The 56,918-nt window shown below is 61.2% G+C and carries 51 protein-coding genes, 1 tRNA gene and 1 pseudogene (1 of these 53 running past the window's edge); 34 read left to right on the forward strand and 19 right to left on the reverse strand.

Translation table 11 applies throughout. From position 1 onward, the window contains the following. From EV674_RS01260 to EV674_RS01280, 5 genes and pseudogenes are all read left to right on the forward strand, one after another. Positions 1-162: pseudogene (locus tag EV674_RS01260) on the forward strand (electron transfer flavoprotein subunit beta/FixA family protein); the annotation flags it as partial. Between the two features lie 10 nt (positions 163-172). Beyond that, complete coding sequence (locus EV674_RS01265; RefSeq protein ID WP_132750337.1) at positions 173-1,108, forward strand: electron transfer flavoprotein subunit alpha/FixB family protein; 936 nt, start codon at positions 173-175, stop codon at positions 1,106-1,108. A gap of 90 nt (positions 1,109-1,198) precedes the next feature. Next, complete coding sequence (locus tag EV674_RS01270) at positions 1,199-2,335, forward strand: ABC transporter substrate-binding protein (RefSeq protein WP_119011736.1); 1,137 nt, start codon at positions 1,199-1,201, stop codon at positions 2,333-2,335. Positions 2,336-2,366: 31 nt separating this feature from the next. Beyond that, complete coding sequence (locus tag EV674_RS01275) at positions 2,367-4,157, forward strand: acyl-CoA dehydrogenase (protein ID WP_119011737.1); 1,791 nt, start codon at positions 2,367-2,369, stop codon at positions 4,155-4,157. Between the two features lie 116 nt (positions 4,158-4,273). Beyond that, the gene (locus tag EV674_RS01280) at positions 4,274-5,230 is read left to right on the forward strand and encodes an NAD(P)H-dependent flavin oxidoreductase (RefSeq protein ID WP_119011738.1); all 957 of its coding nucleotides are present in this window, start codon (positions 4,274-4,276) and stop codon (positions 5,228-5,230) included. On the opposite strand, the gene ribD is transcribed toward EV674_RS01280, so the two are convergent. The 8 genes from ribD to EV674_RS17645 form a co-directional block, all read right to left on the reverse strand. After that, complete coding sequence (gene ribD, locus EV674_RS01285; protein ID WP_119011739.1) at positions 5,227-6,345, reverse strand: bifunctional diaminohydroxyphosphoribosylaminopyrimidine deaminase/5-amino-6-(5-phosphoribosylamino)uracil reductase RibD; 1,119 nt, start codon at positions 6,343-6,345, stop codon at positions 5,227-5,229. The genes EV674_RS01280 and ribD overlap by 4 nt on opposite strands. A gap of 26 nt (positions 6,346-6,371) precedes the next feature. After that, positions 6,372-6,809 (reverse strand): type IV pilin protein, encoded by a 438-nt coding sequence (locus EV674_RS01290; RefSeq protein WP_119011740.1) that lies wholly within the window; start codon positions 6,807-6,809, stop codon positions 6,372-6,374. A 24-nt stretch (positions 6,810-6,833) separates the two neighbouring features. Then, positions 6,834-10,937 (reverse strand): pilus assembly protein, encoded by a 4,104-nt coding sequence (locus EV674_RS01295; RefSeq protein WP_241524844.1) that lies wholly within the window; start codon positions 10,935-10,937, stop codon positions 6,834-6,836. A gap of 90 nt (positions 10,938-11,027) precedes the next feature. Further along, the gene (locus EV674_RS01300; protein WP_119011741.1) at positions 11,028-11,801 is read right to left on the reverse strand and encodes a pilus assembly PilX family protein; all 774 of its coding nucleotides are present in this window, start codon (positions 11,799-11,801) and stop codon (positions 11,028-11,030) included. A gap of 21 nt (positions 11,802-11,822) precedes the next feature. After that, a complete protein-coding gene (locus tag EV674_RS01305; RefSeq protein ID WP_119011742.1) occupies positions 11,823-12,716 on the reverse strand; it encodes a PilW family protein in 894 nt (297 codons plus the stop codon). A 76-nt stretch (positions 12,717-12,792) separates the two neighbouring features. Next, a complete protein-coding gene (pilV, locus tag EV674_RS01310) occupies positions 12,793-13,443 on the reverse strand; it encodes a type IV pilus modification protein PilV (RefSeq protein ID WP_119011743.1) in 651 nt (216 codons plus the stop codon). Between the two features lie 5 nt (positions 13,444-13,448). Beyond that, positions 13,449-14,027, reverse strand: coding sequence for a GspH/FimT family pseudopilin (locus tag EV674_RS01315; RefSeq protein WP_119011744.1), 579 nt, complete (start codon positions 14,025-14,027; stop codon positions 13,449-13,451). A gap of 87 nt (positions 14,028-14,114) precedes the next feature. After that, positions 14,115-14,333: a hypothetical protein gene (locus EV674_RS17645; RefSeq protein WP_241524851.1), complete on the reverse strand. Its 219-nt coding sequence runs from the start codon at positions 14,331-14,333 to the stop codon at positions 14,115-14,117. 392 nt (positions 14,334-14,725) lie between these two features. Here EV674_RS17645 and rpsO point away from each other — a divergent pair, with 392 nt between their 5' ends. From rpsO to EV674_RS01430, 22 genes are all read left to right on the forward strand, one after another. Then, entirely contained in the window at positions 14,726-14,992 is a 267-nt protein-coding gene (gene rpsO, locus EV674_RS01325) for a 30S ribosomal protein S15 (protein ID WP_119011745.1), read from the forward strand. A gap of 197 nt (positions 14,993-15,189) precedes the next feature. Next, positions 15,190-17,427 (forward strand): polyribonucleotide nucleotidyltransferase, encoded by a 2,238-nt coding sequence (gene pnp, locus EV674_RS01330; RefSeq protein ID WP_119011746.1) that lies wholly within the window; start codon positions 15,190-15,192, stop codon positions 17,425-17,427. A gap of 92 nt (positions 17,428-17,519) precedes the next feature. After that, positions 17,520-18,506: an NAD(P)H-quinone oxidoreductase gene (locus EV674_RS01335; protein WP_119011747.1), complete on the forward strand. Its 987-nt coding sequence runs from the start codon at positions 17,520-17,522 to the stop codon at positions 18,504-18,506. A 2-nt stretch (positions 18,507-18,508) separates the two neighbouring features. Then, positions 18,509-19,255: a triose-phosphate isomerase gene (gene tpiA, locus EV674_RS01340; protein WP_119011748.1), complete on the forward strand. Its 747-nt coding sequence runs from the start codon at positions 18,509-18,511 to the stop codon at positions 19,253-19,255. A 41-nt stretch (positions 19,256-19,296) separates the two neighbouring features. Next, a complete protein-coding gene (secG, locus tag EV674_RS01345) occupies positions 19,297-19,674 on the forward strand; it encodes a preprotein translocase subunit SecG (RefSeq protein ID WP_119011749.1) in 378 nt (125 codons plus the stop codon). A 94-nt stretch (positions 19,675-19,768) separates the two neighbouring features. Next, positions 19,769-19,853: transfer RNA gene (locus EV674_RS01350), tRNA-Leu, on the forward strand. Positions 19,854-19,932: 79 nt separating this feature from the next. After that, complete coding sequence (locus tag EV674_RS01355) at positions 19,933-20,292, forward strand: NADH-quinone oxidoreductase subunit A (protein WP_119011750.1); 360 nt, start codon at positions 19,933-19,935, stop codon at positions 20,290-20,292. Between the two features lie 25 nt (positions 20,293-20,317). After that, a complete protein-coding gene (locus tag EV674_RS01360; RefSeq protein ID WP_119011751.1) occupies positions 20,318-20,797 on the forward strand; it encodes a NuoB/complex I 20 kDa subunit family protein in 480 nt (159 codons plus the stop codon). Between the two features lie 9 nt (positions 20,798-20,806). Next, a complete protein-coding gene (locus EV674_RS01365; RefSeq protein WP_119011752.1) occupies positions 20,807-21,415 on the forward strand; it encodes an NADH-quinone oxidoreductase subunit C in 609 nt (202 codons plus the stop codon). Between the two features lie 27 nt (positions 21,416-21,442). Next, a complete protein-coding gene (locus EV674_RS01370; protein ID WP_119011753.1) occupies positions 21,443-22,696 on the forward strand; it encodes an NADH-quinone oxidoreductase subunit D in 1,254 nt (417 codons plus the stop codon). Continuing rightward, positions 22,693-23,184 carry an NADH-quinone oxidoreductase subunit NuoE gene (gene nuoE / locus EV674_RS01375; protein WP_119011754.1) on the forward strand — a complete coding sequence of 164 codons (492 nt, stop codon included), beginning with the start codon at positions 22,693-22,695 and terminating at the stop codon, positions 23,182-23,184. Before EV674_RS01370 ends, nuoE begins: the two co-directional genes overlap by 4 nt. Next, on the forward strand, positions 23,181-24,536 hold the full coding sequence (gene nuoF / locus EV674_RS01380) for an NADH-quinone oxidoreductase subunit NuoF (RefSeq protein ID WP_119011755.1): 1,356 nt from the start codon (positions 23,181-23,183) through the stop codon (positions 24,534-24,536). Before nuoE ends, nuoF begins: the two co-directional genes overlap by 4 nt. A gap of 15 nt (positions 24,537-24,551) precedes the next feature. Then, positions 24,552-26,675: an NADH-quinone oxidoreductase subunit NuoG gene (gene nuoG, locus EV674_RS01385; protein ID WP_119011756.1), complete on the forward strand. Its 2,124-nt coding sequence runs from the start codon at positions 24,552-24,554 to the stop codon at positions 26,673-26,675. Then, positions 26,672-27,748: an NADH-quinone oxidoreductase subunit NuoH gene (gene nuoH, locus EV674_RS01390; protein WP_119011757.1), complete on the forward strand. Its 1,077-nt coding sequence runs from the start codon at positions 26,672-26,674 to the stop codon at positions 27,746-27,748. Before nuoG ends, nuoH begins: the two co-directional genes overlap by 4 nt. 14 nt (positions 27,749-27,762) lie before the next feature. Next, positions 27,763-28,272: an NADH-quinone oxidoreductase subunit NuoI gene (gene nuoI / locus EV674_RS01395; protein ID WP_119011898.1), complete on the forward strand. Its 510-nt coding sequence runs from the start codon at positions 27,763-27,765 to the stop codon at positions 28,270-28,272. Positions 28,273-28,317: 45 nt separating this feature from the next. Further along, positions 28,318-28,986 (forward strand): NADH-quinone oxidoreductase subunit J, encoded by a 669-nt coding sequence (locus tag EV674_RS01400; protein ID WP_119011758.1) that lies wholly within the window; start codon positions 28,318-28,320, stop codon positions 28,984-28,986. Then, on the forward strand, positions 28,983-29,291 hold the full coding sequence (gene nuoK / locus EV674_RS01405) for an NADH-quinone oxidoreductase subunit NuoK (RefSeq protein WP_119011759.1): 309 nt from the start codon (positions 28,983-28,985) through the stop codon (positions 29,289-29,291). Before EV674_RS01400 ends, nuoK begins: the two co-directional genes overlap by 4 nt. A 27-nt stretch (positions 29,292-29,318) precedes the next feature. Beyond that, positions 29,319-31,343 (forward strand): NADH-quinone oxidoreductase subunit L, encoded by a 2,025-nt coding sequence (gene nuoL, locus EV674_RS01410; protein ID WP_119011760.1) that lies wholly within the window; start codon positions 29,319-29,321, stop codon positions 31,341-31,343. Positions 31,344-31,356: 13 nt separating this feature from the next. Next, on the forward strand, positions 31,357-32,832 hold the full coding sequence (locus EV674_RS01415; RefSeq protein ID WP_119011761.1) for an NADH-quinone oxidoreductase subunit M: 1,476 nt from the start codon (positions 31,357-31,359) through the stop codon (positions 32,830-32,832). 24 nt (positions 32,833-32,856) lie between these two features. Beyond that, positions 32,857-34,350, forward strand: a complete 1,494-nt coding sequence (gene nuoN, locus EV674_RS01420) for an NADH-quinone oxidoreductase subunit NuoN (RefSeq protein WP_119011762.1) — start codon at positions 32,857-32,859, stop codon at positions 34,348-34,350. A 16-nt stretch (positions 34,351-34,366) separates the two neighbouring features. Then, the gene (locus EV674_RS01425) at positions 34,367-34,675 is read left to right on the forward strand and encodes a DUF2818 family protein (RefSeq protein ID WP_119011763.1); all 309 of its coding nucleotides are present in this window, start codon (positions 34,367-34,369) and stop codon (positions 34,673-34,675) included. A 30-nt stretch (positions 34,676-34,705) separates the two neighbouring features. Then, on the forward strand, positions 34,706-35,182 hold the full coding sequence (locus EV674_RS01430) for a DUF1178 family protein (RefSeq protein ID WP_119011764.1): 477 nt from the start codon (positions 34,706-34,708) through the stop codon (positions 35,180-35,182). Positions 35,183-35,297: 115 nt separating this feature from the next. Here the strand turns inward: EV674_RS01430 and EV674_RS01435 are convergent, their stop codons facing one another. Beyond that, positions 35,298-37,136: an ABC transporter transmembrane domain-containing protein gene (locus EV674_RS01435; RefSeq protein ID WP_119011765.1), complete on the reverse strand. Its 1,839-nt coding sequence runs from the start codon at positions 37,134-37,136 to the stop codon at positions 35,298-35,300. A 287-nt stretch (positions 37,137-37,423) separates the two neighbouring features. On the opposite strand from EV674_RS01435, the gene EV674_RS01440 reads away from it, so the two are divergent. From EV674_RS01440 to EV674_RS01460, 5 genes are read left to right on the forward strand one after another with little or no spacing between them, the layout of a single operon-like run. Further along, positions 37,424-38,194 (forward strand): ABC transporter ATP-binding protein, encoded by a 771-nt coding sequence (locus EV674_RS01440; protein WP_119011766.1) that lies wholly within the window; start codon positions 37,424-37,426, stop codon positions 38,192-38,194. Position 38,195: 1 nt separating this feature from the next. After that, complete coding sequence (locus tag EV674_RS01445) at positions 38,196-38,921, forward strand: ABC transporter ATP-binding protein (protein WP_119011767.1); 726 nt, start codon at positions 38,196-38,198, stop codon at positions 38,919-38,921. Between the two features lie 56 nt (positions 38,922-38,977). Beyond that, complete coding sequence (locus EV674_RS01450; RefSeq protein WP_119011768.1) at positions 38,978-40,174, forward strand: ABC transporter substrate-binding protein; 1,197 nt, start codon at positions 38,978-38,980, stop codon at positions 40,172-40,174. A gap of 39 nt (positions 40,175-40,213) precedes the next feature. Next, on the forward strand, positions 40,214-41,098 hold the full coding sequence (locus tag EV674_RS01455; protein WP_119011769.1) for a branched-chain amino acid ABC transporter permease: 885 nt from the start codon (positions 40,214-40,216) through the stop codon (positions 41,096-41,098). 12 nt (positions 41,099-41,110) lie between these two features. Beyond that, positions 41,111-42,106, forward strand: a complete 996-nt coding sequence (locus EV674_RS01460) for a branched-chain amino acid ABC transporter permease (protein WP_119011770.1) — start codon at positions 41,111-41,113, stop codon at positions 42,104-42,106. A gap of 55 nt (positions 42,107-42,161) precedes the next feature. Here the strand turns inward: EV674_RS01460 and EV674_RS01465 are convergent, their stop codons facing one another. Together EV674_RS01465 and EV674_RS01470 are read right to left on the reverse strand one after the other, a co-directional pair. Then, the gene (locus tag EV674_RS01465; protein ID WP_119011899.1) at positions 42,162-43,397 is read right to left on the reverse strand and encodes a lipocalin-like domain-containing protein; all 1,236 of its coding nucleotides are present in this window, start codon (positions 43,395-43,397) and stop codon (positions 42,162-42,164) included. A gap of 2 nt (positions 43,398-43,399) precedes the next feature. Continuing rightward, complete coding sequence (locus tag EV674_RS01470; protein ID WP_119011900.1) at positions 43,400-46,174, reverse strand: ABC transporter permease; 2,775 nt, start codon at positions 46,172-46,174, stop codon at positions 43,400-43,402. 326 nt (positions 46,175-46,500) lie between these two features. On the opposite strand from EV674_RS01470, the gene EV674_RS01475 reads away from it, so the two are divergent. After that, positions 46,501-46,929 (forward strand): Hsp20/alpha crystallin family protein, encoded by a 429-nt coding sequence (locus EV674_RS01475; RefSeq protein WP_119011771.1) that lies wholly within the window; start codon positions 46,501-46,503, stop codon positions 46,927-46,929. 30 nt (positions 46,930-46,959) lie between these two features. On the opposite strand, the gene EV674_RS01480 is transcribed toward EV674_RS01475, so the two are convergent. From EV674_RS01480 to mutL, 6 genes are all read right to left on the reverse strand, one after another. Continuing rightward, positions 46,960-47,631, reverse strand: a complete 672-nt coding sequence (locus EV674_RS01480; protein ID WP_119011772.1) for an ABC transporter ATP-binding protein — start codon at positions 47,629-47,631, stop codon at positions 46,960-46,962. Further along, a complete protein-coding gene (gene miaA / locus EV674_RS01485; RefSeq protein WP_119011773.1) occupies positions 47,628-48,620 on the reverse strand; it encodes a tRNA (adenosine(37)-N6)-dimethylallyltransferase MiaA in 993 nt (330 codons plus the stop codon). Before miaA ends, EV674_RS01480 begins: the two co-directional genes overlap by 4 nt. After that, positions 48,617-49,849, reverse strand: a complete 1,233-nt coding sequence (locus tag EV674_RS01490; protein ID WP_119011774.1) for a multidrug effflux MFS transporter — start codon at positions 49,847-49,849, stop codon at positions 48,617-48,619. The genes miaA and EV674_RS01490 overlap by 4 nt, the downstream gene beginning before the upstream one ends. Before the next feature lie 159 nt (positions 49,850-50,008). Then, on the reverse strand, positions 50,009-51,352 hold the full coding sequence (gdhA, locus tag EV674_RS01495; RefSeq protein WP_119011775.1) for an NADP-specific glutamate dehydrogenase: 1,344 nt from the start codon (positions 51,350-51,352) through the stop codon (positions 50,009-50,011). Positions 51,353-51,517: 165 nt separating this feature from the next. Beyond that, positions 51,518-52,255 carry a hypothetical protein gene (locus tag EV674_RS01500; protein ID WP_119011776.1) on the reverse strand — a complete coding sequence of 246 codons (738 nt, stop codon included), beginning with the start codon at positions 52,253-52,255 and terminating at the stop codon, positions 51,518-51,520. 113 nt (positions 52,256-52,368) lie between these two features. Then, entirely contained in the window at positions 52,369-54,501 is a 2,133-nt protein-coding gene (mutL, locus tag EV674_RS01505) for a DNA mismatch repair endonuclease MutL (RefSeq protein ID WP_241524852.1), read from the reverse strand. A 197-nt stretch (positions 54,502-54,698) separates the two neighbouring features. On the opposite strand from mutL, the gene EV674_RS01510 reads away from it, so the two are divergent. Next, complete coding sequence (locus EV674_RS01510; RefSeq protein WP_119011778.1) at positions 54,699-55,358, forward strand: DedA family protein; 660 nt, start codon at positions 54,699-54,701, stop codon at positions 55,356-55,358. Between the two features lie 122 nt (positions 55,359-55,480). Here the strand turns inward: EV674_RS01510 and EV674_RS01515 are convergent, their stop codons facing one another. Together EV674_RS01515 and EV674_RS01520 are read right to left on the reverse strand one after the other, a co-directional pair. After that, on the reverse strand, positions 55,481-55,723 hold the full coding sequence (locus EV674_RS01515) for a glycine zipper 2TM domain-containing protein (protein WP_119011779.1): 243 nt from the start codon (positions 55,721-55,723) through the stop codon (positions 55,481-55,483). A 182-nt stretch (positions 55,724-55,905) separates the two neighbouring features. Continuing rightward, positions 55,906-56,918 carry the 3' portion of an N-acetylmuramoyl-L-alanine amidase gene (locus EV674_RS01520; protein WP_119011780.1) on the reverse strand. It continues 487 nt past the right edge of the window, so 1,013 of the gene's 1,500 nt are visible here — the last part of the coding sequence; its start codon lies off the right edge, out of view; it ends in the stop codon at positions 55,906-55,908.

Here is a 56,918-nt window from a genome sequence, read left to right on the forward strand (position 1 = left end):
AAGCAGCTCGACACCGTCAAGCCCGAAGACCTCGGCGTCGATGTGGCCCCGCGCCTGAAGACCCTCAAGGTCGAAGAGCCCGCCAAGCGCGGCGCGGGCGTCAAAGTGGCCGACGTGGCCGCTCTGGTGGACAAACTCAAAAACGAAGCCAAAGTGATCTGAGGAACCGAACATGACCACCCTCGTTATTGCCGAACACGACAACGCCAGTATTAAAGGCGCCACCCTCAACACCGTCACGGCGGCCGCAGCCATCGGCGGTGATGTCCACGTGCTGGTCGCAGGCCACAACGCCGGTGCTGCCGCAGCCGCAGCCGCGCACATCGCCGGTGTGGCCAAAGTGCTGCACGCCGACGGCGCCGCCCTGGCCCACGGCCTGGCCGAAAACATGGCCGCGCAAGTGCTGGCCATCGCATCCAACTACAGCCACATCCTGTTTGCCGCCACCGCAGCCGGTAAAAACGTCGCCCCGCGCGTCGCCGCCCTGCTGGACGTCGCGCAGATCAGCGAAATCAGCAAAGTCGTGAGCGCCGACACCTTCGAGCGCCCCATCTACGCCGGCAACGCCATCGCCACCGTGCAAAGCCAGGACGCCACCAAAGTCATCACCGTGCGCTCTACGGGGTTTGACGCTGCAGCCAGCGCCGGACAAGCGCCAGCAGCTATCGAAAGCGTAGCGGCAGTGGCCGACGCCGGACAAAGCAGCTTCCAGGGCAGCGAAATCGCCAAGAGCGACCGGCCCGAACTCACCGCGGCCAAGATCATCGTCTCGGGTGGCCGGGCACTGGGCAGCAAAGAGAAGTTCGACGAAGTCATGACCCCGCTGGCCGACAAGCTGGGCGCCGCACTGGGCGCCAGCCGCGCTGCGGTCGATGCAGGCTACGCCCCCAACGACTGGCAAGTGGGCCAGACAGGCAAGATCGTGGCGCCGCAGCTGTACGTGGCCGCGGGCATCTCGGGCGCCATCCAGCATTTGGCAGGCATGAAAGACAGCAAGGTCATCGTGGCGATCAACAAAGACCCCGAGGCGCCCATCTTCAGCGTGGCTGACTATGGGCTGGAGGCCGATCTGTTTACGGCCGTGCCGGAGCTGGTCAAGGCGCTGTAAACCACAGCGCAAAGCAAAAAGGGGCGTTGTGCCCCTTTTTCTTGTCTGAAAAAGCAGGCGCCCCGGCCTGCCCGAACAAAGGAAAACGCCATGACACGCTTGTCCCTATGGGGTCGATTTTTGTTGGCCACTGTGGTGTGTGCTGCCGGTGCGGTAGCGCACGCCAGCCCGTGGGTGGTAGGGCAGGTGGCGCCCCTGAGCGGGCCCTATGCCACGCAGGCACGGGCCTATGCGCAGGGCATGCGCCTGTACTTTGACGAGGTCAACAAGGCCGGTGGCATACAGGGCGAGCAGATCACGCTGGTCACGCAAGACGACCGGGGGCAGCCCGAAGAAACCGTGCGTGCCACGCGCGAGATGCTGGCCCAGTCCAAACCCGTGGTGTTGGCGGGCTACTTTGGCGACCGCAACTTGTTGGCCCTGGCCGACAGTGGCCTGCTGGCGCAGACGCAGACCAGTCTGGTGGGCTACCGCAGCGTGGACCCGCGCGTGCTCCAGGTGCCGCAGCTGTTCAATGCGCGTGCCAATACCCAGGACGAGATGGCCAAAATCGCCACCCACCTGGCTACCGTGGGCATCACCAAACTCGGGCTCTTTTATGAAGACGGCCCCGGTGCTGCCTCGGTGGTGAAGCTGGTTGAGGAGGCCATCAAGCCCGCAGGCGCCCGCCTGGCCGGGCACGCCATGCTGCAAGCCCAAGGAGGGGCACGCACCGCCGATGCCGTGGCCACCTTGATCAACGCGCAGCCCCAGGCCATTTTGATCATTGCCTCCAGCCCGGCGGCCGCCGGTTTTATCGAGCACTACCGCATGTCCGGGGGCACGGCGCAGATCTATACCAATTCCGATGCCGACATTGAGCAGCTCATCAAGCGCCTGTCGGTAGAGCACATGAGCGGCATCTCCATTGCCCAGGTAGTGCCCAGCCCCTACCGCGTCTCGGGCCGCTTGAACAAGCAGTTTCGGGATGTGGTGGCCACCCGTGGCGACAAGCTCGACACCCCCGTCAGCTACGCCATGATGGAAGGCTACGTCAACGCCCGCGTGATTGCCGAGGCCCTGCGCCGCGCACCCAAAATCACCCCTGACCAAATTGCCCCGGCACTGCGCAGCATCGATTCCGTCGATCTGGGCGGTTACTGGGTTTCCTTCAAGCCGCGATCCAACCAGGGGTCGCGGTTTGTGGAGTTGTCCATCGTCAATGCAGCTGGCCGCGTCAGCCACTGAAGAAAAGTCTTATTTCACAGGGAGTTCACCCATGAGTTACATCGCACCCGTCAAAGACATGCTGTTTGCCATTGAGCACTTGGCCCAGATTGAGCAAGTCGCGCAAATCCCCGGTTTTGAAGATGCCAACCTCGATACCGCACAGGCCGTGCTGGAAGAGTGCGCCAAGTTCAACGAGGGTGTGGTTGCCCCGCTGAACTGGGAGAGCGACAAGAACCCGTCGAGCTTCCAGGCCGGTGTGGTCACCACTGCAGCGGGCTTCAAGGACGCATTCCGCCAATACGCCGAGGGCGGCTGGCAAGGCTTGCAGCACCCGGCAGATTTTGGCGGCCAGGGCCTGCCCAAAACCATTGGTGCTGCCTGCATTGAAATGTCCAACAGCGCCAGCCTGAGCTTTGCGCTGTGCCCGCTGCTGACCGATGGCGCCATCGAGGCGCTGCTCACCGCAGGCAGCGATGCGCTCAAGGCCACGTACCTGGAAAAGCTCGTCAGTGGCCAGTGGACGGGCACCATGAACCTGACCGAGCCCCAGGCCGGTTCTGATCTGGCTCTGGTGCGCACCCGTGCCGAGCCCCAGCCCGATGGCACCTACAAGGTCTTCGGCACCAAGATTTTCATCACCTACGGTGAGCACGACATGGCCGAGAACATCGTCCATCTGGTGCTGGCCCGCGTGCAGGGCGCGCCCGAGGGCGTCAAGGGCATCAGCCTGTTTGTGGTGCCCAAGTTCTTGGTCAATGCCGATGGCACGCTGGGCGCGCGCAACGACGCGCACTGCGTCAGCATCGAGCACAAGCTGGGCATCAAGGCCAGCCCCACGGCAGTGCTGCAATTTGGCGACCACGGCGGCGCCGTGGGCTACCTGGTGGGCGAAGAAAACCGGGGCCTGGAGTACATGTTCATCATGATGAACGCTGCGCGCTACGCCGTGGGCGTGCAGGGCATCGCCATTGCTGAACGCGCCTACCAACAGGCCGTGCAATACGCCCGTGACCGCGTGCAAAGCCGCCCGGTCGATGGCAGCGTGGCGGGCAGCGCCGCCATCATCCACCACCCCGATGTGCGCCGCATGCTCATGACCATGCGCGCCTACACCGAGGGCTGCCGCGCCATGGCCACCACCGCCGCTGCGGCCTACGATGCGGCCCACCACCACCCCGATGCGCAGGTGCGCAAGGACAACGCCACCTTCTATGAGTTCATGGTGCCGCTGGTCAAGGGCTACAGCACCGAAATGAGCCTGGAAGTGACCAGCCTGGGCGTGCAAGTGCATGGCGGCATGGGCTTTATCGAAGAAACCGGCGCTGCCCAGCACTACCGCGACGCCAAAATTCTGACGATTTACGAAGGCACCACCGCCATCCAGGCCAACGACCTGGTGGGCCGCAAAACTGCCCGCGACGGTGGTCAGTCGGCCCGCGCCATCGCCGCGCAAATCGAGAAGACCGAAGGCGAACTGACCGCCAGCGCCACCCCCGCCGCCCTGGCCGTGGCCAAGCGCTTGCAGGCCGCGCGCCAGGCGTTTCTGGACGTGGTCGGCTTTGTGGCGGGCAGCGCCAAGGCCGACCCCAACGCCGTCTACGCTGGCAGCGTGCCCTACCTCATGCTCACCGGCAACCTGGTGGCAGGCTGGCAAATGGCCCGTGCGCTGCTGGTGGCGCAGGAGCTGTTGCACAAGGGACAGGACGAAGCCTTCATGCGCGCCAAAATCGCCACGGCCCAGTTCTACGCCGAACACATCCTGGTCAAGACCGGCAGCCTGCGCGACAGCATCGTCGAAGGCGCCGCCAGCGTGACGGCCTTGGCACTGGACGCGTTCTGAGCCCCAGACCAGCCGCCCTGGTCGGCTGAATTTCGCTACTGAAATGAGAGCTGCTCGCGCTTGCCAGGCAAGCCCTGCAGCTCTTTTTTATATCTAAAACTTGTTGGAGACACGCCATGTCACGTTTACCCCCCGTTTTGCAGAAACTGACCTTTCCGGTGATCGGCTCGCCGCTGTTCATCATCAGCAACCCGCAACTGGTGATTGCGCAATGCAAGGCGGGCATCGTCGGCTCCATGCCCGCGCTCAATGCCCGCCCGGCCGCGCAGCTGGACGACTGGCTGGCAGAAATCACGGAAACCCTGGCCGCCCACGACCGTGCCCACCCCGAGCAGCCTGCGGCGCCCTTTGCCATCAACCAGATCGTGCATAAAAGCAACGACCGGCTGGAGCAAGACATGGCCGTTTGCGCCAAATACCATGTGCCTATCGTCATCACCAGCCTGGGCGCACGCGAAGACGTGAACCAGGCTGTGCACGGCTGGGGCGGCGTGGTGCTGCACGACATCATCAACAACAAGTTTGCGCACAAGGCCATTGAAAAAGGGGCGGATGGCCTGATTGCCGTGGCCGCAGGCGCCGGTGGCCACGCGGGCGTGAAAAGCCCGTTTGCGCTGATCCAGGAAATCCGCCAGTGGTTTGACGGCCCCGTCGCCCTGAGCGGCTCCATCGCCAGCGGCGGCGCCGTGCTGGCCGCGCAGGCCATGGGGGCCGACTTTGCCTACATCGGCTCAGCCTTCATCGCCACCCACGAAGCGCGCGCCAGCGAGGCCTACAAGCAGGCCATCGTGGACAGCAACTCCGACGACATCATCTACAGCAACCTGTTCACCGGCGTACACGGCAACTACCTGGCCAGCTCCATCCGTGCTGCTGGCCTGGACCCTGAGAACCTGCCCGCATCCGACCCCAGCAAAATGAGTTTTGGCAGCGACCGCACCAAAGCCTGGAAAGACATCTGGGGCTGCGGCCAGGGCATTGGCACCATCGATGCCGTCACCTCCACGGCAGAGTTGGTGGCACGCCTGCGCCGCGAGTACCAGGCCGCCCGCGAGCGCCTGCAATTGGTTTAAAAATCTCCGCGTCCGGGCACACGCGCCAGCACCCGCAAATCGGGCCCTACGCGCTCGGCGCTGGTGAATTCCAGTGCCTGTGCCTGGGCCAGCTCGCTCAAGGGGCCGATGTTGGCCATGCCCAGGCCGGGCCCCAGCAGCTTGGGCGCCAAATACACCAGCAGCTCATCGACCAGCCCCTCGCGCAGCAAAGAGCCGTTGAGCTGGTGGCCCGCTTCTACGTGCAGCTCGTTGATGCCGCGCCGCCCCAGGTCGATCAGCATGGCGTGCAAATCCACCTTGCCTTGCGGATTGGGCAACTGCACTACCGCTGCGCCGCGCGCCTGCAGGGCGGCTTTGCGCGCGGCAAATTCAGCATCCAAAGTGCCTCCAGCGTAGATGGTGCAAGCGCGACCAGCTATAAAAAGTGCAGCATCTGGCGGCGTTTGCAGGCGGCTATCGATCACCACCACCTGCGGCTGGCGCGGCGTGGCCACCTCGCGCACATCCAGGCGCGGGTTGTCGCTCCGCACCGTGCCAAAGCCGGTGAGCACGGCGCAGGCGCGGGCGCGCCAGGCGTGGCCATCGGCGCGCGCGCTGGCAGAGGTAATCCACTGGCTGGCCCCGTTGGCCAGCGCCGTAGTGCCATCCAGCGACGCTGCCACCTTGAGCCGTACCCACGGCGTGCCGCGCACCATGCGGCTGAAAAAACCGATGTTGAGTTCGCGCGCTTGGTCTGCGCCCGGCCCCACCTCTACTGCCACGCCCGCTGCGCGCAGCCGGGCAAAGCCCTGGCCACCGACCAGCGGATTGGGGTCGGCAATCGAGCCCACCACACGGCCTATGCCTGCGGCAATCAGTGCATCGCAGCACGGGCCTGTGCGGCCCTGGTGGGCGCAGGGCTCCAGCGTGACGTAGGCGGTGGCGCCGCGCACATCGTGCCCGGCGGCCTGCGCATCGCGCAGCGCCATCACTTCGGCGTGCGGGCCGCCCGCCTGCTGCGTAAAGCCTTGGCCCAGCACACGCCCGTCGGGCGTCGCAATGACGCAGCCCACGCGCGGGTTGGGGTTGGAAAGAAAAAGCGCCTGGGCCGCCAGCCCAAGCGCTTGAGAGATGAAGTGCGCTGTTGTTGTCATAGCGCACGCGATGGTAGCGCAGCGGGTTATTTGTTCCAGCAATCGGGGTTGTAGCCTGTATCCGTGGACACTTTTCCCGCAGCGCCGCGAACCCCCGTGTTGGACAGCGTGTAGGTGCCGCACTTGTCATTTTGTTGCGGGCCAGTTTTGGGCGCAGCTGTCAGAGTGAAGGCCGCGTTGGTATTGCCGTTCTGGAAGCCGATGGTGTAGCGCTTGGTGGTGTCATTGGCCCACGTGAATGTGGCGGGCAACGTGGTCGGATAGACACCCGTGGCCGTGGATGCCCGCTCCAGCCACTGCTGCGCTTGCAACAGCCCCGTGCGCGCATCGGCACGGTGACCGCGCGCGATGTACTCGGTGTAGCTAGGGTAGGCAATGGCCGACAAGATGCCGACGATGGCCACCACGATCATGAGTTCGATGAGGGTGAAACCTTTTTGTCGCATGGTGATAGTGGTGTTCATGGTTGCTGTCATATCTCCCGCCCGTTATTGGATTTGGCGCCAGCTGGGGCGCAAGGATTCTTCCGGCATGCGAGCGAGTTTTTCTTTGTTGTTCTTGGCGTCAATATCGACGTTTTCATCTTTGCCTGTACTGATGATGGTGTGGGGGCCTTTGGCCACTTTTTTGCGCGAGATGCCGATGTACTTGCCCCCGACAGAGACTCCATCGCCTTCCGCCATGTTGAATTTGCCGTCACCATTTTTGTCCACAAGTGCCACTGTAGGCGCCTTGCCGTCCATGATGTTGACAAAGGTGCGGTATTGGCGCTCTTCGTCCACCGAGGTGGCGTCACAGCTCTCCACGTTGCCGCTGACGGTCGAGCCCTTGGCAGGCACTTGAGACCACACAGTCAGCAGGTTGCTGGCATCGTAGAACTCCATGCCTTTGAGCAGGCGTTCGCCCGCAGCGGGCATATCCAGGTACCAGCCGTTGAGGCTACCCCAAGTCTCGGGCTTTAGTTCGTTCGAACTGTCTGCGGGTTTGATGGCACCGTAGTCGCCGTTATTGACTTCTACGAATTCTTGCTTGGCAAGTTTGGCGGCGACTGTGCCAGCACCAAGAGGCGCTGGTGTAGGCACGCAGTTGGTGCCATCGGGACAGGAACCGCCGCCTGGGTGTACCTCCAGGCGCTTGCCGGCGCCGGTGCCGACCTCACGGTAACGTGTGTTATCCAGTACCGAGTACAAGGTTTGCACGCTTCTCTTGTTAGGGTCTCGGGTATCTACGTTGCGACCCGTACCAAATGCAACCATCATGCCGCCTACACGCACGGTTTTGGCGCTGGCACCGCTGCCTGCGGTTCTTGTGCGGTCATTGGCGCGCACGGTGGGGGGGGCACTGATGGGCTGGATTTGATCGCGCAATGTAGAGGTTGGTGCTTCCGGGCCGCTAGCCGTGAACAGGGGGCTGCCACCAAAGGCGACTTTCCAGTCGCTGGCGCTGGCGCTGGTCAGATCAAATTTCCACAAATTACCCAGGTTGTCTCCGGCATAGACCACGTCAGCGCGGCTGTCGCCATTCAGATCGACCACACGCGGTGCGGACAAACCGTTGTCGGCGGCCAGCCCCGTGCCAGGGGTCGGTGGCGCAGCCACGGTGCCTGCCGTGGGAATGCGCACCAGCTTTTTGTCACCGTCCAGGTATTGGATGAGCAGCACTGGACGTTGGTTGGTGCTGTTGTAGCCATTGCCCATCACTACGGCCCAGCGGTTGTTGTTAAGCCGCGTGATTTGTGTACTGCGCATAGAGTCGTTGTCATCGCGCACCGGCTTGGTGGTGATGTAGCCAATGTCCTTGTCTTCGTCTACCGCTTGCAGGCAGGCTGTTTTTTCGGCTCCTGCTGCTATGGCGCCGCAGTTGGGTGCAGGTTCGGTGGGGCCGCGGGTGCGATCAAGCTTGACCAGTTGTGCAGCGTTGGCCTCGGTAAAGCCGGGCGTTCCGGTGGACAGTGCGGTGTTGGTGGGGTTGGTAACGTCCAGTACAAAGTAACCCTTGCCGCCCAGGCCCAGTGTACCGACCAGCAAGGTGCGCCAGTCGGGGATGTAGTCGTCGTAGCCTTCGGACTTGGGGTCTTGCAGGCCACCATTCATGTCCACGTCGCCGGTCATGGGCGAGCCATCGACAGAATACTTGTGCTTGCTGTTGTATTCCGGGGCGGTCAGCAACGTCAGATTGGGGATCGCGCCCCGGGGTACGTAAGCGATTTTTTCTTGGCCATCAACGGCAGCAAAGCCATGCAGCATGCCGTCGTTGCCGCCCACGTAGAGCATGCCGGGGCGCGATTTGTTGCTGCGCACAAAAGCTGCATACCCTTTGAGCAGTGAGTTGCCCGCAGGCGCGCCTGTGTACCACACGTCAGAGTTGATGATGTCGCCCTGGCGGCTTTGGCGTTGGCGATAGGGTTTTGCGGTGGTGTAGCCGGTGGACTCCGAACCCTCTAGGCTACGTTCGCCCCGGATGTAGTCGAGCCGTTGCTGGCCTTTGGTGGCTCCTTCGTCAGAACCACTGGCATTTTTCTGTAGTGAGAGCTTTTGGGCCGTGCTGAGGTTGCTTTCGTCAGCAGCCCATTTGAAAGGTACGCCACCTTTGTATTTGGAGCTTTCCCACTTGTCGCTCCAGCTCAGTACCAGTCGATTGGCAACGCTGATAGCGTCTAGCTTGTCTGCGGTAGTTTGCCCTCCCCAGCCAGAATCGGGTGCAGTGGTGCCATCGGACTTGACCCGATCAGCGGTGACAGAGCCTTTCCATCCCTTGAGTGGTTCGTAATAAGCGGTGTATTTACCTACATCACTGCGCGATACGTTGGAGCCACTGGTGGCACTGGCGCTCAGGTCGGGATCTACATCTGTACTGATGGTTTTGACAATTTGGCGAAAGGCTTCTTTCAGATCTTCGCCTTTCTCCACGGCATAGAACTGGCCCCGGCCATTGATGGCAGCGTGCCACATATCTTCTGCAGGCTGTTTGATGGAATACCACTGTGCCCGGCCAGCAGCGTAGTCAGCAAAACTGCCGTCATAGCCATAGGGCATGTTGCTGGAAGGCTTGATCAGTTTGCCGCTATTGCCATTGTTGGTCGTTGCTTCCGTGTTGTTGGCTGCTGTCGGGCCGTCCAAGTAATAAAAAAGGCCGGTCGTACTGCCCCAGTCGTTATTGGCCCCCGTGGTGCCATCTCGCCAGTACTTTCCGATGTTCCCGGCGGTCTGGCTGGCTGTCCCCATGGGCCTGTATTGCGTCGAGGGAAGCGAATCAGTGCTGAAGCCTATGGTGAAAGTCACCATGTGCGCCCAATTGGCAGGGTTGTAGCGTGGGTTCCAGTATTTTTCGAGGGTGGCCGTTTTGCCTGTTTTCGGATTTTTGAAAGTTTCGGTGGCACTTGCCTTGTCGTATTCGGGTGGAGGGGCGACTTCGCCGTCCAAAGCATCCTTGCTCTGCAGGCGCGTGGCCCAGCTTTTGAAAGTCCAGTCCGATAGCGTGCTGATTACCCCGCCACGGCGTGATCCGTTGCTTTGGATGTCGGTGCATTGGTTCACCCATTTGGGCTTGGACGATGAGCCAATATCGCCTAGTTTGAAGGTGCGGCAGGGCCTGTAACCTTCGTGCCAACTGCTGTAGGTCAGGTAGTCAATGTCGCGGTAGATCCAGGTGTTTGGGTTGTCTCGGCTGTAGGGTGTGCCGTCGGGCAGGGAGAAGCCAGGATAGTCTTTGGGGTCTTCTTGGGGGTCAATGCCCAACGGATCGGGGAGCTGATTCGTACCAAACTTGGCTGGTGTGGCTGCCCGCTTGCCGTAGGCCTTGAAGGTTTTGGAGTCCTGGTTGTCGAAGTTGATGGGGTCGGTGTTGATGTCTTCTTTGGGGTCATCCCAGTTGGTCGACTCGCTGTAGGGTGAGGATGAATTGAAGTAGGTTCCACCAGGGCCGTAGTAGTCGCCGTTCCAGCCGCCGTCGGTCAGCAGAATGTGGTAGTTGCGGCGACAACCCAGGGGCTTGCCTTTTTCTCCATTGAGAGTCTCTCCTGGCTTGCTGGCCCAGGGGCCGTTCTGGTGCAGGGGCGCGCGCATGTATTCATCGGCACGCTTGACCATCCGGTGGGTGGGGGTAGAACTACAGGTGTTGTAGTTTTGCGCGTATTTGAGGAAGTTGGTGCGGTGGCTGCTATCGAGCAAGCGCATCGTATTGGCTGCGGTGGTCGCTGCGGTAGTAGTGCCCAACGTCTTAAAACTCAGCCCGTCGACTGAGGTGCAGTTTCCCAGTGATTGCCAAGCCAGACGAACCTTTTCGTCTGGCAGCAGGTCTTTGTCGCTGAACACGACCTGCAGGGCCTCCTGTAGCACCTGGACACGGGTCTTGGTGTACACGTTGCTGTACTTGTTGTATGGCTTGCTCGGATCTTGCAGAACCATATCCTTCTCATCCATGCTGGTCGAGTCGTCCAGAGACAGGATGATGTTAGGTGCCACATACGGTAGTACCGTGCCCGGCGGGGCTGTTGCCAAATCCAGCGCCCATGTACTGTGCGGTGCCAGCGCTGCACCAGCGGCCAGGGCGAGCAGGGTTTTGCGAAAGCGGGGTGGGGTATGGCGGGGCATAGCTGCTCCTTCAATGAAGTTATTTTATTGATCAAAAGTGGCTCTAGTGCTTGCAAAATAAGCGCTATAAGCTATTGTTTTGATAGTGAATTAGTCTTTGCGTACCTGGCGGGCGTAGGTTTGTTGCAGCACGGCCATGGTGTTGCCTTTGCGGCCATAAGCCAGTGCAGTAATGCGGTACACCACGTTGGGCTTGAGGTTCAAGTTCAGCAAACTGTTGGTAGGAGTGCCAGCGCCACCGACGATCAGGCCAGAGTTTTTGCTGCTTTCGTCGTAGTGCATCACTTCAATCCAGTACCACCCACCGCGGTCGTTGGCGCTGCGGTCGGCCAGAATAGGGTTAGCCTGCTTGCTGCTGCTGCCCTGAGCGGCGCCGCTGAACTGACCATACCGAGCTCCCACATTGGGCACGGTCATGCTGCTGAGGGCGATTTCGCCAGCCAGCAGTCCGGTGTTGTCTTTTTTGTTCCAGAAGTCTTGTCGTCCTGCGCGTTTGGTACACAGACCGTAGCTGCACTTGGTAGTTTCTTGGTCCAGTGCCGCCAATAGGGGCGTGACGTCTTGGGTTTCCAGTGGGATCTTGGGGGCTGCGCTGATTTTGTCGCGGCAGTTGGTGGCAGTGCAGACACTGCCATCGGCGTTTTCACCCCGGATATCCAGTTCGGCATCTTGCAGCAGGGCCTGGGCAGCTTCAAAGGCGCGTTGGTAGTCTGCATCGTTGCCGACCAGCATTTCGTTGAATAGCGAAGTGCGCGACGCCCACAGCGCCAGCAGCATAGAGAGCATGACAAACACAATGACGACAAACAGCGCCACGCCGCGCTGGCGCGGTCGCCGCTGGTGGGGGAAGTGCCTGCTTTGCATGGTGGCTTTTCTCATCAAGGTTTAGAGCACCGAGCCAATCAGCCCTTGGCTGCGCAGCTGGAAGGTATTGCGAAAGGCGATGTGCATGCGTTTGTTGCGCGCACCAGTGAGGGTATTCATGCTGACGGCTGTGCCATCGCAGTCGGTGTAGGTGCCTTGTTTGGGGTTGTCTTGGGTGGGGGAAGGTATGTCCATCGCCTCGTTGCCATACAACACCAGGCACACTTCTACTGCTTGCACCTGGGCCCAGTTGGTCACGCCACTGGCATCTACAGATTTGATGGTGCTGTTGCCCGGTGTAGTGGTGTTGTCTTGCAGCAGATAACGCACCTGGAAGTTGGCGACGTTGCCGACGATGGGCTGGATGTTGCCGTTGCCGTTGCAGCGCAGTTCCCGCTTGGCTGGATCACTGGCGGGGGTATAGAGCACGAATTCGCTCAATATCAGTGCGCTAGTTCCCTGGCCGCCCAAGCAGTTGCGCTGAAGCGACTCGGCAGACGCACTGGTGAAAACTGGTTCTGTGTAATTGCGGTAGCCCACCGAAAGGGCGTATTCCCCATCGCTGGGCTCTTTCTTCCCTTTCAGGGTGTGATCTTTGATGGAAAAGGATGCGCTGGTATCAACGGGGTCTGTGTAATCGGTTTCAAATGCTGCGGCGATCAGATAGGTGGATTCTGTGGTGGTGGTGCCTGGGTCTAGGTTAAGTCGCAGCGAGCCTGCCTGGCGCAGTTGCAGGCCGATTACGCGCATGGCGTAGGCGGCCTGTTGCTGGATGGTGCTGGCATCGCTTACTGTGCCTGAGATACCACGCGAGACCATGAGCGCCCCCATGGCCACGGCAACAGTGAGCAGACCGATGGTGATGCCCACCATCAACTCAATCAGCGTTACACCACGTTGGGCGTGTGGATGCATCGACTTGTTTTTCGGCTGTTTTTGTCCTGCAAGCTTTGCGGGATAAGCGCCGGCAGCTATGTTTTTTGAGAGCATGTCAAGACCCTGGGCAGTAGTACATGGTGACGCCACCGGGAGCGTAAGGCGCACAGCGTGACGCAACAGGGATGTATTGCAGGTGGCAGGTGTGGTCGTCGGGGCATGCGAGGGTTGCGCCATCACTCAGGGTTCCGTCGGCAGCGCGCACTTTGGTGGCATCAATGTTGTCTTTGAAGGTCTTTTTCTCTGCGCTGTCTGTGATCGCACGTTCGTTTTCACGCCAAGCGACCATCACGCCCAGCTGGCGCCCCAGACCGGCGGCCAGACCACTCTCAGCTGGGGGAATAAAGATGCTGGCCTTGCCGAGTGGCAAGTTGTCCTGGACGGTCTTTTTCCAGACGGCCACGTCATAAGCGGCCAGTTGCGCCGCACTACAACCGTTGGCGCAGTTGGGCGTGGAGGGGGTTGTATCAAATCCAGTGACATAGGCATTGAGGTTGGACAACGCATTGGGGTTGACTTTCATGCGTTCACCCAGGTCTTCAATCAGCCGGATGGCCTGCGCGCGGCGCACAGCAGTCTGTGTGTCGGTCAGGGTGCGCATTTGTACGCCCAAGATGCCCAAGATGCCCAATGCCATGACGACGATGGCCACCAGAGATTCAATCAGGGTGATGCCGCGCTGCGGCTGTAGGAGTGTGTATTGCATGGGATTTAATCGCTGCATGGAATGTCGGCTGGATCGCTGCTGATCCGGATCCGCCCGCCCGAACTCATGCACAAACCGCGTGCGGCGGGGTGCGAGGTGCTTTGGTTTGCGGGAACGATCGAGAATCCGAAAGGAGCATTTGCTCTACCCCAGCGGTCAAAACGTATGAATGCGCTATTTGCAGAGCGAGTGACTTCTAGGTTTGCCGGGATAGCGAAGCGTTGCAGCACTTCTTCACCAGTGTTTTGTGTGCCATTGTTATTGGTGTCCACAAATACGAACCAGCCACAGTCCCAATTGGATGCGCCAGATGCCAGCGTGCAGCCGTTGGCGCCTGTGGCCTCTTTGCGGATGACGACGTTACCGCCGCGTTTGATCGCTTCGGAACGTGCCAAATACAGCGCCGATTGCAGACTTTCTACGCTGTCACGCACGCGCCAGCGCTCAAGCAAGGGCGTGAAACTGGGGCCTGCCAACGCCGCCAGCACGGCCACGATGGCCGCGACGACCAGGACTTCAATGAGAGTAAAGCCGCGTTGCACTCGTTGCGCAGGCGTAAAAGTCGATGCATACATGGCGTCCATGTTACGCAGCCAGAACGTGGTGCGTCGCCGTAGCGGGACAAGCGGCCGTGGTGTGCGGATCAGCGGCAGCTGTCTGGCGCAGGCAGTCTAGCGGCGGGTGTATCCCAGGCAAGCGCCTGCATCGGGGCGGCCTTTGCACTCGCGGTACAGGCGCCGGTCGCGCTGACTTGTACTCTCTTCCGAAGAGCTCCCAAAATATTTGACGCGCACACTGCCTTTCTTCGCACTGGTGGTTTGGTTGTTGCTGGCGCTGTCTTTTTTCTTGCGTGCGGCGTGGGCATCTACAGGTGTGGCCAGCAGACCCATGGCCAGGCAGGCGCACAGCAGTGTGTTTGGAAGTGCGTGGCGGCGCCAGATCCTGTGCGCTGTGGTGGTTGTCTGGGGGGCTGTGGTACGCATGGTGGTGTGGCTTTCTGGCGGTGCCGTTCGGGTGTGACCGGGTGGGGTGGGGTAGGTGCATCGTGCCATGCCAGAACCAGCTGTGGCATGCGGGTATGCGCGCGGTGGAATATTGCGAAAGCAGGTTTCGGGATTGGGTACTGCGCGACAGGGGCCTCAAAAAAGAGCAGTCGCTATAATCGACAGGTTTTGCATGGTGCAAGACGCACGCCGGTAGCCCTTCCAGTTTCTGGCGCAAGTAAAACCCGCGCTGGCTGCCCGTTTATGGGGTGGCAAGCCGCATTACAGGAAATTTCCAAATGATCGCATCCTCCATCAAGGCCGAAGTCGTCAAGGCCAACGCCCGTGCTGCCAACGATACCGGTAGCCCTGAAGTGCAAGTGGCCCTGCTGACGGCCCGCATCAACGAACTGATGCCCCACTTCAAAACCCACGCCAAAGACCACCACGGTCGCCGTGGCCTGCTGCGCATGGTGAGCCGTCGCCGCAAGCTGCTGGACTACCTCAAGGCCAAGAATGCTGAGCGTTACACCGCTTTGATCGCCAAGCTGGGTCTGCGCAAGTAAGCGCTGTCGCATGCAAAAACGCCTGGGTTAGCACGCTAGCTCAGGCGTTTTTTACTTTGCCAGTGTCCAAGATCAGAGCGAAGCTGTGTCATTCCACTGAACTTCCGCGTGCGGTTTCAATGGAATGGCATCGTGTTCTGAATAGGCCTCTGGCGCCCGCTGGTACTGCGTTACCAGCTATCTAATCAGGAGCAAAAATGAGCATTTTTAACAAAGTCACCAAGTCTTTCCAATGGGGCGACAAGACCGTCATCATGGAAACCGGCGAAGTCGCCCGCCAGGCCTCTGGTGCCGTTGTGGTCAACATTGACGATACCGTGGTGCTGGCCACGGTGGTGGCCTCCAAAGGTGCCAAGCCCGGCCAGGACTTCTTCCCGCTGACGGTGGATTACATCGAGAAGACCTATGCCGCTGGCAAGATTCCCGGCAGCTTCTTCAAGCGCGAAGCCAAGCCCAGCGAGCACGAAACCCTGACCAGCCGCCTGATCGACCGTCCGATCCGCCCGCTGTTCCCCGAAGGCTTCTTCAACGAAGTGCATGTGGTCATCCACACGCTGTCGCTGAACCCTGAAGTGGATGCAGACATTGCAGCACTGATTGCCTCCAGCGCTGCGCTGGCCATTTCCGGCATTCCGTTCAGCGGCCCCATCGGCGCCGCGCGCGTGGGCTATGTCAATGGTGAGTACGTGCTCAACCCCGGCCAGACGCTGCGCAAGAGCAGCCAGATGGATCTGGTGGTGGCCGGTACCGAAGCTGCCGTGCTGATGGTCGAGTCCGAAGCGCAGCAACTGCCCGAAGACGTTATGTTGGGCGCTGTGGTGTTTGGCCATGAGCAGGGCAAGATTGCCATCAATGCCATCCATGAGCTGGTGCGTGACGCCGGCAAGCCGGTGTGGGACTGGAGCGCCCCGCCCAAAGACGAGGCCCTGATTGCCAAAGTCACGCAATTTGCCGAAGAAAAACTGCGCGCCGCTTACCAGATTCGCAACAAGCAGGCCCGCACCCACGCTTGCCGCGAGGCATACGCCGTGGTCATGGCTGACCTGAAGGAAGCTGGTGTGGAGTTCGATGCCGTCAAGGTTGAAGGCATGTTGTTTGACATCGAAGCACGCATCGTGCGCAGCCAGATTCTGGCCGGTGAGCCCCGCATTGATGGCCGCGACACACGCACGGTGCGTCCCATTGAAATCCGCAGCAGTGTGCTGCCGCGTGCCCACGGCTCGTCGCTGTTCACCCGTGGCGAAACCCAGGCGCTGGCCGTGACCACGCTGGGCACCGAGCGCGATGCCCAGCGCATCGACGCCTTGATGGGCGAATACGAAGACCGCTTCATGCTGCACTACAACATGCCTCCCTTTGCCACCGGCGAAGTCGGTCGCATGGGCAGCACCAAGCGCCGTGAAATCGGCCATGGCCGCCTGGCCAAGCGCGCACTGACCGCGGTGCTGCCGAGCAAGGAAGAATTCCCCTACACCATTCGCGTGGTGTCGGAGATCACCGAATCCAACGGCTCCTCGTCGATGGCATCGGTGTGCGGCGGCTGCCTGTCGATGATGGATGCGGGCGTGCCCATGAAGGCGCACGTGGCTGGTATTGCCATGGGCCTGATCAAGGAAGACAACCGTTTTGCCGTGCTGACCGACATCCTGGGCGATGAAGATCACCTGGGCGACATGGACTTCAAGGTGGCTGGCACTACCGCCGGTATCACGGCGTTGCAAATGGACATCAAAATCCAGGGCATCACCAAGGAAATCATGCAAGTCGCCCTGGCCCAGGCCAAAGAAGCGCGCATGCACATCCTGGGCAAGATGCAAGAAGCCATGGGCGAGGCCAATACCGAAGTCTCCAGCTTCGCGCCCAAGCTCTACACCATGAAGATCAACCCCGAGAAGATCCGCGACGTGATCGGCAAGGGTGGTTCGGTGATCCGTGCATTGACCGAAGAGACCGGTTGCCAGATCAACATCGACGAAGACGGCACCATCACCATCGCCTCGACCGACACGGCCAAGGCCGATGAAGCCAAGCGCCGCATCGCGCAAATCACGGCTGAGGTGGAAATCGGCAAGGTGTATGAAGGCCCAGTCACCAAGATTCTGGACTTTGGCGCGCTGATTAATCTGCTGCCTGGCAAGGACGGCCTGCTGCACATCAGCCAGATCGCCCACGAGCGCGTCGAGCGCGTGAGCGACTACCTGACCGAAGGCCAGATCGTCAAGGTCAAGGTCATGGAAACTGACGAAAAAGGCCGCATCAAGCTGTCCATGAAAGCGCTGGCCGAGCGCCCCCAGGGCGGTGACCGCCCTGAGCGTGGCGAGCGCCAAGAGCGTGCTGAGCGCCAGGAACGCCGTGAGCCCGCCGCAGCGCGTGACAACGAGCAGCAGCCAGCACAGCAGCCTGCCCAGGACGCGCCAGGCCAAGTCAGCGGCTAACGTCAATTTGCTATTGATATGAGAGCTTCTAGCGCCCACCAGTCGGGCGCTAGAGGCCAAAATCATTCAAATTAACGGAGCGCCTTCAGAGCATGCTTGCTGTAGAAATTTCATCGTTTGGCGAACCTGGCGTTCTGCGTCTGGGTGAGCGTCCTGTGCCGGTGGCCGGTGCGGGGGAGTTGCTGATCCGCGTGAGCGCCAGCGGCATCAACCGGCCTGATGTGCTGCAACGCAAGGGCCACTATGCGCCGCCGCCGGGCACCTCTGACCTGCCGGGTCTGGAGGTGGCGGGGGTGATTGAGGGGGGCGATGAGTCCGCCATGGCCCAGGCCGGTCTGCGCGTGGGCGATCGCGTGTGCGCGCTGGTGGCTGGTGGTGGCTACGCCCAGTGGTGCGTGGCGCCCGTGGTGCAGTGCCTGCCCGTGCCCGCCGGATTCAGCGACGTAGAGGCTGCCTCTTTGCCCGAAACCTTCTTCACGGTGTGGAGCAATGTGTTCGAGCGTGGCCGTTTGCAGCCGGGGGAGGTTTTGCTGGTGCAAGGCGGAAGCAGCGGCATCGGCGTGACTGCCATCCAGCTGGGCCGGGCGCTGGGCGCTACCGTCATCGTGACAGCGGGCAGCGATGACAAATGTGCGGCCTGTCTGGCGCTGGGCGCCCACCATGCCATCAACTACCGCACGCAAGATTTTGTCGCTGAGGTGCAACGCATCACGGCGGGCAAAGGCGTGGATGTGGTGCTGGACATGGTGGCGGGCAGCTACGTGGCCCGCGAGGTGCAGTGTCTGGCAGAAGATGGCCGTCTGGTGATCATCGCCGTCCAAGGTGGTGTACAGAGCACGTTCGATGCGGGGCTGGTTTTGCGACGGCGCCTGACCATTACCGGTTCCACGTTGCGGCCCCGGCCCGTGGCCTTCAAGGGCGCGATTGCGCAGGCCTTGCGCGAGCGGGTGTGGCCTTTGCTGGCCGCCGGTGCCGTGCGCCCAGTGATCCACCGCACCTTTGCCGCTGCCGATGCGGCACAGGCGCACGCTTTGATGGAGTCCAGTCAGCACACTGGCAAGATTGTTTTGACGTGGTAAGCATGAACAAAAAACTGATCGCAGGCAATTGGAAAATGAACGGCAGCTTGGCTGCCAACGACGCCTTGGTGCGTGCGCTGGTGGCAGGGCTGGCAGGGCAGGGTGGTTGTGACGTGGCTGTGGCCGTGCCCGCGCCCTACTTGGCGCAGGTGCAGTCCCTGGTTGCGGGCTCGGCCCTGGCGCTGGCGGCGCAGGATGTGTCTGCGCACGAGGCAGGTGCTTACACGGGGGAAGTGTCGGCCTTGATGTTGCGCGACTTCGCGGTGCGCTACGCCTTGGTTGGGCACTCGGAGCGGCGTCAATACCATGCCGAGTCGGATGCCTGCGTGGCGCTGAAGGCACAGCGTGCGCTGGCCGCTGGCATTACACCCATTGTGTGTGTCGGTGAAACGCTGGCCGAACGCGAAGCGGGAGAAACCGAAGCCGTGGTGCGTCGCCAGCTGGCAGCGGTCATCCATGTCAATGGCCATTGCATCAGTGAAGTGGTGGTGGCGTACGAGCCCGTGTGGGCCATCGGCACAGGCAAAACTGCCACGCCAGAGCAGGCGCAGCAGGTGCATGCCGTGCTGCGTGCGCAGTTGGCAGCGGCCAGCGACAAGGCGGCACGCATTCGACTGCTGTACGGCGGCAGCATGAATGCGGGCAATGCGCAGCAGCTGCTGGCCCAACCCGACATTGATGGCGGGCTGGTCGGGGGCGCCTCGCTCAAGCCCGCAGACTTCTTGCAAATTATCGCTGCAGCCCAATAAGGATAAGCGCTAGGCGCTATCAAATCAGGAGTTATCGAAGAATGAATTTACTTGTGAACGTGATTTTGGCAGCACAGATTTTGACCGCTTTGGGCATGATCGGTTTGATTCTGATCCAGCATGGCAAAGGTGCTGACATGGGGGCGGCTTTTGGCAGTGGCAGTTCGGGCAGTCTGTTTGGCGCCAGCGGAAGCGCCAACTTCCTGTCGCGCACTACTGCAGTGCTGGCGGCCGTGTTTTTTGTCTGTACGCTGGCGTTGGCCTATTTTGGTAGCACCCGTCCGCAAAGCACAGGCAGTGTGTTGGAGACAGTGGCGCCCGTGGTGGTGCCAGACGCTGGTTCGGCTGCGGCTATTCCGGGCAATGTGGCGCCAGCTGCGGTTCCTGCCTCTGGTGCCGCAGAGATTCCCGCCAAATAAACCTGCGCAATCATTTTTTGACAATGTATCAAGGTATAATCGCGGACTGTCTGGAAAGCAAAAAAGTTCCTCAAGCCATCCAGGCAACGCGATAGCCGTCGTGGTGAAATTGGTAGACACGCTATCTTGAGGGGGTAGTGGCGAAAGCTGTGCGAGTTCGAGTCTCGCCGACGGCACCAAACAAAAAAACAAGCTCATGCCCATGTGCCATTTTCTGGTCATGGTGCATGCAGTTACAGCGGTGAGCACATCCACAAGATGAACCTCGATCAATATCTCCCCGTTCTATTGTTCATCTTGGTAGGCATAGCGGTCGGTGTCGTGCCGCTGGCGCTGGGATATATCTTGGGGCCCAACAGGCCCGATCCCCAAAAAAATTCCCCTTATGAATGCGGCTTCGAAGCTTTCGAAGATGCCCGCATGAAGTTCGATGTGCGCTACTACCTGGTTGCCATCCTCTTTATTCTTTTTGATCTTGAAATCGCCTTCCTGATTCCCTGGGCTGTGTCGCTGCAGGAGGTTGGGGTGACTGGTTTTGTCGCTGTGATTATCTTTCTGGCTGTTCTGGTTGTGGGTTTTGCCTACGAGTGGAAAAAAGGCGCGCTGGATTGGGAATGATCAGGTTTGAGCGGGGATTGACACAATGATTGAAGGCGTGATGAAAGAAGGCTTCGTCACCACGAGTTACGACTCTGTGGTGAATTGGGCCAAAACCGGCTCTTTGTGGCCCATGACCTTTGGTCTGGCGTGCTGTGCTGTGGAAATGATGCACGCAGCAGCTGCACGTTATGACATCGGTCGATTTGGTGCCGAGGTCTTTCGTGCTAGTCCACGTCAGTCTGATTTGATGATTGTTGCGGGAACCTTGTGCAACAAGATGGCGCCCGCTTTGCGCAAGGTGTATGACCAGATGTCGGAGCCGCGCTGGGTTTTGTCCATGGGGTCGTGCGCCAATGGCGGTGGTTATTACCACTACAGCTATTCAGTCGTGCGCGGTTGTGATCGTATTGTGCCTGTGGATGTGTATGTGCCTGGTTGCCCTCCAACGGCTGAGGCGCTGATCTACGGCATTATCCAGTTGCAGCAAAAAATACGTCGCACCAATACCATTGCGCGCGCTTGAGGTGGTGTCATGACAAACGTAGCTATCAGCCCTGAAAATCTCAAAAATGCCATTGCCCAAGCCTTGGGTGAGAAAGTGCGCGCAGTCAAGGTGGCTTTGGATGAGGTAACTATTGAAGTTGCTGCAAAGCATTATCTGGAAGCCATGCGCATTTTGCGTGAGGCGCCAGGTTGCCGTTTTGAACAGCTGATTGATTTGTGTGGAGTAGATTATTCTGCCTACAAAGATCGTGAGCAAGAAGGGTTGCGTTACTGTGTGGTTTCGCACTTGCTTTCTGTGAGTTTGAATCAGCGTTTGCGCGTCAAAGTATTTTGTCCGGATGATGATTTTCCAGTTGTTGCGTCGCTGACCACTTTGTGGGAAGGCGCTGGCTGGTTTGAGCGCGAGGCCTTTGATTTGTTTGGCATCGTATTTGATGGTCACGGCGATCTGCGTCGCATTTTGACGGACTACGGTTTCATTGGGCATCCTTTCCGTAAAGACTTTCCGTTGTCCGGCAATGTTGAAATGCGTTACGACGCTGACCAGCGTCGTGTGATTTATGAGCCGGTAACGATTGAGCCGCGTGAAGTCACGCCACGCATCATCCGTGAAGATAAATACGGAGGCCTGCACTAAGGCGCTTTGTGCCTTCTCTGGTGAAACATGGCTGAAATCAAAAATTATTCTCTGAACTTTGGTCCCCAGCATCCGGCTGCGCACGGTGTGCTGCGCTTGGTGTTGGAGCTTGATGGTGAGGTGGTTCAGCGTGCTGATCCGCACATTGGTCTGTTGCACCGTGCCACCGAAAAATTGGCTGAACACAAGACCTTTATCCAATCGCTTCCTTATATGGATCGGTTGGATTACGTGTCGATGATGTGCAATGAGCATGCCTATTGCCTGGCAATCGAGAAGTTGCTGGGCATTGAGGTTCCGGTTCGCGCGCAGTACATCCGTGTGATGTTTGCTGAAATCACTCGTCTGCTGAATCACTTGATGTGGCTTGGTTCGCACGGGAACGACTGCGGCAGCTCCACCATCTTGATCTACACTTTCCGTGAGCGTGAAGATCTGTTTGACATGTATGAGGCAGTGTCTGGCGCACGCATGCATGCTGCTTACTTCCGTCCAGGCGGCGTGTATCGCGACCTGCCTGACAGCATGCCCCAGTACAAGGCAAGCAAGGTGCGCAATGCCAAATCGTTGGAAGAGCGCAATCAGAACCGTAAGGGTTCTTTGCTTGATTTTATTGATGATTTCACACAGCGCTTTCCAGCTTGTGTGGATGAGTATGAAACCTTGTTGACAGAAAACCGTATCTGGAAGCAGCGTACGGTGGGTATTGGTGTGGTTCAGCCTGAACGCGCCATCAATCTGGGTATGACAGGCCCTATGTTGCGTGGCTCTGGTATTGCCTGGGATTTGCGCAAGGCGCAGCCCTATGATGTTTATGATCGCCTCGATTTTGATATCCCTGTGGGCGAAACCGGCGATTGCTATGACCGCTATTTGGTACGCGTTCAGGAAATGCGCCAGTCCAATCGCATCATCAAGCAATGCGTAGATTGGTTGCGTGCCAATCCTGGTCCTGTTATTACCGATAACCATAAGGTTGCGCCACCCAGCCGTGAATCCATGAAGTCGAACATGGAGGAGTTGATCCACCACTTCAAGTTGTTCACGGAAGGATTTCATGTGCCAGAAGGTGAAGCTTACGCTGCGGTAGAGCATCCCAAAGGCGAGTTTGGCATTTATCTGGTAAGCGATGGTGCCAATAAGCCCTATCGTTTGAAAATTCGAGCGCCTGGTTTTGTGCATTTGTCGGCATTAGATGAAATGTCGCGTGGTCATATGTTGGCAGACGTTGTTGCCATTATTGGCACGATGGATATCGTGTTCGGAGAAATTGACCGATGATTTCTGAAGCGACCAAGGCGCGTTTTGCGCGGGAAGTGGCCAAATACCCAGCCGAGCAAAAGCAATCGGCTGTTATGGCTTGTCTGGCCATTGTTCAGCAAGAGCAAGGCCATGTCAGTGAAGCCAGTGAGGCAGTGATTGCCGAGTATCTCGGTATGCCCCAAATTGCTGTCCATGAGGTCACTACCTTCTACAACATGTACAACCAGCAAGCAGTAGGAAAATACAAGCTGGCTGTGTGTACCAATTTGCCATGTCTTTTGCGCGATGGGGCTAAGGCATTGGAGCATCTTGAGCAAAAACTCGGTGTTTCCATGGGGCAAACCACTGCTGATGGATTATTTACCTTACAACAGTGTGAATGCCTCGGCGCTTGCGCCGATGCGCCGGTAATGTTGGTGAATGATCGGAATATGTGCAGTTTTATGGGTCATGAAAAGCTCGATCAGCTGGTCGATGCTTTGCGTGCAGCGGAGGAAAAGAAATGAGCAGTTCTGCCCAAATCCTCGCCCAATTCCAATCGGCCGGAATAGAAACCTGTTTTCATGGTCGGCATATTGACCCACAAATCTATGCCGATCTGAATGGTTCTAACTGGACTCTGAAAGATTACGAAGCGCGTGGTGGTTACCAAGCTTTGCGCTCTATATTGGGAAAAGATGGCGGCGAAGGGCTGACCCAAGACCAAGTGATTGCCAGTGTCAAGGAGTCTGGCTTGCGCGGTCGTGGCGGTGCCGGCTTCCCCACGGGACTGAAGTGGAGCTTTATGCCCCGTCAGTTTCCAGGTCAAAAGTATTTGGTCTGCAATTCCGACGAAGGTGAGCCGGGGACTTGCAAAGACCGCGACATTTTGATGTTCAACCCCCATATCGTGATCGAGGGGATGATCATTGCCGCTTATGCCATGGGTATTTCAGTGGGTTATAACTATATCCACGGTGAAATCTTCCAAGTTTATGAGCGTTTTGAAGCTGCCTTGGAAGAGGCGCGCGCTGCCGGTTACTTGGGTGATTCTATTTTAGGCAGTGCCTTCAGTTTCCAACTGCATGCCCACCATGGCTTTGGTGCCTACATTTGTGGAGAAGAAACTGCACTGCTGGAATCTCTGGAAGGTAAAAAAGGCCAGCCGCGCTTCAAGCCGCCTTTTCCTGCTAGTTTTGGGTTGTATGGCAAACCCACCACGATCAACAATACCGAAACTTTTGCTGCGGTTCCCTGGATTATTCGCAACGGTGGGGCTGCCTACTTGGCATGTGGTAAGCCGAATAACGGTGGTACAAAAATTTATTCCGTCAGTGGGGATGTGGAGAGGCCTGGCAACTACGAAGTTCCCATGGGAACTCCTTTCGCCAAGTTGCTGGAGCTGGCTGGTGGTGTCCGTACAGGGCGTCAGCTCAAAGCAGTCATCCCCGGTGGCTCCTCGTCGCCTGTTCTGCCTGCATCCATCATCATGGAATGCACCATGGACTACGATTCGATTGCCAAGGCTGGTTCCATGCTGGGTTCGGGTGCCGTGATCGTCATGGATGACAGCCGTTGCATGGTGGAGTCGCTCAAGCGTCTGTCTTATTTTTATATGCATGAGTCTTGTGGCCAGTGCACACCATGTCGTGAAGGTACTGGTTGGCTTTGGCGTCTGGTGGATCGAATTCACCGCGGTGAAGGGCGTCCGCAAGATATGGATGTGCTGGACTCTGTGGCCAGCAATATCATGGGCCGAACCATCTGTGCTTTGGGTGATGCTGCAGCCATGCCCGTGCGAGCCATGATCAAGCATTTCAGGCCTGAGTTTGAGGCGCTGATCCAGAAGAATGTTTCCCAGGCCGTGGCCTCTGCCTGATCGTGAGAAAAGCATATGGTTGAAATTGAACTTGACGGTCAGAAGGTGGAAATCGCTGAAGGTTGCATGGTGATGCATGCTGCTGAAAAAGCGGGCACCTACATACCGCATTTTTGTTATCACAAAAAGCTATCTATCGCTGCCAATTGCCGCATGTGTCTGGTAGAGGTAGAAAAGGCACCCAAACCGATGCCTGCCTGTGCCACGCCTGTCACCCAAGGTATGGTCGTCCGCACCAAAAGTGATAAGGCGATACAGGCTCAAAAATCCGTGATGGAGTTTTTGCTCATCAACCATCCGCTGGATTGCCCTATATGTGATCAGGGTGGTGAGTGCCAGTTACAGGATTTGGCCGTGGGTTACGGCGGCACTTCTTCGCGCTACGAAGAAGAAAAACGTGTGGTGTTTCATAAGGATGTCGGTCCTCTTATCTCCATGGAGGAAATGAGTCGCTGCATTCATTGCACCCGTTGCGTGCGATTTGGTCAGGAAGTGGCTGGCGTCATGGAGTTGGGGATGATTCACCGTGGTGAGCATTCCGAAATCACCACTGTGACCGGTGACACCATCGATTCCGAGTTGTCGGGCAACATGATTGATATTTGCCCTGTGGGTGCTTTGACCAGCAAGCCATTTCGCTACAGCGCTCGTACCTGGGAGCTGTCCCGTCGCAAGTCGATCAGTCCCCATGACTCGACGGGTGCTAATCTGGTGGTGCAAGTCAAAAACCACAAGGTCATGCGTGTTTTGCCTTTCGAAAATGAAGACGTCAACGAATGCTGGATTGCTGACCGTGATCGCTTCTCGTATGAAGCCCTGAATAGTGCTGAGCGTCTGACGCGCCCCATGCTTAAGCAAGGAGGTGTCTGGAGTGAAGTGGATTGGCAGACCGCGCTCGAATACATCGCCAACGGTTTGCAGCAAATCAAGAAAGACCACGGTGCCAACAAGATCGGTGCCTTGGTCAGCCCTCACAGTACGCTGGAAGAGTTGTACTTGGCGCGTGCTCTGGTGCAAGGCTTGGGTAGCAATAACATCGACTATCGTCTGCGCAATGCAGAATTCGCCACCCAGCACGGCGTAAATTGGTTGGGCTGCTCCATTGCTTCTTTGTCCGCTTTGCAATCGGTTTTGGTGGTTGGATCCAACCTGCGCAAAGACCATCCTTTGTTTGCGCAGCGTGTGCGCCAAGCTGCACGCAAGGGTGCGGTGGTCACTGCTATTGATTCGGTTGTGCGTGACTGGGCTATGCCGGTGGCCCATACGCTAGTGGCACAGTCCAATGCGTGGGTGCAAGCCTTGGCAGATGTGGCCGCTGCTGTGGCACAGGCCAAAGGTGTTGTTGCACCGCAGCCTCAAGGACAGGCTGGCGAAGTGGCACAAGCCATTGCCCAAGCACTGTTGAGCGGTGAACGCAAAGCCGTTTTGCTCGGTAATGCCGCCGCTCACCATGCGCAAGCTTCCAACTTGTTGGCTTTGGCGCAATGGATTGGTGAGAATACAGGCGCTACAGTGGGGTACCTTACGGAGGCTGCCAATACTGTGGGAGCGCAGTGGGTGGGTGCGATGCCCACCGCAGAGGGTCTGAATGCCGCGCAAATGCTGGCCGGTGGACTGCGCTGCGCGCTGTTGCTGAATACCGAGCCTCAGTGGGACAGTGCTGTTGGCGCGCAGGCTGTAGCAGCGCTGGGCAAAGTCGACATGGTGATCACCATGAGCCCATTCAAGGCCAATATGGAATTCAGCGATGTGTTGTTGCCCATTGCCCCGTTCACAGAAACCTCCGGCAGTTTTATCAATGCGGAAGGTCGCGTGCAAAGCTTCCATGCCGTGGTCAAGCCTCTGGGTGAAACCCGTCCTGGCTGGAAAATTCTGCGGGTATTGGGTAACTTGCTCGGTTTGTCGAATTTCGATTTTGAAACATCGCAGGAAATTCTGACCAAAGCGGTCAATGTACCTTCTGGCGGGTTGTTAGACATGTCCACACGGCGTGTTCAGGCGCAGACTCTGACATCGCCTGCACAAGCCGGTGAACCTGTGGTGGCGTCGATTTACCAACTCGATGGCATAGTTCGCCGAGCCGCCTCATTGCAGTTGACGGTAGATGCACGCTTGGCATCTGGGGAGGTGCCAGCATGATTGATGCAATCTACAACGGTGGTCTGGGTTTGGTGTCCCAGGGATGGTGGAGCGCTGCCGTCTGGCCAGTGCTCTGGATATTGATCAAGATTGTTGTCATCTTGCTGCCGCTGATGGGGGCGGTGGCTTATCTCACGCTCTGGGAGCGTAAGCTTTTGGGTTTCATGCAGGTGCGCCATGGTCCCAACCGGGTGGGGCCTTTGGGTTTATTGCAACCCATTGCCGATGCTGTCAAGTTGCTGACCAAAGAAATCATCCAACCTTCTGCTGCCAGCAAAGGTTTGTTCATCCTTGGCCCAGTAATGGCCATCATGCCTGCTTTGGCAGCCTGGGTGGTAATTCCATTTGGCCCGGATGTGGCACTGACCAATGTCAACGTCGGTATTTTGCTGATGATGGCCATTACTTCGATTGAAGTCTATGGTGTGATTATTGCGGGGTGGGCGTCCAACTCCAAATATGCGTTTCTTGGTGCCATGCGCGCATCAGCGCAGATGGTGAGCTATGAAATTGCCATGGGCTTTTGCTTCTTGGTAGTCATCATGGTCACTGGCAGCATGAACTTGACGGCGGTGGTGATGAGCCAAGCTTCTGGCACGGCTGCTAGCTATGGTTTGAATTTCTTGTCCTGGAATTGGTTGCCACTGCTGCCGATTTTCATCGTGTATCTAATTTCTGGCGTCGCCGAAGTTAACCGCCATCCATTCGACGTGGTTGAAGGCGAAGCAGAGATCGTTGCTGGTCACATGGTGGAGTATTCAGGCATGGGTTTTGCCATCTTCTTTCTGGCTGAATATGCCAGCATGTGGCTGGTGTCCATTCTGGCGGTGCTGATGTTCCTGGGGGGCTGGCTCTCGCCTGTGGCGGCGCTTGACTTCATTCCCGGCTGGATCTGGCTGGGTATCAAGACATTCGTGGTGGTATCCATGTTTATCTGGATTCGCGCTACTTTCCCGCGCTTTCGCTATGACCAGATCATGCGTTTGGGCTGGAAAATCTTTATTCCGGTCACTTTGGTGTGGCTGGTGCTGGTCGGGGGCTGGTTGCACTCGCCGTGGAACATCTGGAAATGAGCGGGGATACACAAATGGCTGCTGTTGCTGCTGCATCCTTTTCCATCAAGGATTTTTTCAAAAGCTTCATGCTGGTGGAGCTGATCAAGGGGATGACCTTGACCGGGCGCTATGCCTTCCGCCGCAAAGTAACGGTGCAGTTTCCAGAGGAAAAAACACCGTTGTCGCCACGTTTCCGGGGTCTGCACGCCTTGCGCCGCTATGAAAATGGCGAAGAGCGTTGCATTGCCTGCAAACTCTGCGAGGCTGTCTGTCCTGCGACAGCTATCACTATCGAGTCGGATGTTCGCGAAGACGGTTCGCGCCGTACCACCCGCTACGACATCGATCTCACCAAGTGCATTTTTTGTGGATTTTGTGAGGAAAGCTGTCCAGTGGATTCGATCGTCGAAACGCAAATTCTCGAATACCACGGGGAAAAGCGCGGCGATTTGTATTTCACCAAGGATATGTTGTTGGCCGTGGGTGACCGCTACGAAGGCGAAATCGCTGCAGCCAAGGCAGCGGACGCCAAATACCGCTGATATTGCGCGTGCATTGACGCCTGACCTCTTACAAAGAACTGACTCATGGACGCCAAGACTGGTTTTTTCTATCTATTCTCGGTAGTGCTGCTGTATGCGGCCTTTCGGGTCGTTACTGCCCGCAATCCAGTGCATGCCGTTTTGCATTTGATGTTGGCTTTTTCGCAGGCTGCCGGTGTGTGGTTGCTGCTCAAAGCCGAGTTTCTGGCCATCGTCCTGGTGCTGGTGTACCTGGGTGCCGTCATGGTGCTTTTCATGTTCGTCGTCATGATGCTAGACATCAGAGAAGATGCGCTGCGACAAGGTTTTTGGAAGCATTTCCCACTGGCCGCCACCATGGGTGTGCTGATTGCACTTGAAATGGCTGCGATATTGATGGGTGGCTTTGGTGGCATGGATGAGCCTAAAGCGTTGGCCGTTGTTCTGGATGCTGCCGGTAATGTGGTGCCTTACTCCAATGCCAAGGCACTTGGCCAGTTGATGTACACCAAATATCTTTATCCCGTAGAAATTGCTTCGGTGATTTTGCTGGTGGGTATGGTCGCTGCCATTGCATTGACCCTGCGCCGTCGGAAAGACAGCAAGGCTATTGATCCAGCGCTACAGGTGCGTGTGCGTTCTGCGGACCGTGTGCGCCTTGTAAAAGTGACGGCTACACAAAAAGCGGCAGCTGATAGTGTTGTCGTCTCTGCTGGTGAGGAGAAAAAGGCATGACATTGACTCTGGGGCATTTTCTTTCACTTGGAGCAATGCTGTTTGCTTTGGCAGTGATCGGTATATTTTTGAATCGCAAGAATCTGATCGTCTTGCTCATGGCCATTGAACTGATGTTGTTGGCTGTCAATATGAACTTCGTTGCGTTCTCCCATTACCTGGGCGATATGCATGGACAGGTTTTTGTGTTTTTCATTCTGACCGTCGCTGCTGCTGAGTCGGCTATTGGCTTGGCCATCTTGGTGCTGCTGTTCCGCAATAAGTCCAATATCGACGCGGACACCCTCGACACCCTCCGCGGTTGATCCGACGGACATGCAAGGTTCTCCACAATGAGTCAAACCCTTTCTGCTTCAACGCTTCTGGCTGTTCCGCTGGCGCCGCTGGCGGGCGCTTTGCTCGCCGGTATTTTCGGTACGGCATTTGGTGGCAACTGGATTGGCCGCCGCGTCTCGCACACGCTCACCATCGCTGGTGTTTTGGTGGCATTCATCCTGTCTGCCATGACGCTTCAGAGCGTTGCCATGGATGGTGCCCGCTTCAATGAAACCCTCTACACCTGGATGGTGGTGGGTGGTTTCAAGATGGAAGTGGGCTTTATGGTCGATAGCCTGACAGCGATGATGATGTGCGTAGTGACCTTCGTGTCATTGATGGTGCATATCTACACCATTGGCTACATGGAAGAGGACGAAGGCTATAACCGCTTCTTCTCTTACATCTCGCTGTTTACCTTTTCCATGCTCATGCTGGTCATGAGCAACAACCTGCTACAGCTTTTCTTCGGTTGGGAGGCTGTGGGTCTGGTTTCCTATCTGCTGATCGGTTTCTGGTTCAACAAACCATCGGCTATTTTTGCCAACATGAAAGCGTTTTTGGTCAACCGTATTGGTGACTTTGGCTTCATCTTGGGTATTGGCCTGATTGCTGCCTATACCGGCACTCTCAATTACACCGAACTCTTTGGCCAGACCGGCGCCTTGGGTGCTTTGACCTTCCCAGGCACTGACTGGATGTTGATCACGGTCATTTGTATCTGCCTGTTCATCGGCGCTATGGGCAAGAGCGCGCAGTTTCCGCTGCACGTCTGGTTGCCCGACTCGATGGAAGGCCCCACACCCATTTCCGCGCTGATCCATGCTGCCACCATGGTGACGGCAGGCATTTTCATGGTGGCGCGCATGTCGCCACTGTTTGAGTTGTCGGATACGGCTTTGAACTTCATTCTGGTGATTGGCGCTATTACCGCTTTGTTCATGGGTTTCCTGGGCATCATCCAGAACGACATCAAGCGTGTGGTGGCTTATTCCACCCTGTCGCAGCTCGGTTACATGACCGTGGCGTTGGGTGCATCAGCATACTCGGTGGCTGTCTTTCACCTGATGACGCACGCTTTCTTCAAGGCTTTGCTGTTCCTGGGGGCTGGTTCGGTCATTATGGGAATGCACCACAATCAGGACATCCGCTGGATGGGCGCTGTGCGTAAGTACATGCCTATCACCTGGATTACTTCGTTGCTTGGTTCGCTGGCACTGATCGGTACACCGCTGTTCTCGGGCTTCTATTCCAAAGACAGCATCATTGAGGCTGTTCATTTCAGTAACTTGCCTGCCGCTGGTTTTGCACACTTTGCCGTCCTGGCGGGTGTCTTTGTGACTGCTTTTTATTCGTTCCGCATGTATTTCCTGGTGTTCCACGGCAAAGAGCGTTACGACCAGAATCCTGATGCACACCACCACGACGACGACCATGGCCATGGTGACCACTACGATGCCAAGCCGCACGAATCTCCTTGGGTGGTGACGGTTCCATTGGTGTTGTTGGCGATTCCTTCGGTCGTGATCGGTTTCATGACCATCCAGCCCATGCTGTTTGGTGACTTCTTCAAAGGCGTGATTTTTGTCGATCCCGTCAAGCACCCTGCCATGGCCAAACTGGCAGAGATTTTCCATGGCCCCATGGCCATGGCCACGCACGGTCTGATGACCGCGCCGTTCTGGCTGGCACTGGCTGGTGTGGCCTTGTCCTACTACATGTACATGGTGAATCCAGCTTTGCCTGCTGCCATCAAGAGAACCTTCATGCCGGTGTTCACCCTGCTTGAAAACAAGTACTACCTGGATTGGATCAACGAAAACATCCTGGCGCGCGGTGCCCGTGCTTTGGGCGTGGGTTTGTGGAAGGGTGGTGACCAGGCAGTGATTGATGGCACGCTCGTCAATGGCTCCTGGAAGCTGGTGGGATGGATTGCAGGGCTGGTTCGCCGCATGCAGACGGGGTATGTGTACCACTATGCATTGGTCATGCTTCTGGGCATTTTTGTCCTGATGACCTGGTTTGTCTGGCTCAACAAGTAGGAGAAAAACAAAAATGGGTTTGTTGAGTCTTGCCATCTGGACGCCAATCGCGTTCGGTGCGCTGCTGCTGGCTTTGGGGCGTGAGAGCCAGGTTCAGGCTGTTCGCTGGTTGGCCCTGATTGGTTCGCTGATCGGGTTTGCTGTCACTTTGCCGTTGTACGAAGGTTTCAAACTGGGCACTGCTGCGATGCAGTTTGTCGAAAAGACCCCCTGGATTGAGAGCTTCAATATCTTCTACCACCTTGGGGTAGACGGCATTTCCTTCTGGTTTGTCCCCCTGACTGCTTTCATCACAGTCATCGTGGTGATTGCCTCCTGGGAGTCCATCACCGAGCGCGTCAACCAGTACATGGGGGCGTTCCTGATCCTGTCGGGTTTGATGATCGGTGTATTCAGCGCGCTTGATGGCATGCTGTTTTACGTGTTCTTTGAGGCCACGCTGATACCGATGTACCTCATCATCGGTATCTGGGGCGGTCCGAACCGGATCTATGCAGCGTTCAAGTTTTTCCTGTACACGCTGCTGGGCTCTTTGCTGATGCTGATTGCCCTGATCTACTTGTACCACCAGTCGGGTGGCAGCTTTGATATCGCCGCTTGGCACAAACTACCATTGGATGCGCGCGCGCAGACGTTGCTGTTCTTTGCGTTCTTTGCTGCTTTTGCTGTCAAGGTGCCCATGTGGCCAGTACACACCTGGCTGCCTGACGTACACGTCGAGGCGCCCACTGGCGGCTCTGCCGTACTGGCTGCCATCATGCTGAAGCTGGGTGCGTATGGTTTCCTGCGTTTCTCTATGCCCATTGCCCCCGATGCTTCGCGTGAGTGGGCCTGGCTGATGATTACGCTGTCCCTGGTGGCCGTGCTCTACGTCGGTTTGGTGGCCATGGTGCAAAAAGACATGAAGAAGCTGGTGGCTTACTCGTCTGTGGCGCACATGGGCTTTGTCACCTTGGGCTTCTTTGTCTTCAACGACCTCGGTGTATCCGGAGGCTTGGTGCAAATGATTGCCCACGGCTTTGTCTCTGGCGCCATGTTCCTGTCGATTGGCGTGCTCTACGACCGCATGCACTCGCGTGAAATCGCCGACTACGGCGGCGTGGTCAACACCATGCCCAAGTTTGCTGCCTTTGCGCTGCTGTTCACTATGGCCAATTGCGGCCTGCCCGGAACTGCCGGTTTCGTGGGCGAGTGGATGGTGATCCTGGCTGCCGTCAAGGCCAATTTCTGGATTGGTCTGGCCGCTGCCACCGCATTGATCTGGGGTGCCGCTTACAGCCTCTGGATGTTCAAGCGTGTGTACTTGGGTCCCGTGGGCAATGAAAACGTGAAAGCCTTGCTCGACATCGGCCGCCGCGAGTTCTTCATCATGGCCGTGCTGGCCGTGGCAGTGCTGTATATGGGTGTGTACCCTCGCCCCTTCACGGACGTGATGGATGCTTCTGTGGCCGAGCTGCTCAAGCATGTGGCACTGACCAAGCTCAACTGACCAGACTGAATTGAGAGACCCGAGATGATTGACAACATCAGTTGGCTAGCCATTTACCCAGAGATTCTGCTGTTGGTCATGACCTGCGTGATTGCGCTGGTAGATCTGGGTGTGACCAGTGCCCGGCGCACGCCCACCTACGTCCTGACCCTGCTGACGCTGGCGGTGGTGGCCGTGCTCCAAGGCGTGTATGCCAGCAGCGGCAACACCTTTTATGGCTTTGGCAACATGGTGGTCAGTGACCCCATGGGAAACTGGCTCAAGTGTTTTGCTACCGTGGCCATGATGGTCACGCTGATCTATGGCCGCCCTTACGCTGCCGACCGTGACATGCTGCGCGGTGGTGAGCTCTTCACCCTGGGCATGTTCTCGTTGCTGGGCATGTTCATCATGATCGGCGGCAACAACTTCCTGGTGATTTACCTGGGCCTGGAATTGCTCACCCTCTCAGGTTATGCGCTGGTGGCACTGCGCCGTGACCACGCCACAGCCACAGAAGCAGCCATGAAGTACTTTGTACTGGGCGCCATGGCCAGCGGCTTTCTGCTGTATGGCCTGTCGATGGTGTACGGTGCCACAGGTTCGCTGGACATCGGTGAGGTCTTCAAGGCTGTGAACTCCGGTCAGATTCGCCACCAGGTGCTGGTGTTTGGCGTGGTGTTCATCGTGGCGGGCCTGGGCTTCAAACTGGGCGCTGCGCCATTCCACATGTGGGTTCCCGACGTGTACCAGGGTGCCCCCACTGTGGTCACACTGATGATCGGTGGCGCGCCCAAGTTGGCTGCTTTTGCCATCGTCATGCGCTTGCTGGTGGATGGCTTGCTGCCGTTGGCCATTGACTGGCAGCAAATGCTGGCAGTGCTGGCGATTGCCTCGCTGCTGGTCGGTAACTTGGCCGCCATTGCACAAACCAACCTCAAGCGCATGCTGGCGTACTCGACCATCTCGCAAATGGGTTTTGTATTGCTGGGTTTGCTCTCTGGCGTGATCAACGGCAACGTCGAAGCCTCGACCATCCAGGGCGCCTACAGCGCTTCCATGTTCTACGTGGTCACTTATGTGCTGACCACGCTGGCTGCCTTTGGCGTCATCCTGCTGCTGGCCCGCGAAGGGTTTGAGAGCGAAGAAATTGCCGACATGGCTGGCCTCAACCAGCGCAGCCCGCTGTATGCAGGTGTGTTGGCAGTGTGCTTGTTCTCCATGGCCGGTATTCCTCCGCTGGTGGGTTTCTATGCCAAGCTGGCAGTGTTGCAGTCGCTGATGGCATCGGGTCAGGGCTTGTACATTGCGCTGGCCGTGTTTGCGGTGGTCATGTCGCTGATTGGCGCTTTCTACTACCTGCGCGTGGTCAAGGTCATGTACTTTGATGCGCCGCTCACCGCCACCCGGGTGTCCGCTTCGCTGGAAGTGCGCGTGGTGCTGACGCTCAACGGCGCTCTGGTGCTGGTGCTGGGCATTCTGCCCGGTGGCTTGATGGCTTTGTGTGCCGATGCCATCGTGCGTTCGCTGGCCACCTGATACATCTGCCTGCCTCGTGTCCCAAACTGCTTCCATCTGGATGGTGATCGTGGCGGCTTGCATTGCCGCTAACTTGCCCTTTGTCAACCAGCGCCTGCTGGCGGCGGGGCCTGCGCTGGCATCGCACAAAAGCCTGTGGCTGCGTTTGTTGGAGCTGGTGGTGCTGTACTTTGTGGTCGGTACTTTTGCCCTGCTGCTGGAACAGCGTGCCGGGCAAATTGCCCCCCAAGGCTGGGAGTTCTACGCCATCACCGGCACGCTGTTTGTGACGCTGGCTTTTCCGGGCTTTGTCTACCGCTACCTGGTGCGTCACCGTGGCGCCTGAAAATTGTCAGCGCCTGACCGTTGATGCGCTATGAAAGTGCTTGATCTGTGTTGCCAGAACGACCACACCTTTGAGGGCTGGTTTGGCAGTGAAGCAGATTTCCAAGACCAGCACCAGCGTGGCCTGTTGCAATGCCCATTGTGTGGTGACTCCCAGGTGCGCAAGGTGCTGAGTGCGCCGCGCATTCAGCGCAGTGCCCGGACGGTCAGTGCACAAGAACCTGTACTGCCCGCCGCGTCCACTCCTTTGCCCGCATCTGCCGCGGGTGGCGCTGACCATTCTGTGGCCTCGTTGCAGGCAGCGTGGCTGGAGGTGGCGCGCAAGATTGTTGCCCAAACCGAAGACGTTGGCGCGCACTTTGCCGACGAGGCGCGGCGCATGCACCACGGTGAGGTGCCTGAGCGCGCTATCCGCGGCCAAGCCAGCCGCGAAGAAACTGTGCAGTTGCTCGACGAAGGCATTGCCGTTTTACCCTTGCCCGGCATCGCTACCAAAACCTTGCATTAACCGCTTGCAAGGCAGCAGGCAGGGCGCTAAATGCTTCTTTTTTGATAGCTGCTTGCGCCCGACTGGTAAGCTTTAGGGCCACTTTTTGTTCTGAATTGCAGGCTGCGCACATCCGTTACGTGGCCCATTGCAGCGCCGCCAGCCGCGCGTACACGCCACCCCGTGCCAGCAACTGGGCGTGGCTCCCTTGTTCCACGATGCGCCCGTGCTCCAGCACCACGATGCGATCGGCGTTTTGCACTGTGGCCAGCCGGTGGGCGATGACCAAGGTGGTACGCAAACCACTGTGGCGTTGCAGTGCCGCGTCCAGCGCTGCCTGCACCATGCGCTCGCTCTCGGCATCGAGGGCGCTGGTGGCTTCGTCCAGCAGCAGGAGCAGCGGGTTTTTCAGCAGTGCGCGGGCAATGGCAATGCGCTGGCGTTGCCCGCCCGACAGGCGCACGCCGCGCTCGCCCAGGAAGGTGGCGTAGCCCTCGGGAAGTGCCTGCAAAAAATCGTGGGCAAAGGCCTCCTTGGCAGCAGCGATGACTTCAGCGTCTGTGGCGTCGGGGCGACCATAGCGGATGTTGTCCAGCGCACTGGCTGAGAAGATCACTGCATCCTGCGGTACTGTGCCGATCTGGCGGCGCACCTCGGGCAGCGCCAGTTCGCGCACATCCACGCCGTTGAGGTAAATGCCCTGGCCCGAACCCGGGGCGTTGTCCACATCGTAAAAGCGCTGTAGCAGCTGGAACACGGTGGTTTTGCCCGCCCCGCTGGTACCCACCAGGGCCACGGTTTCGCCGGGCTCCAGCGCCAAAGTGACGTTGTGCAAGGCCATATGACCGGGGCGGGAAGGGTAGTGAAAATCCACTGCGTTCAGGCGCACGGCCAGGCCCCGGCCCGTGTCAGGCAGTGCGCGCGGTTGCGCAGGCGATGCCACGGGCGATGCGCTGTCCAGCAGTTCCATCAGTCGCTCGGTGGCACCGGCGGCGCGCAGCAAGTCGCCATACACCTCGCCCAGAACGGCCACAGCACCGGCCAGCAGCATCACGTACAGCACCGTCTGCCCCAGGTGCCCGGCGCTGGTCTGGCCAGCCAGCACCGCCTGTGTGCCCTGGTACAGACCCCACAGCAGCAGCGCCGCGTTGGCAATGATGATGAAAGCCACCAGCAGCGCCCGTGTGCGGGTGCGGCGCACGGCGGTGTCAAACGCGGCCTGCGTGGCCTGGGCAAAGCGGGTGGCTTCGCGCGGCTCGGCGGTGTAGCTTTGCACCACGCTGACGGCGTTGATCACCTCGGCGGCCAGGGCGCTGGAGTCGGCCACCCGGTCTTGGCTGGCGCGCGATAGGCGGCGCACGCGCCGACCTATCCACATGCCCGGCAGTACCACCAGCACCAGCATCAGCAGCACGATGGCCATGGCGCGTGGATTGGTCCAGACCAGCATGGCCAGCGCCCCCACGGCCATGACCGCATTGCGCAGCCCCATCGACAGCGACGAACCCACCACGGTTTGCACCAGCGTGGTGTCGGTGGTCAGGCGCGAGAGCACTTCGCCGGTCTGCGTGGTTTCAAAAAACTGCGGGCTTTGTTGCAACACATGGGCGTACACGGCATTGCGCAGGTCGGCAGTGACGCGCTCGCCCAGCCAGCTCACCAGGTAAAAGCGCGCGGCAGAAAAAATGCCCAACGCCACCGCAATGGCCAGCAGCAGGCCAAAGTGCTGGCGCAGCGCCAGCGTGGCCGCGCCTGCGTTGTCCGCATTGCCCGCGCCTGCGCTGCCTGCGCCCAGGCCCGTGTCAATCAGTGTGCGCAGCGCCCACGGAAAAGCCAGTGTGGCCAGCGCTGCCAGCAGCAAAAACAACCCGGCTACTGCGATACGCCAGCGGTAGGGGCGCAGAAAAGGCAGCAGTCCGGTGAGTGAGCGCGGCGCGCCACGCGCCGGTGTAGAAGCGGAAGGGGAAGAGGCCATGGTCGCAGTGTAGGGCTTGTGCCTTGGCCGTTTCGTGGTGTTTTTGATAGCTGCTAGCGCACATCCTGTAAGGCTTGGAGCGGTTTTTGGCTTGTAAATCGGGCCATGCCCGGTGCAGGCCATCGCCACTGCCATCGGGGGGTAGTTTTCCCTTAGGCATTAATACATAGGCGTTAGCCCCAGTGCTTGCAGGAAGGGTGCGCCCTAGGATGCGATGCAGCAAAGCACCTGCGAGGGCGCGCCATCGGGGCGCGTTTTGTTGATTTACACGGAGCGGCCAAGGCGCAATGAGCGACGTCATACTTGAAACCCAGCACCTGACCAAAGAGTTCAAGGGCTTTACCGCGGTCAGCGACGTGACACTGTCGGTGCGCCGGGGCTCCATCCATGCCCTGATCGGCCCCAACGGTGCAGGCAAAACCACCTGCTTCAATCTGCTGACCAAGTTTCTGGAGCCCACCTCGGGCACCATCCGCTTCAACGGCCACGACATCACCCGCGAGGCACCGGCGCAGATTGCCCGCCGGGGCGTGATCCGTTCGTTCCAGATATCGGCGGTGTTTCCGCACCTGACCTTGATCGAGAACGTGCGCATCGGCTTGCAGCGCAAGTTGGGCACGGCGTTCCATTTCTGGCGCAGCGAACGCAGCCTGCGCCAACTCGATGAGCGCGCCATGCAGCTGCTCACTGAAGTGGGCCTGGAAGACCTGGCCGACGAGCTCACCGTCAACCTGCCCTATGGCCGCAAGCGCGCGCTGGAGATTGCCACCACGCTGGCCATGGAGCCCGAACTCATGCTGCTGGACGAGCCCACGCAGGGCATGGGCCACGAGGACGTGGACCGCGTCACGCAGCTCATCAAGAAAGTCTCTGCCGGGCGCACCATTTTGATGGTCGAGCACAACATGAAAGTCATCTCCACCATCGCCGACCGCATCACCGTGTTGCAGCGCGGCGCTGTGCTGGCCGAAGGCGCCTACGCCGAGGTGTCGAGCAACCCGCAGGTCATGGAAGCGTACATGGGCACCACCGATGGCCAATTGCAGGGAGCGCACTGACATGGCCACTGTATCTGCCAACACCCCCGCGCTGGAGATCACCAACCTGCAAGCCTGGTACGGCGAGTCGCATGTGCTGCACGGCGTTGATATCGTGGTGCAGCCTGGCGAGGTGGTCACGCTGCTGGGCCGCAACGGCGCAGGCCGCACCACCACGATGCGCGCCATCATGGGACTGACGGGCGCGCGCAAGGGCTCCGTCAAGATCAATGGTGTGGAAACCGTGGGCATGGCCACGCACCGCATTGCCCACCTGGGCGTGGGCTACTGCCCGGAAGAGCGGGGCATTTTCTCCAGCCTGTCGTGCGAAGAGAACCTGCTGCTGCCGCCCCTGCTCAAGACGGGCACGCCCGGCATGAGCGTGGACGAGATTTACACCATGTTTCCTAACCTGGCCGAGCGCCGCCACAGCCAGGGTACGCGCCTGTCGGGCGGCGAGCAGCAAATGCTGGCCGTGGCGCGCATCCTGCGCACGGGCGCCAAGCTGCTGCTGCTGGACGAAATCTCCGAAGGCCTGGCGCCCGTCATCGTGCAGGCGCTGGCCCGCATGATCACCACGCTGCGCCAGCGCGGTTACACGGTGGTCATGGTGGAACAGAACTTCCGCTTTGCTGCGCCGCTGGCCGACCGCTTCTATGTGATGGAGCATGGCCGCATCGTCGAGCGCTTTGGCGCCAGCGAGCTGGCAGAAAAAATGCCCGTGCTCAACGAACTGCTGGGCGTTTGAGCCGCACGGCGGCATTGCTTCTTCTTCATTTTTCACCACGACAACAGGAGACATCCATGAAAAACAAACTTACCGTGCTGGCCATGATGCTGGGCGCCGCAGGTCTGGCCGCGCCGCTGGCCCATGCCCAGGAGAAGGTCAAGATCGGTTTCATCACCGACATGTCCAGCCTGTATTCCGACGTGGATGGCAAAAACGGTGCCCTGGCCATCCAGATGGCCATCGACGACTTTGGCGGCAAGGTCAACGGCAAGCCCATCGAGTTGCTGTCAGCCGACCACCAGAACAAGGCCGACATCGCCGCCACCAAGGCGCGCGAGTGGATTGACACCCAGGGCCTGACCATGCTCTTTGGTGGCACCAACTCGGGCACGGCGCTGGCCATGGCCCAGATCGCCAACGAGAAAAAGCGCGTCTTCATGGTCAATGGTGCAGGCGGCTCGGCACTGACCAACGAGCAATGCACCCCCTACACCGTTCACTACGCCTATGACACCGTGGCGCTGGCCAAGGGCACCGCAGGCGCTTTGGTCGATCAGGGCGGCAAGAGCTGGTTCTTCCTGACCGCCGACTACGCCTTTGGCCAACTGCTGGAGCGCGATGCCGCCGCCGTGGTCAAGAGCAAGGGCGGCACCGTGGCCGGGGCGGTGCGCCACCCGCTCAATGCGTCGGACTTCTCCTCTTTCCTGCTCCAGGCGCAAAACTCCAAGGCCCAGGTGCTGGGCCTGGCCAATGCGGGCGGCGACACCATCAACGCCATCAAGGCGGCCAAGGAGTTTGGCGTGGGCAAGAGCATGAAGATGGCGGGCCTGCTGGTATTCATCACCGATGTCCACAGCCTGGGCCTGAAAAACACCGAAGGCTTGCTGCTGACCACCAGCTGGGACTGGAACCTGAACGACCAGACGCGCGCTTTTGGCAAGAAGTTCTTTGAGAAAACCAAGCGCATGCCCACGGACATCCAGGCTGCCAATTACTCGGCCACCATGAACTACCTCAAGGCGTTGCAGGCCACCAAGACCGAAGACGCCGACAAGGTCATGGCCTACCTCAAGAGCACGCCGCTGGACGACTTTTATGCCAAAGGCACCATCCGACCCGATGGCCGCTACGTGCACGACATGTACCTGATGCAGGTCAAGTCCCCCGCCGAGTCCAAGCAGCCCTGGGATTACTACAAGGTCGTCACCAAGCTGCCCGGCGACCAGGTTTTCACCACCAAGGCCGAGAGCAAGTGCGCTCTCTGGAAATAAGCCCTTGACCTGACACACCCTTACCCTCTGCCGCCTCCCATGGAAATTTTTGGTGTCTCCTTGCCGGCCATGCTCAGCCAGCTCCTTCTGGGGCTGGTCAATGGCTCGTTTTACGCAATCCTCAGCCTCGGGCTGGCCGTGATTTTCGGCCTGCTCAACGTCATCAACTTTGCGCACGGTGCGCTGTTCATGATGGGGGCGGTGATTACCTGGATGGCCATGAATTACCTGGGCATCGGCTACTGGTGGATGCTGGTGCTGGCGCCGCTGGTGGTGGGGGTGTTCGGGGTGGTCATCGAGCGCCTGCTCTTGCGCTGGATCTACAAACTCGATCACCTCTATGGCCTGCTGCTCACGCTGGGCCTGACGCTGCTGATTGAGGGGCTGTTTCGCTCGTTCTACGGCGTCTCTGGCCTGGGCTACGACACGCCCGAGCTGCTCGAAGGCGCCACCAACCTGGGCTTCATGATGCTGCCCAACTACCGTGCCTGGGTGGTGGTGGTGTCGATTGTGGTGTGCATTGCCACCTGGTACGTGATCGAAAAAACCAAACTGGGCGCCTACCTGCGCGCCGGTACGGAAAACCCCCGCCTGGTGGAGGCCTTCGGCATCAACGTGCCGGTGATGATTACGCTGACCTACGCCTTTGGCGCGGCGCTGGCGGCCTTTGCGGGCGTGCTGGCTGCGCCGGTGTACCAGGTCTCGCCGCTGATGGGGCAGAACCTCATCATCGTGGTGTTTGCCGTGGTGGTGATCGGTGGCATGGGCTCGATCATGGGCTCCATCCTCACCGGGTTGGGCCTGGGCATCGTCGAGGGGTTCACCAAGGTGTTTTACCCCGAAGCGTCTTCCACCGTGGTGTTTGTCATCATGGTCATCGTTCTCCTGATCCGCCCCGCCGGCCTGTTCGGCAAAGAGAAATAAGGGGCCGCCAACATGAATCCCAAGAACCTCTCCGCACTGGGCTACGGCCTGCTGTTCATCGCTTTGCTGGCAGCGCCGCTGCTGGGTGCCTACCCGGTGTTTGTGATGAAGCTCATGTGCTTCGCGCTCTTTGCCTCGGCGTTCAACCTGCTGCTGGGTTACACCGGCATGCTGTCGTTTGGCCATGCCGCTTTTCTGGGCGGTGCTGCCTACGCGGCCGGGCATTCCATCAAGGTGTGGGGCTTTACCCCGGAAGTGGGCTTGCTGCTGGGCACCGCCAGCGGTGCGCTGCTGGGCCTGATCGTGGGTTTTTTCGCCATCCGCCGCCAGGGCATTTACTCCACCATGATCACGCTGGCGCTGGCACAGATGCTGTTTTTCGTCTGCTTGCAGGCGCCCTTCACCGGTGGTGAAGACGGGTTGCAGGGCGTGCCACGCGGCAAATTGTTCGGTCTGATCGATCTGCAAAACGACCTGGCCATGTACTACGTGGTGCTGGCCGTGGTGACGGCAGCCTTTTTGCTCATTGTGCGCACCATCCATTCGCCGTATGGCCAGGTGCTCAAGGCCATCAAAGAGAACGAGCCGCGCGCCATCTCGCTGGGCTACGACACCAACCGCTTCAAGCTGCTGGCCTTTGTGCTGTCGGCGGCGCTGGCCGGGCTGGCCGGTTCGCTCAAGACGCTGGTGCTGGGCTTTGCCACGCTCAGCGATGTCCACTGGAGTGCCTCGGGCCATGTGGTGCTGATGACGCTGGTGGGGGGGCTGGGCACCTTGTCAGGGCCGCTGGTGGGCTCTGCCGTGGTGGTGCTGCTGGAAAACAAGATTGGCGACCTGGGCGAGCTGTTGGCCAACGTCTCGGGCATCGCATGGTTCCAGACCCTGGGCGAGTCGGTCACCATCGTCACGGGGCTGATCTTCGTGGTCTGTGTGCTGGCTTTCCGGCGCGGCATCATGGGTGAGCTGATCGCCTGGCTGACGCGCCTGCGGGCCGGCAAAAAAGCCTGAGCCATGGCCCAGGGGCGGCCCCACGCGCCACGGGGCGCCGCCGCTGGGCACGCCTTTATAGCCGCAGCGCGGCGGCGTAACCTGTCATCTCCAGGTAGCCCGAGCCCACCACTGGGCCTGCATTCTGGCCTGTGCCCGCTGTGTGCAGCGCGCACAGGCCCTCCCAGTAAATAGCGCCGGTGGAGCCCCGGCTGTCCAGCTCCTGGTTGTCCAGCAGGGCCTGCACGGCAAAGGCCCCGGCGGGCGTGTCTACCCGCCACTGCACCGGGTAGCGGGTGCCGCCCAGCGGGCTGCGCCACCAGCGCAGCGGCGTGAACTGCACTTCGGTGGCGGCAAAAATCCGTGCTGCTTGGCCCGGTGCCCGCCACGAGCCGCCTGCCCACAGTGCCGAACCATCGGCGCGCCGCAGCCGAAAGGCCGTCAGTGCGCTGCCATCGTGCAGGTTCATGCCTATCCAGTCCCAGCCGGTGGCCTCGGGGTGCAGCAGGGCCTGGCTGGCCTCGTGGTCCAGCCAGGCGCGGTTGTCGCCGCTGGAAGCGGGCGCTTCTATGGCCAGGCGCTGCCCGCCCAGCACCAGGCTGCCGCGCACGGCCATCTGCGGCTGGCTGTAGTAGTAGCTGGCCTGCGCGGCGTCTGGCCCTTTGCGCGACAGGCCCTGCTGGCCTTGCAGCAGCAGCGGCTGCGTGGTGTCGCATTCCAGATTGAGCGCAAAACCGGTCGTGGTGATCTGCGCGGTGTAGCGGCTGCCGGTGAGGGGGGCAGCGCTTGCACTCGTGCCCGTGCCGTGGTCGGTACTGTTCCTGCTGGCGTTGGCAACTGCACCTGCCAGATCGGTGCGCCGCAGCGACCAGTCTTGCAGGCGGATGTCGGTGTCGGCCTCGCTGGCGCGTGCTACGCCAAAGCCGGCACGGGCGATGCGCTGATCGTGGTAGAGCTTGCCCGCGCGCAGGTCGGTCAGTGCGGCATGGGCAAACAGCAATTGCTTGGCGGCAAACGCCGATTGCATGCCCTGGGCCACATCCACCCGCGAGCGAAAAAACGTTACCTGAAACCCCCAGCGTTGCCCGGCTGCCTGCACCTGTCCGGTGATGTACCACCACTCGGTGCGCAGGTCGGGGTGGCTGCCAAAGTCGCGCGGAAATTGCAAGGGCCGCAGCGGCAGGGCCTGGGCACCAGGCACTGCGCTGGCGGCGTACCCCCCCGCCGCCAGTGCCAGCCAGTGCCGGCGCGACAAGGTGGGTGCAGTGGAGAAGGCCGATAAAGGTGCGGGTGTGGTGGGCCAGTTTTTCATCATTACCAATCTTCTTTGACTGCCAGCACCGCATCGCGCCCGGCGGCGGCGCGGCCAGCGAGCCAGGCGGTCAGCGTGCCGCACAGCACCACGGCCACGGCCAGCGCCAGCAGGCGCAGCAAGGGCAGGCGCAGCTCCATCGTCCAGTGAAAGCTCTGCGGATTGACCACATGTACCAGCACCACGGCCACCGCCGTGCCCAGCAGCACGCCCGCCACGGCGCCCGCGCCCGTCCAGGCAGCGCCTTCGCCCGCCACCACGGTGAGGATTTGCCGCCGCGTCAGGCCCAGGTGCGCCAGCAGGCCGAACTCTTTGCGCCGCGCCAGCACCTGGGCGCTGAAGCTGGCGGCCACGCCGAACAAACCGATGCCAATGGCCACCGCCTGCAGCCAGTAAGTGACGGCAAAGCTGCGGTCGAAAATTTGCAGCGAACGGGTGCGGATGGCCTGCGCGGTGCCAAATTCCAGCAGCGGTGCATCTGCGCCTGCGCTGGTGGTCTCGGTGCCTGTGCTCGTCGCTGCCCCTGTTCGTCGCGATTCGGCCTGCGCCAGCGCTTCAATGGTTTGCTGCAAGGTGGCCAGGTCGGCATCGCTGGTGCCCGTGTCGTCCGGGCGGTTGCTGCCCGCGTCGGTGCGGGTGCTGCGCGGCCAGATGGCCAGGTCGTTGGCGTAGCCGTCGCCCGTCAGGCGGATGTAGTCAGCCGTATCCATGGCCACGGCCCCGGTCTGGCGGGCATAGTCACGCCACACACCTGCTACAAAAAACGGAGCTGCGTGCGCTTTCTGTGATTGGCTTTGCACCATAAAAGCCTTGGAAAGAGCGGGCAGTGTCTGGCCCGGCGCTGCACCCCACAGCGCGGCCATGGCTTCGCTGGCATACACGGGGATATGGCCCGGCGGCACGGGCAGGGCTGGCGCCACCAGTGCCAGCGTGCGCGCGGGCTCAGGGCCCAGGGGGCGTGCCAGCAGTGTGATGGCCGGGCGGTCTGGGGCCAACAGCAAGTTCACCACCCGCGTGCCTTGTACCCGCTCCACGCCGGGCAATTGCGCGATGCGCTGCAACAGCGCCGGGCTGAACACCGGGGCATCGGTGCCCGTGCTGGTGGCACTGCGTGCGTACAGCGGGGCGGGCAGCACGGCGTCCAGCCAGTCGATCACGGAGCCGCGAAAGCTGGTCACCATTACGGTGAGCGCTACGGCCAGACTCAGGCTGGCCACCACGCCGCCCACGGCCACGGCGGCGCTGTGCTGGGTGCGTCGCGCGCGCTCCAGGGCCAGCAGCGCCAGCAGGTGCGGTGCAGTGCCCGGGTGGTACCAGCGCAGCCCCCAGGCCACGCCCCAGGGCAGCAGCGCAATGCCGCCGACCAGCAGCAGGGCAATCGACACATACGCTGCCAAAGGTATGCCAAAAACGGGTGGAACGTAGGCCAGAAAAGCGCTGGCAGCTATCAAAACCATACCGGGCCAGGCCGCTGGTGTACCCATGCTGCCCTGGCCCAGGCCCTTGAGGGTTTGCGCGGGCGGCAGCGCCTGCGCCGCCCGCGCGGGCCACCAGCCGCCCAGCAGCGCTGCCCCCACGCCCAGGCCGCCGTACAGCAGCGCTGCTGCCCAGCTCCATTGCAGCGCGGGCCGTGCCCCGGTGAAATAACCACCGCCCAGGTCGCCCCCCAGCAGGCGCAGCGCCAGCGCCGCCAGCGCCGTGCCCAGCGCAATGCCCGCAGCGCTGCCCACCAGCCCCAGCACCAGCGATTCGGCCAGCACCAGTTGCAGGCGCTGGCGCGGCGTGGCGCCCAGTACCGCCAGCAGAGCAAAAGCGCTGGCACGCTGCGCCACGCTCAGCGCCAGCACCGAAAACACCAAAAAAGCCCCGGTAAACAGCGCCACCAGCGCCAACACCGTCAGGTTGACGCGGTAGGCGCGCGTGAGGTTGCCCACGCTCTGGGCCGCATCACCGGGCTCGGCCCAGAGCACGTTGGCGGGCCAGCCGGGCGTGGCTTGGAGCGCCTGCTGCACTGCCTCGGGCACGCTGCCCGGTTGCCATTGCAGGTCGATGCGGGTGAGTTGGCCTGCGCGCCCGAACAGGTCTTGTGCGGCGCCAATGTCCATCACCGCCAGCGGTGCGCCCGGTGCGGCAATGCTGCCCGCCACGCGCACCCGCACGCGCTGTAACCCGGTCTGCAACAGCAGCAGTGGCGTTTGCGTGGGCTGGCTGGAGACGCCCAGCGCCTGCATCGCCGCTGCGTTGAGAAACACCGTGGCCGGGGCAAACAGCGCCCAGCGGTCTGCTGGCAGGCTGGAAAACGCCTGTGGCATCCAGGCCGGGGCTGTGGCGGGCAGCAGCAAGGCATCGGCGCCGATGATGCGCAGCGGGGTGCTGGCCGGTGTGGTCGTAGTGGTGGACTGGGCGGGTGCAGCGTCGGTATCGGGCGCAGGGGGCGCGGCAGAGGCTGGGCCATAGTGCGCTGCGCCATCAGCGGGCAGCGCCTGTGCCAGCACCGACAGCTCCAGCACCGGGCTGGCGCGCGCCACCTGCGGGTGTGTGGCCACACGCTCGTACACCGATTCGCTGAAATGGCCTTGCACTGCGCGCAACTGCACATCGGGCTGGCCGCTGACGTTGCGCACCGCCTGGGCAAACTCATCCAGTGCCGAGGCGTTGATGGTGTGTACGGCAAACGCCAGCGCCACCCCCAGCATCACGGCGCAGGCGGCGGCGGCGCTGCGCCAGGGGTGGTGGCGCAGCTCTTGCAGCGACCAGGTGCGAAGCAAAGCAAACATGGCGCCGATTGTGGCCCCGGCAGGGCTGCGCCCCGCCGTTGGCGATGGATGGGCGAATGCTGGCAGGGGCTGTTGATGGGTAAAAATGATAGCTGCCAGCGCTTGCTGCATAAGGGCTGGAGCCAGATTTGGCTTCAAACTGGGGCAGATGGCAACGCATGGGTGCTGTGTGCCCGGCCCGTGTTGCGCGGCCCGGCGCCCAACAGCATTTGGTTGCAGTTGTGCGCTATGGCCCCTTGAAGTGCGTGGGTGTTGCGCTTATCTTGAACAGTGCCCTGCACTGGCGCGGGGCACCTTCTTCACCCCTTTCTGTAAGGAGCATTGTCATGAACGCATTGGTAGGCCGTGGCGGCTTGTTGGATGATTTTTTCAAGGACATGAACCCGGGCTTTTACGTGCGCCCCCTGCACGGCGACCCGCTGCCCACGCCGGGGCAGATGAAAGTGGATGTCAAGGAAACCGACACGGCCTACACCGTGCAGGCCGAAGTGCCCGGCGTGCCCAAAGAGGACATCCATGTCTCGGTCGATGGCAACGTGGTCAGCCTGCGCGCCGAAGTGCGCCAGCAAGACCAGCAGACCGAGGGCGAAAAAGTGCTGCGCTCGGAGCGCTACTTTGGTGCCGTGGCGCGCAGCTTTCAGTTGCCCGCAGATATCGACGCCGCGCAGTGCAAGGCCAAGTACGACAACGGGGTCCTGACCCTGACCCTGCCCAAAAAGCAGGGCGGCAGCGCGCAGCGCCTGGCTATTGAGTGAGCAGCGGTGGCGGCGGCGCAGCGCTGCGCATCACGCAATCCCCTGCGCTGTCAGCCGCAGCACCCGATCGGCGCGTGCTGCGGCAGCGTCCGAGTGCGTGACCAGCACCAGCGCGGCGCCGTGCTCGCGCGTTTGCGCCAGCAGCACATCCATGGTGCGCGCGGCGGTCCCGGGGTCGAGGTTGCCGGTAGGCTCGTCGGCCAGCAGCAGGCTGGGGCGGTGTACCAGCGCACGGGCGATGGCTACGCGCTGCAACTGTCCGCCGCTGAGCTGCGCGGGCAGGCGCGCGCCCAGGTCGCTCAGCCCCACGGCGGCCAACATCTGCGCCACGCGCTCGGGGTCGGGGCGCTGCAACAGCACCAGCGGCAGGGCCACGTTGTGCGCCACGTCCAGGTGCGGCAGCACATGAAACGCCTGGAACACAAAGCCCACATGGGTGCGGCGCCACAGCGCGCGCTGCGTTTCGTCCAACAGCCCCAGGTCGGTGCTGCCGTGCAGGATGTGGCCGCTGTCCCAGGTGTCCAGCCCGGCCAGGCAGTTGAGCAGTGTGGATTTGCCCACGCCCGAGTCCCCCACGATGGCGACAAACTCGCCCGGCTGCACGGCAAAGTCCACTCCGGCAAACACGGGCGTGCTGCCGTAGTGCTTGGTCAGACCCTGCACACGCAGGGTCTGGGTGGGGCGGTCTGCGGCGTGGTTCATGGGGTGTTGGCGTCTATGCGTTGCAGCACGGCCTGCACCAGTTGCTGCGTGGCGGTGGGCTGGTCGCAGGCGATGGCGTTGCGCTCGGGCATGCTGCGCAGCCAGGTGATTTGCCGTTTGGCCAGTTGCCGGGTGGCGGCGATGCCGCGCTCGCGCAGCATGCCCAGGTTCAGTGGCGTGCCTGCGGGGCGGTTGGCCTGGAAGTCGAGTTCTTCCCACGCCTGGCGGTAGCCCACGCAGCGCATGGAGGGCAGGTCGGGGTGCAGGTCGCCGCGCGCGCGCAGGGCACGCACTTCGTCGATAAAACCAGCCTCCAGCATGGCGTCAAAGCGCTGGGCAATGCGCTGGTGCAGCCAGGCTCGGTCGGTGGGTTCTAAAGAAAAAAGCGCTCCAGCACTGATGGGGCGTGCGCTTGCAGCTCCTGTTTTGATAGTGTGAAAACTCGACAGCGGCTGCCCGGAAATCTCCCAGACTTCCAGGGCGCGCTGTATGCGCTGGCTGTCGGCGGGGGCCAGGCGCGCGGCGGTGGCGGGGTCGATGCGGGCCAGCTCGGCGTGCAGTGCGGGCCAGCCGTGCTCGTGTGCCCGGGCCTCGATGCGCGCGCGCACGGCAGCGTCGGCGGCGGGCATGGCGTCGATGCCATCGAGCAGCGCCTTGAAGTACAGCATGGTGCCACCCACCAGCAGCGGCAGTGCGCCGCGCGCGCGGATGTCGGCGATCAACTCCGTGGCGTCTTGCACAAACTCGGCGGCGCTGTAGGCCAGCAGGGGGTCGCGGATGTCGATGAGGTGGTGCGGGACAAAGGCGCGCTCCTCGGGCGTGGGCTTGGCGGTGCCAATGTCCATGCCGCGATAGACCAGTGCCGAATCGACGCTGATGATTTCTACCGGCAGGCGCCGCGCCAGCACAGCGGCAATGGCCAGTGCGCCAGCGGTTTTGCCCGAGGCCGTGGGGCCCGCGATGGCGATGCAGGGCAGGGTGGTGTTCATGGTTTGGCAGGGTCTCCGAATTTTTGTACCAGCGTCCAGGCCGCAACGGCTACGCACAGGCTCCAGAACCACACGCCCAGCGCCAGCGGCAGCACGGTGCCATCCATGCGCTGGCCCAGCCAGTGGCCTATGCCAAAGGCCACCAGCATCATGACAAAACCGTTGAGCGCGGCGGCGGTGCCCGCCGCGTGTGGAAAAGGCCCGACCGAGCCGCTTTGGCTGCACGGCATATGGATGCCGTGCGCCATTTGAAAAAGCCAAAACGGCAGGGCATAAGCCCAGCCGTTGTTCACGCCCGCCAGAGCAAACACGCCCATCAGCGTGCCACCGGTAGCGCTGAGTGCCCCGGCCAGCGCCATGCTGCGGCGCACGCCCCAGCGCGCCAGCAAGCGGCGGCACAGCACCGTGCCGCTGACGTACAGCAGGGCGTTGCACGACAGCAGCAGCCCATACTGCGTGGGGCTCCAGCCCAGTACCTGGATAAAGGTGAACGACGAGGCCGCCAGGTAGGTGAACAAGCCCGCGTAGGTGCAGGTGGTGGTGGCAGAAAACGCCAGAAAAGTCGGGTGGCGCAGGATTTGGCCCCAGGTGCGCAGCAGGTGCGCCGGGTGCAGTGCCTGCGGGTTGGGCCGCGCCAGCGATTCTTCAAAGCGCAGCCACATCATGCACAGCGCTACGGCACCAAAGCAGGCCAGGGCCGCCATGGTGGCGCGCCAGCCCAGCGATGCTGCCAGCAGGCCGCCCAGCGGCGGGCTCAGGCAGGCGATGACGCCCAGACCCGTGAGGGCGCGCGACATGGCCTGCGCGCCTTGCACTGGCGCATACAGGTCGCGCACCACGGCACGCGCACCCATCACGCCAGCGCCCATGGCGGCGCCCTGCACCGTGCGCCAAAAGACCAGTGCCTCCATGGACTGCGCCAACGCGCAGCCCAGCGCCGCCAGCACATAGGCTGCCAGCCCCAGCAGCAAAATCGGCCTGCGCCCCCAGCGGTCAGACAGCGGCCCCCACACCAGTTGTGAGCAGCCAAAGGCCAGCAGCAGCGCGGTCAGCGTCAGTTGCGTCTGCGCCATGGGCGCGTGCAATTGGGCTTGCAGGGCGGGCAGTGCAGGCAGATACAGGTCGGTGGTGATGGGCTGCAGGCCCAGCAGCAAGGCCAGCAGCGCAACGACCAGGGCGGGCGATATGCCGGCAGGCGGGCGCTGCGCGGAAGAGGAAGGCACGGACATAGGCGCTGGAGCGTAGCAGAACAATTTGGCCGAAAAAGCGGACGCCACCGACCCACGGGCCGGTCTGCGGCCCACCCTGCTGCGGCCCCGGCACCCGTGCCGCAGCGCCCAAGAAAAAGGGGGCCGAAGCCCCCTTGGTTGCCGCAGTGTGCCGCAGGGTCAGACCACGCCTTGCGCCAGCATGGCGTCGGCCACCTTGACAAAGCCGGCCACGTTGGCGCCGTCGATGTAGCTGACGGTGCCGTCGGCGCGCTTGCCGTACTTCAGGCAGGCGGCGTGGATGCCTTGCATGATTTGCAGCAAGCGGGCATCGACTTCTTCTGCTGTCCAGGACAGGCGCATGGCGTTCTGGCTCATTTCCAGGCCGGAAGTGGCCACACCACCGGCATTGCTGGCCTTGCCCGGTGCGTACAGCACGCCAGCGGCTTCAAATGCACGGGCCGCTTCGTTGGTCGAAGGCATGTTGGCACCTTCGGCCACGCACAGCACGCCGTTGGCGATCAGGGTCTTGGCGTCGGCCTCGTCCAGTTCGTTTTGTGTGGCGCAGGGCAGGGCCACGTCCACCGGCACATGCCAGGGGCGCACACCGGCTTCAAAACGCACGCCAGTGCGGGCGGCGTAGTCGCTCACGCGGCCATAGTGGTGGTTCTTCACGTCCATCAGGATGGCGAGTTTTTCGGTGGTGAAGCCGTCTTCGTCAATGATGGTGCCGCTGGAATCGGACACCGTGATCACCTTGGCACCCAGGGCCATGGCTTTTTCGACGGCGTACTGGGCCACGTTGCCCGAGCCCGACACCGACACGCGCAGGCCGTCGAACGACTTGCCACGGGTCTTGAGCATTTCGTCGGCAAAGTACACGGTGCCGTAGCCGGTGGCTTCGGGGCGGATCAACGAGCCGCCAAACGACAGGCCCTTGCCCGTGAACACGCTGGCAGCGTTGTTGGCCAGCTTTTTGTACATGCCGGCCATGAAGCCCACTTCGCGGCCACCCACGCCGATGTCACCGGCGGGCACGTCGGTATCGGGGCCGACATGGCGGAACAGTTCCGAGACGAAAGCCTGGCAAAAACGCATCACTTCGCCGGGGCTCTTGCCCTTGGGGTCGAAATCGGAGCCGCCCTTGCCGCCGCCCATGGGCAGCGTGGTCAGTGCGTTCTTGAAGGTTTGTTCAAAAGCCAAAAACTTCAGCACCGACAGCGTGACCGAGGGGTGAAAGCGGATGCCGCCCTTGTAGGGGCCAATCGCCATGCTGTGCTGGATGCGGTAGCCACGGTTGACCTGCACCTGGCCGTGGTCATCCACCCACGAGACGCGGAACATGACGATGCGCTCGGGCTCGACCAGGCGCTCGAGCAGGCCGTGCTCGGCGTAGCGGGGGTGCTTTTCAATGAACGGCCACAGGCTCTCCATCACTTCGGTGACGGCCTGAAGAAATTCAGGCTGACCGGGGTTGCGCTGCGCTACCTGCGCCAGGAAGCTGCCTACGGACTCGTACTTCATATCAAAGGGCCTTTTTTGGGTGAAAAACGCGGGCGATGTGGCACCGCAGCGCGAGATTATGCCAAAAGCACATGAGTGAATGCACCAAATCTATGCATTCAAGGCTAATGTGGTGCGGTCAATGCACGAAAAAGGGCGTGATTGCCTTGATTTGGTGCGTTGCTGTCAATGAAAGCTGCGTTTGAGGCCCACGCTGAGCAAAGTGGTGCCTTGCTTGCGCCCCACGGTGCCGTCGAGTTGCCAGTCGGCGCTGAAAGCCCAGCGCAGCCCGGTCTGGAAGGTGGGCGCGCCATGGCGGCGGCCAAAGGCCTCAATGTGGGCGGTGATGTCGCCCGAGGGGTGCGGGTAGGCGCGCTCGTAGGCCAGGCCCCAGGTGGGCAGCCACTGGGCCTGGGGTTCGCGTTGCGCGCCGAGGTTGGCGTGTACGGCGCCCCAGTCGCCAGTGCAGGTGCCCAGCAGCGCCACAGACACCGTGTTGCCCGATTGCTGGCGGGTGTGCTGCACCCCCGCGCTGCTGGCGGCATTGCAGCCTTGCTCCGCAGGGGCTGTCCACAGCCATTTGGCCTGCACACCTTGCAGCGTGGCGTGGCCTTGCAGGTCGCGCGCCAGCAGGGCGCCCAGCTCCAGCCCTTCGATGGGTGCATAGGCCGGGGCAGCGAGCACGGTTCCGCGCTCGCCCCGGGGGCCTTCCCACCACATTTCGAGGTGGCCGTGGCCTGCGTCGTTGACCCCCGCGTCATCCACCCCCAGCGGGCGACCGGCATGGGCATGGCCGAGCGCGCCCAGCAGCAAGACCACGGCGCCAGCGCAGTGGCACAGGGACGTGCCCGATGGCAGGCTGGTCACCAAAGCGCTGTACAGACGGCGTGACAACAAAGGGGTGCAGGGGGGTGTGGCAGACATCAAAAGCTCCTTGGTGGATGGTGAGTGGTGGTGGGTGAAAGCAAGAATGGGGCGCAGCGTTGCCCCGCTGCGGCGGCTGCGCAGGCACGGGCGCGTATCGGGGGCGGGGGGCTTCAGCGGCCGCGCAGAAACAGCGCGTCCAGCTCGCGCATGGACAGTTGCCGCCAGGTGGGCCGACCGTGGTTGCACTGGTCGGAGCGCTCGGTCACTTCCATCTGGCGCAGCAGGGCGTTCATTTCGTCCAGCGTCAGGCGCCGGTGGGCGCGCACGGCGCCGTGGCAGGCCATGGTGGCCAGGATGTCGCTCTGCGCGCGCTGCACTACGGTGCTGGCGTCGTGCGCGGCCAGGTCGGCCAGCACGCTGCGCGCCAGCTCTACCGCATCGCCTTGCGCCAGTGTGCTGGGCACGGCGCGCACGGCCAGGGTTTTGGGCGAGAACGGCGTCACTTCCAGGCCCAGTGTGGCCAGGGTGTCAGCGTGGGCTTCGGCGCAAGCCACTTCATGGGCGGTGGCGGCAAAGGTGGCCGGAATCAGCAGCGGCTGGCTGGGGATGCGCGCCGCTGTGGCGGCCTGCGCTTTCAGGCGCTCATAGACGATGCGCTCGTGGGCAGCGTGCATATCGACCAGCACCAATCCCTGGGCGTTTTCGGCCAGGATGTACACGCCGTGCAGTTGGGCCAGCGCGCGGCCCAGGGGCCAGGCGGGGGCGCTGGCGTAGGGGTCGCTGTCGTTCGGGTTCTGGATGGGCGTTGGGTGCTGTGCGCTGGCTGGTGCGTCTGCACGGGCCGCCGGTGCCTCAGTGCTCGCGCTGGTGACGGGCAGGCTGTGGCGCCCCGTCTGGTCTGGCGCGAAGTGTTGCGCTGCCGGGTGCCCTGCCACCTCGTGGGGCGTTGTGCTGGCAGCCAGGCCATGCCAGGGGTTTGCCTGTGCGCCGCTGTCTGCGGGTGTTTTGCCCCACAGCGCCCCCAGGTCGGTCACGCGGTGGCCCACGCGATCATCAAAATGTATAGCTGCTTGCGCTTGCTGCGCGGGCGTTGGAGGCCAGTTTGGCTTGAGATTTGATGCTGTGCCGGGCCAGGCTGCCGTGCGGGGGCTTGCGTCCGCAGCGGTGGCAGGGGGGCTGCCCGGCGCACCCGCAGCATCTGCGCTTTCTGCCGCCGCTGCCAGTGCCGCTGCGCGCGGCACGGCCAGGGCGTTTTCTACGGCGTGGCGCACGGCCTGGTGGACTTCGCGGCTGTCTCTGAAGCGCACCTCGATCTTGGTCGGGTGGACGTTCACGTCCACCCGCGCCGGGTCGATCTCGATATAGAGCGCATACACGGGCTGGCGTTGGCCGTGCAGCACGTCTTCGTAGGCGCTGCGCGCGGCATGTTGCACGACTTTGTCGCGCACAAAGCGGCCATTGACGTAGCAGTATTGCTGGTCGGCGCGCGCGCGGGCGGCGTCGGGCAGCCCGGCGCGGCCCGTGACGGTGACGCGCCCTTCGCGGTGGTGCAGGGGCACCGATTGCGCGACGAACGCCTCGCCCAGCACATCGGCCAGGCGCCGGGCCAGCGTGGCCTGGGCGTCGGTGCTGGGTGCTGCCTGGCTGGCCGCTGGCGCGTCGCCCTCCGGGGGTATGGGGCTGGCGGACTGTGCAGGCGGCTGGCCGGGCACGAAGGTGGCGCGCCACTGCTCCACCAGCTTGCCCTCGTGCCAGATGGCAAAGCCCACGTCGGGCCGCGCCAGTGCGTGGCGGCGCACGGCCTCGACGCAGTGGGCCAGTTCGGTGGCGTCGGTTTTCAAAAACTTGCGCCGCGCCGGGGTGCTGAAAAACAGCTCTTTCACTTCCACCGTGGTGCCGGTGGCGCGGGCCACGGGGCGCAGTTCGCCGCTGCGCGCGTCCAGCAAGAAAGCGCTGTCTTGCCCGTGCGGGCGCGAGAGCAAGGCGGTTTCTGACACCGAGCAGATGGCGGCCAGCGCCTCGCCCCGAAAACCCATGGTGACCACGGTTTCCAGCTCGTGCAGGTCGGTGATTTTGCTGGTGGCGTGGCGGCGCAGGGCAATGGGCAGCTCGTCGCGGGCAATGCCGCTGCCGTCGTCCTCGACGGCAATCAGCCGCACGCCGCCAGCCAGCAGCCGCACGGTGATCTGGCTGGCGCCCGCGTCCAGGGCGTTGTCCACCAGCTCGCGCACCACCGAGGCGGGGCGCTCCACCACTTCGCCAGCGGCAATCTGGCTGATGAGTTCGTCGGGCAGGTCGCGGATGGGGCGGCGGGCTGGAGCGGCGGGCGCCGCCGTGGCAGTGGCCGGTGCAGGGGAGGAAGAGGTGGCGCTGGAGGGGGTGGCGCTGGCGCGGGCGCTGGGGTCAAGGGCATTCACCGGCACGATTTTACGCAGCGGGGGTGGTGGGGATAATGCCCCTCTCATTTTTGCCAACGCGCACACGACCGTTGCCCGCACCCATGGAAGCCATCACTTTTCTCATCGATTTCATCTTGCACGTGGACAAGCACCTGGAGGCGTTCGTGGTCGCCTACGGCATGTGGGTGTATGCACTGCTGTTTCTGATCGTGTTTGTGGAAACCGGCGTGGTGGTGATGCCGTTTTTGCCGGGCGATTCGCTGCTATTCATCGTGGGCGCGCTGTGCGGTGCCGGGCTGATGGACTTTGGCCTGGCCTGCTCGGTGTTGCTGGTGGCGGCCATTTTGGGCGACCAGTGCAACTACACCATTGGCCGCTATATCGGCCCCAAGGTGTTCCAGTGGGAGAACTCGCGCTGGTTCAACCGCCGCGCGTTTGACCAGGCCCATGCGTTTTACGAGCGCTACGGCGGCATCACCATCGTGCTGGCGCGCTTCATGCCGTTCATTCGCACTTTTGCGCCCTTTGTGGCGGGCGTGGCGGCCATGGGCCGGGGCAAGTTCACGGCCTACAACGTCGGTGGTGCTGTGCTGTGGGTGATGGGCATTTGCACGGCGGGGTACTTTTTTGGCAACCTGCCCTGGGTCAAGCTGCACCTGGACAAAATCATCTGGGGGCTGATTCTGGTGCCGGGGCTGATTGCCCTGTGGGGTGCCTGGCGCGGCACCCGCCAAGGCACTGCGCCAGCGCCTGCTCCCTGAGGTTGGCGCCAATCTGCTCTTTTATTGATAGCTGTTAGCGCACGCCACGTGTGCGTTCAGGCCTGTTTTTGCCTGAATTTCTGACCGCCGCACCCGCACCAATCGCCGGGTGCGGGCGTGGCTCAGCGGCGGTTGCGGCGTGGGGGCTGGTCGTTGCCTTCACCGATTTCGTGGCCGATAAAGGCGCCAGCGGCTGCACCGCCGATGGTGCCCACGGCACCACCGATGACGGCATCGCCCACCACACCGCCCACCACGGCGCCTACGCCGGTGCCTATCTGTGCATTGGTGGGGTTGGAGGCGCAAGCGCCCAGGGCGAGCGCGGCCACGCAGCTGGTGGCGATGAGCAAGGAACGAGTGGACATGGGGAAATCCTTTTGGGTTTGAAACGGTGGTCAGGGTTAACGCAAACAGATAACTGTGTACGCAACACCACTGCCCTACTGTGGCACCCTGCGCCCGCCCGCGCTGTAGGACGCAGCGGGGCGGCGCTGTCAGACCCGGCGCCGAAAGGTGGGCGCTGCCTGCGCGCCCATGCCATGCCCACCTACACCGAGCGGCTGCGCGCCAGCGGCGGGTTTTTGGCAAAGTAGCGCGTGATGCCGCGCATCAGCGCATCGGCCAGCTGCTCCTGGTAGGCGCTTGAGCGCAGCTTGGCCTCTTCGCCGGGGTTGCTGATGAAGGCGGTTTCGACCAGCACGCTGGGAATATCGGGCGCCTTGAGCACGGCAAAGCCCGCTTGTTCCACGCGCGGCTTGTGCAGCTTGCCGACGTTGCCGATCTCGCCCAGCAGCACGCTGCCCAGCTTGAGGCTGTCGTTGATCTGCGCGGTGGTGCTCATGTCCAGCAGGGCGCGTTGCACATGCTGGTCTTTGGCGCGCACGTTGATGCCGCCGACCAGATCGGCCTGGTTTTCCTTGTTGGCCAGCCAGCGCGCTGCCGTGCTGGAGGCGCCGCCCTGGCTGAGCGCAAACACGCTGGCGCCGCGCGCGTCGGGGTTGGTGAAGGCATCGGCGTGGATGCTGACGAACAGGTCGGCCTGCACGCGCTGGGCTTTTTGCACGCGCGTGGCCAGGGGCACAAAGTAGTCGCCGTCGCGCGTGAGGTAGGCGCGCATGGGGTTGCCGCCAATGGTGGTGGCGTTGATGCGCGCGCGCAGCAGGTGGGCCACGCGCAGCACCACGTCTTTTTCGCGGGTGCCGCCGGGGCCGATGGCGCCGGGGTCTTCGCCGCCGTGGCCGGGGTCTAGGGCCACGATGATGAGGCGGTCAGTGCGGCTGGGCGTGGCGGCCTGGGCAGTGCCTGCCGCAGGCGGGCGCGCTGGGGCAGCGGGTGCGGGTGCTGGGGCGGTGGGCGCTGGCGCTGGTGTAGCCGGTGGCGGTGCTGCCGCCACGGTGGTGGGGGCGGGCGCCGGTGCGGGTGCCGGGGTGGTGCGCGCGATGCTGTCGGGCGGGAGCGGCGCGGTGTGCTGGGCAATCAGCGTTTCCAGCGCATCGTGCGCAGGCGTGCCAGGGGTGAGCGGTGGGATGGGCGCGGGCTTGTGGTCGCGCAGGCGCTCGG

The sequence above is a fragment of the Simplicispira metamorpha genome (assembly GCF_004341365.1).
Taxonomy (GTDB): Bacteria; Pseudomonadota; Gammaproteobacteria; order Burkholderiales; family Burkholderiaceae_C; genus Simplicispira; species Simplicispira metamorpha.

Bases quoted from the DNA above. Each gene is read 5' to 3' on its own strand.
- secG (WP_119011749.1), top strand. From the start codon at position 19,297: ATGAATTTACTTGTGAACGTGATTTTGGCAGCACAGATTTTGACCGCT.
- EV674_RS01290 (WP_119011740.1), bottom strand. From the start codon at position 6,809: ATGAACACCACTATCACCATGCGACAAAAAGGTTTCACCCTCATCGAA.
- nuoN (WP_119011762.1), top strand. From the start codon at position 32,857: ATGATTGACAACATCAGTTGGCTAGCCATTTACCCAGAGATTCTGCTG.
- EV674_RS01270 (WP_119011736.1), top strand. From the start codon at position 1,199: ATGACACGCTTGTCCCTATGGGGTCGATTTTTGTTGGCCACTGTGGTG.
- nuoF (WP_119011755.1), top strand. From the start codon at position 23,181: ATGAGCAGTTCTGCCCAAATCCTCGCCCAATTCCAATCGGCCGGAATA.
- nuoH (WP_119011757.1), top strand. From the start codon at position 26,672: ATGATTGATGCAATCTACAACGGTGGTCTGGGTTTGGTGTCCCAGGGA.
- EV674_RS01365 (WP_119011752.1), top strand. From the start codon at position 20,807: ATGACAAACGTAGCTATCAGCCCTGAAAATCTCAAAAATGCCATTGCC.
- EV674_RS01360 (WP_119011751.1), top strand. From the start codon at position 20,318: ATGATTGAAGGCGTGATGAAAGAAGGCTTCGTCACCACGAGTTACGAC.
- EV674_RS01515 (WP_119011779.1), bottom strand. From the start codon at position 55,723: ATGTCCACTCGTTCCTTGCTCATCGCCACCAGCTGCGTGGCCGCGCTC.
- pilV (WP_119011743.1), bottom strand. From the start codon at position 13,443: ATGCAATACACACTCCTACAGCCGCAGCGCGGCATCACCCTGATTGAA.
- rpsO (WP_119011745.1), top strand. From the start codon at position 14,726: ATGATCGCATCCTCCATCAAGGCCGAAGTCGTCAAGGCCAACGCCCGT.
- EV674_RS01430 (WP_119011764.1), top strand. From the start codon at position 34,706: ATGAAAGTGCTTGATCTGTGTTGCCAGAACGACCACACCTTTGAGGGC.
- EV674_RS01440 (WP_119011766.1), top strand. From the start codon at position 37,424: ATGAGCGACGTCATACTTGAAACCCAGCACCTGACCAAAGAGTTCAAG.
- EV674_RS01335 (WP_119011747.1), top strand. From the start codon at position 17,520: ATGCTTGCTGTAGAAATTTCATCGTTTGGCGAACCTGGCGTTCTGCGT.
- EV674_RS17645 (WP_241524851.1), bottom strand. From the start codon at position 14,333: ATGGGTCTGCTGGCCACACCTGTAGATGCCCACGCCGCACGCAAGAAA.
- nuoE (WP_119011754.1), top strand. From the start codon at position 22,693: ATGATTTCTGAAGCGACCAAGGCGCGTTTTGCGCGGGAAGTGGCCAAA.
- EV674_RS01275 (WP_119011737.1), top strand. From the start codon at position 2,367: ATGAGTTACATCGCACCCGTCAAAGACATGCTGTTTGCCATTGAGCAC.
- EV674_RS01500 (WP_119011776.1), bottom strand. From the start codon at position 52,255: ATGTCTGCCACACCCCCCTGCACCCCTTTGTTGTCACGCCGTCTGTAC.
- EV674_RS01480 (WP_119011772.1), bottom strand. From the start codon at position 47,631: ATGAACCACGCCGCAGACCGCCCCACCCAGACCCTGCGTGTGCAGGGT.
- EV674_RS01435 (WP_119011765.1), bottom strand. From the start codon at position 37,136: ATGGCCTCTTCCCCTTCCGCTTCTACACCGGCGCGTGGCGCGCCGCGC.
- miaA (WP_119011773.1), bottom strand. From the start codon at position 48,620: ATGAACACCACCCTGCCCTGCATCGCCATCGCGGGCCCCACGGCCTCG.
- EV674_RS01470 (WP_119011900.1), bottom strand. From the start codon at position 46,174: ATGTTTGCTTTGCTTCGCACCTGGTCGCTGCAAGAGCTGCGCCACCAC.
- EV674_RS01315 (WP_119011744.1), bottom strand. From the start codon at position 14,027: ATGGACGCCATGTATGCATCGACTTTTACGCCTGCGCAACGAGTGCAA.
- EV674_RS01280 (WP_119011738.1), top strand. From the start codon at position 4,274: ATGTCACGTTTACCCCCCGTTTTGCAGAAACTGACCTTTCCGGTGATC.
- EV674_RS01415 (WP_119011761.1), top strand. From the start codon at position 31,357: ATGGGTTTGTTGAGTCTTGCCATCTGGACGCCAATCGCGTTCGGTGCG.
- nuoL (WP_119011760.1), top strand. From the start codon at position 29,319: ATGAGTCAAACCCTTTCTGCTTCAACGCTTCTGGCTGTTCCGCTGGCG.
- EV674_RS01400 (WP_119011758.1), top strand. From the start codon at position 28,318: ATGGACGCCAAGACTGGTTTTTTCTATCTATTCTCGGTAGTGCTGCTG.
- EV674_RS01455 (WP_119011769.1), top strand. From the start codon at position 40,214: ATGGAAATTTTTGGTGTCTCCTTGCCGGCCATGCTCAGCCAGCTCCTT.
- gdhA (WP_119011775.1), bottom strand. From the start codon at position 51,352: ATGAAGTACGAGTCCGTAGGCAGCTTCCTGGCGCAGGTAGCGCAGCGC.
- nuoI (WP_119011898.1), top strand. From the start codon at position 27,763: ATGGCTGCTGTTGCTGCTGCATCCTTTTCCATCAAGGATTTTTTCAAA.
- EV674_RS01295 (WP_241524844.1), bottom strand. From the start codon at position 10,937: ATGCCCCGCCATACCCCACCCCGCTTTCGCAAAACCCTGCTCGCCCTG.
- EV674_RS01445 (WP_119011767.1), top strand. From the start codon at position 38,196: ATGGCCACTGTATCTGCCAACACCCCCGCGCTGGAGATCACCAACCTG.
- EV674_RS01355 (WP_119011750.1), top strand. From the start codon at position 19,933: ATGAACCTCGATCAATATCTCCCCGTTCTATTGTTCATCTTGGTAGGC.
- EV674_RS01300 (WP_119011741.1), bottom strand. From the start codon at position 11,801: ATGCAAAGCAGGCACTTCCCCCACCAGCGGCGACCGCGCCAGCGCGGC.
- EV674_RS01450 (WP_119011768.1), top strand. From the start codon at position 38,978: ATGAAAAACAAACTTACCGTGCTGGCCATGATGCTGGGCGCCGCAGGT.
- EV674_RS01465 (WP_119011899.1), bottom strand. From the start codon at position 43,397: ATGAAAAACTGGCCCACCACACCCGCACCTTTATCGGCCTTCTCCACT.
- EV674_RS01490 (WP_119011774.1), bottom strand. From the start codon at position 49,849: ATGTCCGTGCCTTCCTCTTCCGCGCAGCGCCCGCCTGCCGGCATATCG.
- EV674_RS01460 (WP_119011770.1), top strand. From the start codon at position 41,111: ATGAATCCCAAGAACCTCTCCGCACTGGGCTACGGCCTGCTGTTCATC.
- EV674_RS01370 (WP_119011753.1), top strand. From the start codon at position 21,443: ATGGCTGAAATCAAAAATTATTCTCTGAACTTTGGTCCCCAGCATCCG.
- EV674_RS01305 (WP_119011742.1), bottom strand. From the start codon at position 12,716: ATGCATCCACACGCCCAACGTGGTGTAACGCTGATTGAGTTGATGGTG.
- nuoG (WP_119011756.1), top strand. From the start codon at position 24,552: ATGGTTGAAATTGAACTTGACGGTCAGAAGGTGGAAATCGCTGAAGGT.
- EV674_RS01265 (WP_132750337.1), top strand. From the start codon at position 173: ATGACCACCCTCGTTATTGCCGAACACGACAACGCCAGTATTAAAGGC.
- pnp (WP_119011746.1), top strand. From the start codon at position 15,190: ATGAGCATTTTTAACAAAGTCACCAAGTCTTTCCAATGGGGCGACAAG.
- EV674_RS01475 (WP_119011771.1), top strand. From the start codon at position 46,501: ATGAACGCATTGGTAGGCCGTGGCGGCTTGTTGGATGATTTTTTCAAG.
- ribD (WP_119011739.1), bottom strand. From the start codon at position 6,345: ATGACAACAACAGCGCACTTCATCTCTCAAGCGCTTGGGCTGGCGGCC.
- tpiA (WP_119011748.1), top strand. From the start codon at position 18,509: ATGAACAAAAAACTGATCGCAGGCAATTGGAAAATGAACGGCAGCTTG.
- nuoK (WP_119011759.1), top strand. From the start codon at position 28,983: ATGACATTGACTCTGGGGCATTTTCTTTCACTTGGAGCAATGCTGTTT.
- EV674_RS01510 (WP_119011778.1), top strand. From the start codon at position 54,699: ATGGAAGCCATCACTTTTCTCATCGATTTCATCTTGCACGTGGACAAG.